Consider the following 57671-nt stretch of genomic DNA (forward strand, 5'->3'; position numbering starts at 1 on the left):
CGCCCCTTTACAGCAACGTTAAGCGATGATTGGCTGAAAACCCTCGATCATCAGCAAGGCAATACTGACCACGTCTGGGCTGCCGGATAATCCTTGAGGTTTTTATTGAGTTTTTCAGCAAACCCTAAATACGATATTTTTCCAAGAATCTGCCAAAATGGCCACATCTTTCTCAAAAAAAACAATATTGTATCTACAACAGCAACAAAAGGTTGCTTTAGACATCTTCTTTGGAGAGCCATACTCATGAATATCAACGATCTAAGCTATCTAGGTACTGTTTCTGAAACAACAAATATCTTAGGTGGTCGTCGTCGCCGTCGTCATCGCGGTGGATCTGCTAAAGCTACAGCTGATGCGGCTGCAGATGCACTGGGTAAATACACTAGAACCGATGCTTATGTAGAAACTAATGCGGCGGCTGGTATTGGCTCCAGTTCTTACGCTAGCTCCACATCGTATGCTAGCAATGGCAGACGTCGTCGTCGTCGTTAAGTTTAGCAGATTCTATTGGAGTGGATCTTTGATCTATTTCTAATTTGATCAGCTTTACCATTCAGCAATCCTAGTATTTGCAAGGATGGGAACCTTTAAGGCTCACCAAAAGATCAGGCACCATATTGTTCTTTTGGTGAGCCTTAACTTACAGATGCCCCATTGCGGTTGTATTCTCACAACGAGTGGGGAAATAGCAAGATCGTTTCACTGTTTGTACTATCTGTCTGTCGAGGTTCATTTCTCATCGTTGTAACAACTTATCGTCCGATAAGGAGAAAAAAATGAGTCAGTTGATAATTTCAGACCTTGATTTTTTCAAGGATATATCAAATCAGCTTTATATTCATGGTGGTTCTCGTCGCAGCTCTCGGGGTGTCGACGTTGCTTTAGATGCCGAGTTTGATGCTGATTTCGACGTCGATTTTACAACCTATGTTGGCCCCCATGGTACTCGCCGTGTTAGTGCTTTTGCCAGAGCCCTGAGGGGGAGTGCTTTAGCCAGTGCCACTGCAGTGGGTGGTCGGGCACGCGCCTCTGCTTCTGTTCAGCTGTAAGCTGATTTCTAAGGTTGAACAGAAGCCATTGTCCTTGTGTCACAATATTAAATCTAGTATTGTTCGTCTGAACATGGCTAGTGAGTTTAAGAGTCAGTCAAGTAACTGACTCTTATTTTTATGGGTAACAAAGCTATAAAGAGAATATCAACTTAAAACGAGACCTTTTTCTAAGGATAGTACTTAGACGTCAGAAGCTGGGAATCAAAACCTTACTGATTTAGAAGATGAAGTGCTCTATAAAACGGGCTAATAGCCTAGATTTTACAGGTGAAGAGCTATACCAAAGATTAGTAACGGCAACGTATAAAAAAACTCCTGCCAAGTTGGCAACATTCTCTTAGAACAGGTAGATATAGTATGCTCACCAATCAGAAACTTGGTTGGTGAGCATACTACAAAACTTGGAGAGAAAGATAATGTATATTTCTGATTTGAGCTATCTTGAAACAACAGTATCTTCCGATATCGTTGGTGGTTCTCATCGCCGTCGCCGTCGTCGTGGCGTCAAAATTAAAATCGATGTTGTAAAGGTGAATGCGTCTTCAAAAGCTAGTGCCTATGCATTCAAAGGGAATGCAAAAGCCACTGCAATTACTAAAGTTAGTGTTGACTAATCAGTAATCAGCACCTCTACTTTAATTTGCATTTGGCATCCGATTCTAGCGTTGTTGATTTAGAGAGTGAATCGTTCGTAAAACTTGCTAACAGTTGAGATTTAACGGATTGTTTCATGTCGAGATTCAACAACGCTCTAATTTTCTCAGGAGTTGCATAGAATAGGTCAATTTAACTATTTAGATAGGTTGAACAAGACCTCCGTGCTGCCCAAATCAGCTTAGATGTCAGAGCTCTACTCAGTCCCCTAAAAGAATCACTGTAATTCAGATGATGATTATTTCAGATGAATGCAGTGGTTCTTTTTTGACCTGATATCGTTAAGTAAGCTTCAAGGCCTACCAACTGTATACAGCCAATAGCCGACAAGTTCAATATAGCTATGAGAATTGACGTTGTTGATACGCTTGATCAATTTAAGGAAATAAAAGAAGAGTGGGAATGGGTATACCAATCTGATCCTAAATCTCTTTTTTTTATTTCTTGGGTTTGGCTAAATGGTCGACTTAATTGCCATGAAGCATATGAACAACCTTGGATGATTTTAGCTGCAAAGGAAACTGAACCCAATCAAAATTATGTAGCTTTCTTCCCCCTCGTTATTAATACTGATGAAAAACTACCAGGTCAGCTATATAACGAACTATCAATTATTGGTGTGACAGATGCGATGCATATTCCTTTTATCTGTCTTCCAAACTATGAAAAAGATGTGGCTTCTGCTTTTGCTAATTATTTGCTACAGCATTTCACAGCATGGTCAACTCTAACCATTGCTAATCTTTCAACAGCAGATACTCGATCAAAGTTATTATTAGAAGATTTCCCTAAAGAAAACTATCTTGTTCAGGAACTTCATCACACGAGTGATGTTGACTCTATAGATAACAATATTGTTCCCCATATTCTGTTGCCTCAGGATTGGGATATCTATCTTCAAGAGAAATTAAGCTCGAATACACGTCAAAAAGTCAAACGCCTTTTAAGAAAAGTTAGTCAAAATGGTGAGTTCAGGGTAACGCAACCGACAGCTGAAACACTGGATCGGCATATTAAAGTTCTATTGAATTTTTGGGAAAAAAGCTGGTCGGGTCGAAAAGGCAATGAGCACTGTCGCAACATTTTAGAAAATGCTGATTTGAGTTTACGACGTTGTTTTGAATATCATTGTCTTTATTTGCCAGTTTTATGGCGAAACGATCAACCCCTGGGTGCCATTGCCAATTTGATAGATTGGCAGAAGAAGTCGATGCTTTTTTGGTTGGGGGGACGTGATGAGGCGGTTAAAAATCTCTCGTCAGGTTTAATTTTGCATGCATTGAGTATTCAGTTTGCTATTCAAAACCAATTTGAGGTGTATGATTTTTTGATGGGAAATGAGGCCTATAAATTTTCGTTGGGTGCTCAGCCTCAGCATATTAAAATCTTAACGTTACAACGTCGAGGTGAGTCACAGCGATCGCCTCAGCTTGATATAAGGACATTGCCTCAAGCCCTGGAAATTGCCTCAATTTATCACCAGGCGGGCCGTTTATCTGAGGCTGGGCAGTGTTATCGTCAAATTTTGCATACACAGCCGGAGCATGCTGAGGCTCTCTATGGATTAGGCGTTATTTGTCAGCGTACTGGAGATTGGCAAGGGGCTGAAATATCTTTTAAAAAGTTGTTAGAGCTTCAACCTGACAATCTCAAGGCATGGTTTAGTTTGGGGACGCTCTATCAAACCCAGGGGCATTTACATAGGGCTGACCAGACCTTTCGGCGAGCGCTTGATTTACCTACGGTACCTGTGATTACGGCAGCAATTTTCCATAATCTTGGCTACTTATTACAGCAGCAAGGTGACTGGGATGGCGCTATTGATTGTTATCAACAAGCTAAAGACCTACAGCCTGAATGTGTCGAGGCTGATGTGATTTGGGCGAATGCCCTGTATGAGCAAGGTAAATTGTCCTCTGAAAAATATTCGCACTATGCAAACCTCAATATGGATTTAGGAGACCAGCGACGTCAGGTAGGTGATTTGAGTGTTGCGATCGCATACTATCAACAAGCCATTGCCATGCAGCCTGATTTGGCAGAAGCCTCTTATTATTTGGGACTCACCCTTCAGATCCAGGGTGACGTAGACAACGATAATATTCTTGCTTGCTATCAAAGGGCGTGGCAGCTGAAACCCGCCTATCGGGAAGCTGAGGTTGCTGTTGCCAATATACTATATGACCAGAAGCAGTTACCACCGTCAGAAAATAATCAATATGCGTTGGCTAACTATGAGCTAGGCAACAAATATCAGAAACAGCAAGAGTTGGAGGTTGCGATTTCATACTATCGACAAGCCACGCTGATGCAACCCGAGCTGTTGGATGCCTACTCTCATCTGGCTCTAATGCTGCAGTTAAAAGGTGAGGAATCCTGGGATGAAGCCATTGCTTGTTATCAAAAAGCACTAAATCTTAACCCTGCTGATCCAACTGCAGATATAGGCATAGCGACTATACTTTATCATCAAGGCAAACTCTCTCAATCTGAGCAATTAAGGTATGCTGATAGGGCTTACACCTTGGGCAATTCGCAAAAGGAATTGGGTGATCTACAGGCTGCCATTGACTCCTATCGCATAGCCATTAGCATGAATTCATCGCTGACAGATGCTAAACACGCATTGCGTACCGCATTACAGGAACGAGATAATGTCACTATTAAAGTCAGCTGTGTCAAACAATAGTCAATAATTGTCCTTACACAGCTGATCCTAACTGGTGAGTTGAGCATCAACTTAAAGTCGGGAAGTATTGGTTAATTGATGAAGCCTCAGATGTATGTAGCCAGAAGCCAGGCATCAGTAAGGTTCTGATGCCTGGACCTGTGATGGAGTTGATACCCGGTGAGTTGATACTTTAGTTACTCCATTTCAATGTGGGCGAAACGGTTTGGCTTAACCATTGTTTCCAGCCACCTCTAATATTGATTTGAGACGTATCAACGGTCTTTAGGTATTTGAGGTCAGTAATTTTTTGCCCAGTGTTTTGATGCCCTGTAGAGCATTGAGGCATAGTTAGTGATTCTTGCAACGCTCTCTCTTGATGTCGATTTGCTTTCATTAAGCGATGATAGGTTCGATAGGGCATATATTGAAGTGGATTATGGCCTTCACCATAAAGAAATAAAACGCAAGCCCAAGAATATTTGCCATCAAGAATGGCCTCGATCACTTCATCAAACTCTGCTTTATTCATTGATTCCCTCCAGGGTGTGAGTAGTCATTTCCAGGCTATTCCGTCACGCTAGAATGGCTACTGGCACAGCTACTTGACTGGTTGGGAGATATGTCTACGTCTACCCATTGCTGATAACTTGTCTTCTCTGGGGTCGAATTATCCGAAATAATAACAGTGCTACTTGCCTCTGCAACCACCTGCCCGTTAGCAGTAATAATACGCTTTTTTACAAAATTTTGTCGTTTCATGGTCCAATTCTCCTAATTACATGGGTACTTATTAAATCAATCGTCTCGACACATGGTTATGTGAAGGCTGGATCCAATAGATTTGAATCCAAGTCACTATAAACTAAATGGTTAATCTCTTGTGCCAACCATTCATCAAAAAGCTCCTGAATAATCTCTTGTCGAATCTCCTGTGTTAACTGAGCTGCAATAAAGGCTTTAACCATAAACAGACTATAGCCAGAGTCTGTTTCAATTGGGCCAATAACGCTATCTGGGGGGGAGCCAAAAATAGCAGCGGCCACATGGGGCTCCAATTGCCATCGGCACAGCTTACCCTCATAGCCACATCGCAACTGACGGTCTAAATTGATATCATATACATGGGCCGCAGCATAGAATGTGATTTCCTTTTCCAGAATCTGATACCGTATTTCTGTGGCAATGTGGGATTCTTTGACTTGCAGCTGGTAGAGCAAAACTTGATCAAACTGAAGTCGCTTTTGTGAAAAATACTTCTCAACATCTGAGGCAAATAAACTTTCCTTTAGCTTTTTTTCTAAAAGGTTTGAATATATGCCTGCTTCCCAATCATCAACGCCCATTAAGTGGTCAGCTAGCCAAATAAAGGTGTCAGTCGCTTTTTCTAGGTGATACTCACGGCGAAGACGCTCCGCTTCAGCTTCAACATCTGAAGGGGTAACTGTTATATTTCTAATGCGAGCCCCATGCTGGATTACTTTTTGACTCAGGAGTTTTTGGTAGATACCTTTAAGTTGAGTTGTTTGTTTAAGGTAACTAACAATCTCTTCTGAGGTGAAATCAGCCTTAGAAAAATCTGTCATATGTCAGAGTCTTCCAGTATATAGTCAGCTTAATGGTTTCTCTCGTTGAGAAGTGTAGAACTGATGAGTTTTCCCTATTTAGAATGCTCAGCCCACATCTATGGTTAATGGTGATGACCGATCATCCATTTAATCATGGGGCCGTGAATTCTAAGTTTTCTTGAGAATAGCCTGGTTTTAGGTAGATGTCAGGCCATTTTGGCCAACGGTAACAATTGTTACAAAAAGCAATAAACCCTTTATTCAGCTGAGCTTTCAAAAAGCCTTTGAATAAAGGGTTTGACCTATTTTTGATGAAAATCAACCAGATTAATCGTTGCCTGTTTATACGCTCAATTATTTTGGAGTAAGTGTTGCTTATTAGCCCCTTATCAATGAATTCTAATGGAGAGATAGTGGTTTGGAAGAATTCAGTTTGAACCGTGAGCAAACGTTTCTAAACCCACCTCGGACAGACCGGTCGTTCTGATGACTGTCCTTTAAATAAGATAGGTCTGTAATGTGTGAGCCTGTCCCATGGGTAGAGTTTTGATGTTGGCTACCTGCTGAATTATTATTCTGTTTGCAGGCGATTTGCTGCTGTTTGAGTAAGCGATTGTAGGTACGACAGGGAATGTATTCTTTGGGATTATATCCCTTGCCCCGTAGCCATAATACACAGGCCCATGAGTATTTACCATCCAAAATGGCTGTCATGACATCATCTGACTGTTTATCCATTTTTGATATCCTCTATCTGTTGTTAAATGATTGAATCTCTATTGTGAACTGAGTATTTGTTTCACGGACATGCTCACATTAGTGAGCTTAAGGAGCTGTCAAGCGTCTAAAATGCCTTGATGAAAATCTTCATTACATCTACAATCTAGAGCCTATAAATTGATTCCACCCTTGTTTAACTGTTTGAAAGGATCGATCAAAATGTTGATGACTCGACGTCGACGCAGACTAATATCAACGGTGGCCGTTTGCCCAGGCTTGAAGTTTTTAGGTCCTTTTTCAGTTTCCATATAATGGCTCAAGAGAGCTATCTCAACTTCATAGACCTCTCCTAATTTCTCATCCTTGACGGCATCAGGGGCAACGGTCACCACGGTTCCATCGACTACGCCATAGTCTTGAAAAGGATAGGCATCAAATTTGATCCGCGCAGTCATGCCAGCTTGTACAAAGCCAGCATCTCGATTAGCTAGCTTAGCAAATAATATCAATGGAGCTTCCTTTGGCGCGATTTCTGCGATCGGTTGGCCTGCATCTACAACCTCATCAGGGTTTGCAATTTTGACGTTAAGAACGACACCATCCACCGGTGCTTCCAGAGTTCTATGGCCTAATTTCGCGTAGGCTCCCCGCAGTTGAGTTTTGATTTCAAGAATGTTAGCTCTCAGCTGAGTTGTTTCTACTTCTAGCTGTTGCAGGCGCTGCTGAACTTCTAATACATGACGTTTACCGTCTGCCTGTTGGTGTTTTTGTTCTGCCTTTAAACGTTTGATTTCTGACAGCTGTCCTTGCAAATCACCCTCGTATTGGGTCATGGCTTGCTGTCGTGATAGAAGAGATTGCTCAGCATTAAAGAAATATTCCTGGGAGATTGCTCCATGCTCTTGTAGAGAATGCAGCCGCTGAATACGCTCTTGATGGGCCGTAATTTCTGTCTGAATTTGTGTTGTTAGTGCTTGTGTCGTCGTGGCTTTGGATTTAGCCTGCTCAATAGCTACTGTATAGGTCAGGCTATTGGCCTGGACACCTGCTTGTCGGGTTTGAATCTCTAAACGGGTTTTTGCCACCAAGGCTTGGGTTTGGCTAAGTTTGTCTTGGGCAGCTTCTAGGGCTTGTTCCAGTCGTTCGATTTCATTGCGGTCAAGCTGATCATCTAGCTTAAGTATGGCTTGGCCAGCCTGCACTGGCTCACCTTCTTTGACTAAAATGTCTAACACTTTACCCTGTTTAACAGGCATCACTTTATAGACTTCTCCCTGGGGGATCAACTGTCCGCGGGCAGAACTCACTTCCTCAATTTTTCCCACATAGGCCCAAATGCCAAATGCAATGCAAAAGGTAATACCACCTGTCAGCAGACGGTAGGGCAGCTGCGATGGTGGGCGGTCCAGGGTGGATTGCACCGCGGGTGACCAGGCTGTGATGGCTGAATCAGGCGATGATGTGGATGTGGGCGCAGTGTCGGTAATGCTAGATAAGTTTGTCATGGGTCTGCACTCCAAAAAAGGGGGCTTTGGATAGGGTCGTGACCATAGCGACCCGTCTCTTGATAAAAAAGAAAGAATAACGCTTAGTAACTGATGCTCATTACTGGGCTGGCGACTCAGAGCATTAGCTGTTGCTGGGCTAGATAGTAGTACAAGCCCCGTTCCGCAATCAGCTGGTCATGGCTGCCCTGTTCCACAAGGATTCCTTGATCTAGAACAAGAATGCGATCGACCTGGCGTACGGTCGATAGTCGGTGAGCGATGATAAAGGTGGTGCGGTTACGACTTAGCTGGGCTAGGTTGTGTTGAAAACGTCGCTCGGATTCGGTATCTAGTGAGCTGGTTGCTTCATCTAAAATCAAGACACGTGGCTGTCCTAGCAAAGCTCGTGCAATGGCTATGCGCTGTCGCTGCCCTCCAGAAAGTGTGGCCCCTCTTTCTCCTACCTTGGTGTTATATCCCAAGGGTAATGCTTGAATAAAGCTGTGGGCTTCGGCAAGCTTAGCGACTTCAACAACATCGTCAATGGTATAGTTGGGGCGATGTAGGGTGATGTTGTCTAGAATAGTCCCAGAAAATAGGAAGCATTCTTGAGGGACAACCCCGAGTTGCGATCGCAATGAATGGGGAGCAATATGACGAATTTCATGGCCATCAACCAGAATACGGCCACTACTCGCATGATACAGCCCCTGTAGTAAGCTAATGAGTGTTGATTTACCTGAGCCGCTACGTCCTACAATGGCAACGGTTTCTCCAACAGGGACATCAAAAGAAATATTCTGTAGAATGTTACGCTCGTCATCCTCTGCATAGCGAAACGTTACATTGTCGAACTTAATGTGACCTTGAATAGATGGCAACTCCAACATAGAACGTTGGGTGGCTTCTTCAGGTTTAGCAGAAAAAATATCATTGAGCCGTTCTATGGAAATTGTCACCTCTTGGAATTCGTCCCAGAGCCCTACGAGAGCCAGTACGGGGCCGATGACACTGCCAATCAGCATGTTAAAGGCAAAAAACTGCCCAATGGTTAGCTGATCCTGGATCACCAGATAGGCCCCGTACCAGATTAAAGCCGTACTCCCTAATGAGTGAATAACGCCACTCGATGCTTGCAATGCATTGGCCAGTTTTTGACCATGGAATCGAGCATTGAGTAGCTGAATTAAGTCATTTTCCCAACGCCAGCGAGCTTCTTGTTCCACAGAGACAGCTTTAATGGTGCCAATACCTGCCATCATTTCTACTAAAGTCGAATTTTCCTTAGCATCAGCATTAAAGATCTTGCGTGATACCCGTCGCAGTAATGGTGTCGCTCCAATAGCTAGTAGGGCAATGCATGGAATAAATGCTAAAACCAATAACGTTAAATGCCAGTTGTAATAGGCCATTAAGGCAATATAGACAACCATCATCACGACATCTAGCCAAACAATAACCAGCTGCCGTGTGAGAAACAGCTGAATCTTCTGTCCTTCTTCAACTCGTGTTGTGATGTCCCCCACATGGCGAAAATCAAAAAACTTTAAGGGTAGTTTTAATGTGTGCTGTACAAAACCACTGATTAATGAAAGATCTAAACGATTTGAAAAGTAATCTAGGAGGTATTGACGTACAGCCGTTAACCCAATTTGCCACAGACCAAAGAGCAATAGACCCATAGCAAACACATTGAGTGTAACGATACTACGCTGTACTACCACACGATCTAGAATCACCTGAGTAAACAGGGGAGTTACCAAACCAACCATCTGAATTAGCAATGAAGTGAGAATGATTTGGCTAATGAGAGTGCGGTAGGGCCATAGTAATCTGATCAGATTACCCATCGATTGCTGACCCTCAGCAGTCAACGCTTGTAGCCGGTCAGTGGGGTCCAGGAGCAGAGCATAGCCAGTCCATCCTTCTAAAAACTCTTTCTGCTGTATCCATTTACGACCTTTGGCTGGGTCTGCAATTAAAATACGTTTAGACTGAATTCGATAGACCACAACATAGTGGTCTCCTTGCCAATGGGCTACAAATGGGTGTTGTTTTTCATGCAGACGATCTAAACTCGCCCGAACTGGCCTAGTCTCAAAGCCTACTTTTTCAGCAGCTCTGACTAGCCCTTTTAAGGACGTCCCTTCTCGACTAGTCCCTGCCAGTTCTCGTAGAACATTAAGACTGATCTGTTTACCCCAGTACTGGGCTACCATAGCCAGGCAAGCCACACCACAATCTGCTGTACTTTGCTGCTCAATAAAAGGAAAACCTTGCCAGGGGGGGCGTCCTCGATAACGGGGTTGAGGAAACTCCACTAGACCTTGCTCAGAAATGTTCTCAGGCAAGCCCATTCTATGGGCAGGAGGCGTAACTGAATTTAATGTGGATGTGGAATTCAACACATTTTCAAGAGATATCCTGTTCTTAAATGATGGTGTTTCTACCGTATTTGTTTTGAATCCATTGGATAACGTAGATTCTACGGGGTGTAAAAACGGGAATCGAGCCCATTGTTTTTTGGGGAGGCTATAGATTGACAACGCTTCTCGGGCAACCCAATCAGTCGGAATCGGTTGGGGATACCCCCAACTATCTCCCGGCAACAATGGATTATGTCCATGGCGAGATGATTGAATATGGCCTGATCTCAACCAAAAATGAGAGTCATTGCCTAATTCAACTAATCGCTGTTGACAGGGGACCTGTTGCTGTTGACAGGCACCGACAAACGGATCTAGCTCATAACTACTGAGCCCTTGGAAAGAGGTCATCGTCTTGAAGAAGATTAGCTTTTCGCGGTGTTGGGCTTGGGAAAGTAGATATGTCTTTAAATCTGGTAGCTGGTTAATCCAACGTTGGAAAGTGGTTAACGACATCCAAGCAATTTCAACATTTTCAGCGGCTACGACCCGATATGTGAGCTTGTGATCGTTTAATATTGGCTCCACCCCAAATGTATCACCGCGCTTTAGAGATTGCACAGGGGTGCCACCCATCACCTCTGCATCACTAACAATACGAGCACGACCATCACAGATGATATAAAGCCCTGCACCCTCTTCATGGGATAACGGAGAACCTTGAGGACCTTCCCCATAGGCAAAGAATTCATCGCCTATCTTGTATGTACAAATTTGGAAGGCTTGATTAAAAGCAGTCGGAATAGCAGAAGCTACATTAATTAATGCAGCAATATTAAAAGGTACTGAGGAGTAGTTCATCACCCAAATCCAAACGTGTGCAGGTAAAAACCAGGAAGTTTTAGAACTAAAATTCTTAGATTTCCTGCAACAGAAATCTAGTTGCGGGACTAAGCAGCTTTAGGTTAGCTACCGATTACCCTTGGACCACAGCTGTATGGAACAAACATCTGTGTATTAGGAAATGAATTGAAAATTGAATGAACGTACGTAGATAAATATTGTAAGGTACTTTCTAGAAAGAAAAATCCTTTCCGACTATGGTGAAGCTGACAGGGAAAAATCATTTTTTATTATTACCGTTTTAGGTTAAATTGAAGTTTTTTATAAGAAAATGTGGGTTATTGCCATAATATGCGCAATAATCTCACTCACCACAGCAACAGTATATATATGAGACGCTAACAAAAAACAATATTGAATTTAAGTTGTTATTAAATTTAAATAAATAATTAAGCTGACGCTTTATCGAGGCATGTAGTATGTATTGCAATCTTCGCAAAAAGCCTTCCCCCGTCTGGGGGAAGGCTTTTTTAGTATGTCCGTATTGTTGGTGGTAGAGCACAATACGCCTAATTGCTTAAAATCATAAGCACTATTGCCCAATAACTGGGTTTTTAACAACTGCCTAAGATATTCAAAGGGTTAGATTAAATGAGATCAAGCGAATTACTCTCTTCCCATGGAAAGTCTTAGGAGATTAATATGCAGGCTCTTCTTTGATTTTCACTTCAATATTCCTTAAACATACTGATACTCCAACCGTTTTTAGGTTGCAGAACTACAGAGACTGAATGAAATCATGAGCACATCGTACTTACTCAACTGCGAGAGAGCTCTCACATTGACTGATTGTGTATAGTAATTGCTCAGCAATCGCACTGTCACCGTACTCTTGTCTCAACTCAGTGTATATAAACTAAGAGATTTTTCCATCTGACAAAAGTTACTTGTATTCCTCTTGAAGGGTTACTTATTCCATTAGATAGCGCAAACGTATTTTTTTTTAAAAATAAGATTCAATACAAAAACCAACAACTATGATGATGGCTCAGTGCGGTTTGTGACATTTTTTAATAAAATCTGAAATCTTATTCTACCCTCAGGCACGTCAGGGTGCCTGAGGGGCATGCATTCACTAAGTCTGATTCTTGTCAACACCCAAAAGGTTACTTTCTTGAAAAACTCTAATAAAATTAATTTAGTACACAAAAGTTATCCACATAAGCGATATATGATAGTGCGTATATGCCCTATGGCTTACCCATATCTCTAGGAGCCCTATGACCCCTGATGAGATAGTTCATGTGCTTAATGCAACAGGGCAAAAGCAGTTGCTTCCCGTGCAGGAACTGATTTTACGCCAGTCTTGGGAAGGAGAAACCTATGCCAGTATGGCAGAGGAATTGCATTACGATGCGGCTTATCTAAAAAAAGTGGCGTTTGAGCTATGGCATTTGTTGTCGGATACCTTTGAAACTCCCATTAGTAAAGTTACACTGCGTCCGATCCTTGAACCACAATCCTTAGCCCCTCACCAAAAACAGTTTCTTGAGGACAGTCAATCTCTCCTTGGCAGGCAAGTCTATTTAACAGAGTTATGCTTCAAAAGTAAGTTTCCTGCTGGTTCTATTCCCGTTGGTTCAGCGCTATATATTAGTCATCCAACGATTGAAGACATGGCTTGTCAAGAGATAAGTGAGCCAGGAGGAATGGTGCGCATTAAAGCTCCTAGGAGAATGGGTAAAAGTTCATTGCTGCTCAGAATGCTATCGCATGCAGCCGTTCAAAACTATCGGACTGTTTACTTGGACTGTCAAGAGATTGATGGTCGTCTCAAAGAGGACCAGACTAAATTTCTACGTTGGTTCTGTGCCAACATCAGCTATCAGCTAGATCTAGAGCCCAAACTTGATGATTATTGGGATGCAGAAATGGGTGCTCGTTTAAGTTCTACCCTGTATATTGAGCAATATATCCTTAGGCAGCTTAAAAAACCACTGGTATTATTTGTGGATGATGCAGATCTGCTCTTGCAGCATATTGACATGGCTCGTTGTTTTTTCTCAGTCTTGAGATCATGGCACGAACGGGCGAAGCGCATTGTTTCAATGCAAAATCTCCGACTAGTGGTAACTTATTGCTCAGAGTTTCACAGTTTTCTCGATATCGGCCAATCTTTATGCAACGTCGGCTTGCCAATCAAGTTGCCCTATTTTAGCTTGAATCAGATGCAGCAGTTGGCAGGTCGCTATAAACTACATGACTCGGAAGGTAATGCCGATATAACTTGGCTTTCCTCATTGTTAGCGATGACAGGTGGCCACCCCTATCTCGTGCAGCTGGCGTTTTATAACCTTTGTCAGGGCGCTGTTACTGTAAGGCAATTGTTACGCGATGCACCGACCCTGGCCAGCATTTACCAAGATCATTTGCGTGGTTACTTAGTGGCTTTGCAGTTGCGTCCTGAGTTAATCGCTGCTCTCAAAGACGTCATGACTGCGGAGCAGAGTACCAAGGTTGATCCGATGTTGGCCTATGAGTTAGATAGTATGGGACTCATACAGCTACAGGGTAACCAGGTAATACCTAGCTGTGAGCTATATCGTTTGTACTTTAGTGCGCAACTTTCGTAAGTCTTTCATAATTTAATAGCGGTCAACAGCTGAGTATAGCTCAGGATTAAGATTTTCTGATGTTTATTCATGTTCCCGGCTGGGAAGGCATCATTTAATGATAGCCCTACCTAATCAGATCATCATGGCCTACGTATGTGAACTCAACCCTGGTCACCATGTTTATTTAGATAATCAGGGAGATCAAACGACTGTCACCACGACTATGGGAATGCCAGGACAACAGCAACAGGCTAGTAGCAGCATGACTACGGGGCCTTGGATTGCACCGCCAGAGGGATATCAAAATACCGCTGGGGCTATCGTTAAGTTGTTGACTGCCCAGGGTGAAACCTGTGTGTATATCCAGGGTAATAGCATTACCCTGGCAGGTAGTGAGGTATCTATGGTCGGTGCACAGCAGTTGTCGATGCGACAAACGGTTGCTATGCCCACCTCATCTATGCCGCCGATGCCACCGATGACCATGGGGACGATGCAAATGACGATGACCCCGATGGAAATGCATATGGGGAATATGGAATTAAAGATGAATGCGGCTAATCAAGCGCCTCAACCTGCGGCTACTCGACAGTTTTGTAGCCAGTGTGGTGCCAAAGTTGCCCCTGAGGATAATTTTTGCTCTAGTTGTGGTCACGCCTTAAGCTGAAGAAGATTTTTCCAGGTCTTTTATAGCCACAGCCTTTCTGTTTAAACGGGGATTGAACAACTGTTTTTACAGAATGTGTATAAAAGGATAGTCTCGTATGCTACATCCTCTGTCAGCCTGGATTCTTTCAATTTCCAGGAGGTGTTTGTGGCAGGCTGTTTGCCTCTGTTCTCAAATGCTCTCTGGGGGTTGAGCTTGGATGACTGTGGCACTCTCTCGATGATTACCATAACAATTTACAATGGTGTTCAAAGTTTTGAGCGTTATTGTTCTTCATGGAAAGACGTAATGGTGATAACTGAACGCTGTTTTACCCATTAATGGCTTAACCTGGTATTAAATTTTCGCCAGATGTATGGACTTTTACAATTTGCGATACCGATAGCCGCTAATCAGTGGAATATGCGCTTTGAGAATGCTGATTGTGTTTAATTCCTACGATCCCGGAGATTTTTACGACGAGCTATTTGTCAGACGAGGGGTGCCTCGACCCGAGGCGGCACTATTGGTGAAGCGTATCAGTGACATTTCCATTGATGAGCTGATGCTGCGCCAACAGATGGCTCAGAATATGTTGTTTAAGCTGGGCGTAACGTTTAACGTTTATAACGATAATCAAGGAACAGAGCGAATTTTTCCATTTGATGTAGTGCCTCGCGTAGTGCCTCGCAATGAGTGGCAGTGGCTGGAAACAGGCTTAAAACAGCGTATTAAAGCGTTAAATTGTTTCTTGGACGACATTTATAATGGTCAAAACATTATCAAGGACGGTGTTATTCCCAGGGAGGTGATTGAGTCTGCAACGGGTTTTTTGAAGCCTTGCTTGGGTTTAAAGCCGCCGAAAGGGATCTGGTGTCACATCACTGGGACTGATTTAGTTCGCGATCGCAACGGTAACTGGTATGTCCTTGAAGATAATCTCCGCTGTCCCTCTGGCGTCTCCTACGTTTTAGAAAATCGACGGGTGATGAAAGGGGCATTTCCAGCCCTGTTTGAGGCCCTCAATATTAACCCAGTGGACGATTATCCCAGTCAGCTACTCGCCTCCCTATTGCACCTGGCACCCGACGGAATGCCCGAGCCGCGAGTGGTTCTGTTGTCTCCCGGTATCTATAATTCTGCTTATTTTGAGCATTCATTTTTGGCTCAACAGATGGGCATTGAACTGGTGGAAGGTCGAGATTTAGTTGTGGCAGACGGCTATTTGCAAATGAAGACCACTAAAGGGTTGCAGCGGGTAGATGTGATTTACCGCCGCATTGATGATGAATTCTTAGATCCTCTGACCTTCCATCCTGATTCTCTCTTGGGGGTGCCAGGGCTCATGGACGTGTATCGTCAGGGGCGGGTTGCGATCGCCAATGCTCCAGGTACCGGTGTTGCCGATGACAAGATGATCTACAGTTACGTGCCCGCCATGGTGCGTTATTACCTCGATGAGGCGCAGATCATCCCCAATGTTCCTACTTATCTCTGCGAAAATTCCCAGCAGCAGGACTATGTACTCCACCATCTGGATCAGCTGGTGGTCAAAGCCACCAATGCCTCGGGAGGTTACGGCATGTTAGTGGGCCCCCATGCCACCGATCCAGAGCGTGATGCCTTTGCTGACCAGATTAAGGCGAATCCTCGGGGGTATATTGCCCAGCCCACCCTTTGCCTCTCCCGGGTACCGGCTTTGGTTAACAGTCAGTTTCAAGGCTGCCATGTGGATTTGCGCCCGTTTATTTTGAACGGAGAAGATATCTATGTGAATCCAGGGGGGTTAACGCGGGTGGCTTTGAAGAAAGGGTCGCTGGTGGTGAATTCATCCCAGGGGGGAGGGAGTAAGGATACGTGGGTGGTGGCAGCGGCGAATTAAGTAGGTCTATTTTTTCCCCTTTTGGTGGGTTGTGCCCACCCTACACTTTTCTTAAAAACAACTATGCTAAGTCGCGTTGCTGATTCCATCTATTGGATTAACCGCTATGTGGAACGGGCGGAAAATGTGTCCCGTTTTGTGGATGTTAACTTGAATCTGTTGCTTGATACCCCCATGGGTACGCTACAACAGTGGGAGCCACTGGTGGTAACCACGGGCGATCAGGAGATCTTTAAAGAGCGCTATGGTGCAGCGACGGCTGAAAATGTGCTGAGGTTTCTCACCTTTGATGCGGACTATCCTAATTCCATTCGTGCCTGCGTGAAATCGGCCAGGGAGAATGCCCGTTCGGTGCGAGAGATTATTTCATCGGAAATGTGGGAACAGCTAAATGAGTTTTACCTGATGGTGGAAGCTGCGGCTAAGTCCGATGAAGTGGCTGAACTCTATGCGTTTTACCCTGAGGTGAAACTTGCCAGTCACCTCTTTGCTGGGGTGATGGATGCCACCATGTCCCACAATGAGGGCTGGCACTTTGGCCGATTGGGGCGCTTTTTAGAACGAGCGGATAAAACAGCCCGGATCTTAGATGTGAAGTATTTTATTCTGCTGCCATCGATAGCGGCGGTGGGTAGCTCTTTAGATAACCTCCAGTGGATTGCCCTATTGCGCTCCGCCAGTGCCTACGAGATGTACCGCAAGTGTCAGCATCTCATTAATCCCAGAGGCGTTGTGGACTTTTTGGTGCTGCATCCCGAATTTCCCCGGTCTATTCGCTGTTGCATTTTACAGGCTGAGCAGTCTTTGAATAAAATCTCAGGCTCACCCATAGGTACCTGGCGGCTCAGTAGTGAGCGGCGTTTGGGCAAGTTGCGATCGCACCTCGAATACATCACCCTAGATGAGATTTTCCAAACCGGGCTCCACGAATTTTTGGATCATCTCCAGGATGACCTGAACCATGTGGGTAGTGCCATTACCGAAAATTTTTTTGGGGTCTCGGTCTTGGCTTAATGGGGATAGACCATTGTAGGGACGTTATATGTAAGGCCCCTACAATGGTGTGTTGATAACCCTGGTTAAAAACCCATTAGCCCTTAACCAACGCTCACCCTAAAACCCGCTGTGCGCTATCGCATTGTCCATCAAACTCAATATCACTATGTTGAACCTGTACAGCTAGGACTGCATCTATTGCGGCTGCAACCACGGGTAGACGGTAGTCAACGTCTGCATCAATTCACCTGTAAGGTTGCCCCTACACCTGACAAATCTACTGACTGGCTTGATTTAGAGGGCAATGTTTGTCGCCAGGTACAGTTTGTCGATACCCCTATCGCCACCTTGACCATCACCAGTCAATGTGATGTAGAAACCCTGCGGTCTAATCCCTTTGACTATCTTTCTCCAGACTGGGCAATGACGGCTCCCCTAGATTATCCCCAGTCTGTGCAGCGTCTAGTTGCCCCTTATCTGACATCCCCCTGTACCCATAGCCCAGCTGTGATTGACTGGGCTCAACAACAGCTGCATCAGGTGGACGGCAATGTGGGCCTATTTTTGACCGGTCTTACCCAAACCATTTACCAAACCTGTACCTATGAAACCCGCCACCATGGCCCACCCTGGCCAGCGGGTGTGGTGCTGGCCAAACAGCGAGGGTCTTGCCGCGATTTTGCCGTGCTCTTTATGGCTGCCTGTCGAGCGGTGGGGCTGGCGGCAAGATTTGTCAGCGGTTATCAACGGGGCGATGCTGACCAAACGACCCATGAGTTACACGCTTGGCCTGAGGTGTACATACCCGGCGGTGGCTGGCGGGGCTTTGACCCGACCCTGGGTTTGGCCGTTGCCGATGGTCATATTGCCCTAGCAGCCGCAGTGGAACCGACCCAGGCCGCTCCCATCACCGGCAGACTACAGTCCGGCTATTTGGGTCAGAGCACCCTAACGGCAAACATCCGGTTAAATGTAGTGGATAGCTAGGCCGCAAAGCGTGACCTAGCCTGTGACCATGGCACCCACCCACTTCAGCCACGATGCAACGAACTGCCTGGGGGACCATTGCCTCCCTCTGGGGGATCCTGGCATCCCAGGGTCGTCCTGAGACATGGCCGTGGTTGTCTCACTGTGGGTAGCACTCAACTCCGTTCCATTCACTGTGAACTCCCCATTGACGCCTACCCTGAAGTTCAAGGGTTCGAGCAGACCTTGGGGTGACCCTGTCTCAGGGTTATTAAAATCATTCACATCGGCAATATTGATCAGTTTATTGTTCTCAATGACAGCACGATAACTGTCTTGGTTACGCATGAGCGGACGCGAGATGCCGTTGACCCGAATGAGGTTGTCTTTAATCTCAATGGTGCTGAAGTCTGTCTTTTTATGGAAACCAAATAAGCCCGCTTTTCTGGGGGTTTCAGTTTGATTGGCGATCACCTCGTTATTGTAAAACGAAAAGTTGTTATAGATGCCTTTATGCCAAACCACCCCCCTACCCGGGTTCACAATCAGATTGTTATGGAATTTTGTGGGACCGTTGGCGGGTTCTTCACCAAAGTTTGAAATTAAATTGCCATGATCTTTGCCAGTGTCAAAAACAAAAACATTATTGTTGATCTCAGCACCATTGCGAGCCCATTCTAAGGAATAGGAGCTAGTGAAGTAGTTATGGTGAATGTGAAATGTGAAGCCATCCTCAGGGATGTTGCCCCCGCCAAACTTTGGGATTGAAATGGTGCCACTGAGATAATTGTGATCAATTTCAACAAAACGATCGTTTTCAAATGGCAGCTCAATGGAAAAGTCTGTTTTGATGCTGTTGTTGGAGATTCTTACATTTCTAAACTGTCGGCCTTTGATGCCATATACATTGATGTTGCGCTGGCCACTTTTAGAAATGTCATTGTTGTAAATTTCGGAGTCTTTGAGATACGTTGCAAAAATCGAGCCGCTGGTGATGCCACTGTCCCCATGCCCTTGGCCACCCGCATCAATAAATATATTGTCATGAATGGTTGCATTCTTCACCTGAAACAGTCTAACGGAACTCCACAAAAAGTCTTTGAACTCCAGGTTCTTGAGCACCAGGCCTTGATTACGCCCACTAAAAATTGCACCATGAATCTCTGGCCCGGTTAAGGTCATATTTGTAAAGGAGACATTATTAGCGGTTTTCTTGAGACTAAACAAATAGGAATTTTGATCAATGGAATCAAAAACTGTTTCGCCATCGGGTAGTCCTTGGGTACCCACCTTAAATGAGCTTCTATTTTGTAAAACTGTGCGTCCACGACCGGCCCCCTTAAATACGATATTGGCCCTGTTGACGTTAAGGGTTTTGGCCAGGTCAAAAACACCTTCAGGAATGTAAAGTGTGGCCGTGGTATCGGCTCTACTTTCTGCCGTAAGCCAGTTAATGGCTGCCTGAATTGTTGTGGAGTCATCTCGACCGTCATTAGCAACAGCATTATCAAGCCCTGGATTGGCTTCAAAAACTTCCGGAGGAAGGTTAGTGATGTCAATAGTGGTGGATGATCTGGCGGTGCTATTGTCAGCGATTGTGACGGAACTGACAATTTCTGTAGGGTGACTGATGTGGGGATAGGCTGAGGTCTCAAGCCCTGACAAGATGGCGACAAGTATATAAAAAAACATACAATGGCTAAGTCCTAGACGATTGTGAACAGGCTTGCGTTGCAGAAGAGTAGGATTTTTGTAGACAAAATTGCCAGGCTATCTACTAGATCCTGGTGTTCTTAATGCATATCAGTAGAGAAAATAGACGTCTCCACAGATAAATTTTGCTGTTGCTGATTTAGAGTAGGAACCAGTCTATGAAACCGACTAACCGTTGGGATTTGCTCGATAGAATCCTCAAATTTGAGGTGTCATGGCGGACCTTTCTAAGGACGTGGGCACTGTTGGGCACTGTAGTGGTAGATGTCCCTTAAAAAACCCAAATTTGGTTGCTTGATTTTGGTTGCTTAATGTTTACAGGGTTTGCTGTATATCCCTTTGATATAGGTCAGGGCAGCTTCACAGACATTATAGTCACGAATAAGGGATTAGTGTGGTTGATATGGTGCAGTTTTGAGGTCCATTATGGATTGGCTATTTGATCCGCTGAATTATGATTTTATGCGTCAGGCACTACTGGCTGGTGTGCTCATCGGAATTCTTTGCCCAGTCGTCGGTACCTATTTAATTGTGCAGCGGATGGCCTTGTTGGGGGATGTGGTTGCCCATGCGGTACTGCCAGGCCTTGCGATCGCAAATTTCCTGACCATCCCCCTTCTGCTGGGAGCCTTTATCTCTGGCATTATCAGTACGTTTGTGACCACCTGGATTCAGGCTCAATCCAAGGTCAAGGTAGATACGGCCATGGCCATTACCTTTTCCAGCTTTTTTGCGTTGGGCATTACCCTGCTGACGATCCTACGCAGTCGTATCGGCCTTGAAGGGCTTCTGTTTGGCGATATTCTGAGTATTTCAATGGGTGATGTCTGGCAGATTGGCTGGATTACCGTCATTATTCTAGTTGCTGTCAAAATTTTCTATAAAGAACTCTTATTCTTTACCTTTGATCCGTTAGGGGCCGAGGCGAGTGGTCTGCCGGTTACCCGGATCAATGTGGGATTGATGACCCTGATTACCCTGGCGATTGTGGCTGGCATGAAGGCGGTGGGAGTTATTTTGGTGATGGCCTTAATGATTAGCCCGGCGGCTGCCGCCTCTTTATTAACGACTGAACTTCACTGGATGATGATGGTCGGTTCAGGCCTGGGTGTGATTTCTAGCCTGGTGGGTATGTATGTGAGCTATTACCTTGATATTCCGTCGGGGCCAGCGATTACATTGACCCTATTTAGCTGTTTTTTATTGACATTGCTATTTAGCCCTAGCCAGGGAATATTGACCCACCGTTTTTGGGTTTCTAAGCGCCAAAACAACACCTTAAATTGATACCCGATTTTTTGGACCGTTTCTACGCCGCCTCCATGGTAGGAAGATTCGACTAGAGAACACCTCTCTGTCATGGCTGATTTAGGGAATGAATCGACAATGATCAATATCTCAGGGCTTGAGAATTGATAGGGAACGAGGCCATAACAAACTATCTCTAACAACAATTCAAGCTGAGTTGGTATCGACATTACAGTGGATTGCCATCAGTGGCTTCAGGCATTGATGGCAATCTCTTCATGATTTTTTGTCCAAATCACATATCGATACCTCATCTTGATGGGAGAGACTATAATGAAACTAGTTTGTTCAAGATTCTTCTTTCTGAATATCGCCCTCTGAAAACTTGTTACAAGTCATTAAATTTATTTTTCTGGTTGTTCATTAATTTAAGATGACTGCTCCTTCCCTTCGATTACTGCTCTCAACATTGATTGACTATGCAGGGTTGCTTTCTTCTACGAGCCTAGGTATGGCAGCAGCCATCACTGCCTATGAGCGATATAGTGACAGTTCCCATCGTTGGATGCTGGGACGATTTGTCTTATGTTTATCTCAATTATCTCAGTTTGAAAACTGTTTAGATGAATTAGAGCAACAATATGCAGCAGCCTTTTGGCCACTGAGCGTCATCTTAGAGCCTTCGGCGCAAGCACTAGAGAATTTAGCGCCGTGGCTAAAAAAACAAAACCGGTTTACGATTTCAGCCCTTGAATTTAAGCTGGCAGGTGCAGATGCGATCGCACCCCTGCTTCCCCATCTGCCACCCCACAGCGATCTCTTTTTTGAGGTACCCCTGGATGCGACCCTACCCGACTATTTGGCAGTATTGCAAGGTAGCCGCGCGGCCATTAAGGTGCGCATGGGTGGGCCAACTGCTGCCGATTGCCCCAGCATTGATACATTAGCCCATTTACTAGTAACCTGTGCCAATGGGCAGATTCCCTTGAAGGCGACTGGTGGTCTACATCAGCCCTTACGCAGCTGGCAACTGCTACCCGATGGCAATTCCGTAGAAATGCATGGCTTCCTCAACATCGCCCTGGCTGCTGCCTTTGCCTACGGCTATGGAGCTACGGCATCTGATATTACGACGATTTTGCAAATCAATACCCTGGATGACCTGATTTTTTCGGCTCAAGAGATTATCTGCCACAGCCCCCTGTGGTCACCGGAACCAGAATTATCTAACGTGGCAGGGCATTTGCCCTTAGAGATATTGGCAAATGTTCGCAGCCGTTATTTTCTGGGAATTAACGCTAATTCATTTCAGGAACCGTTGGCCAACCTTTACCGTTTAGGTTTACTGGGCAATGCGTTGGGGGTGCCATCCTATGCATTTTCTAGTTGATTTACCCGATATCTACCAATATCTAAAGGAATAAATCAACCTCTACCATGGCATGCCCTCAAAAATTTGCTATAGTTGCGGTTGCCATACGATAACGATTATCATTTCTACCCATGCTAGAGGTTGAAAACCTGTCCGTTAACTATCGGGGCGTTTCGGCATTGGATGCAATTACATTGCATTTGCAACCGGGGGAGCTGGTGGGGTTAATTGGCCCCAATGGAGCAGGTAAAAGCACTCTAATCAAAGCCATTTTGGGGCTAACCCCCTGCCAGGGACGGGTGCTATTTTGTGGTGGACCTCTGCGACGACAGCGGCGACGGGTGGCCTATGTACCGCAGCGATCGCAAATTGATTGGGACTATCCTGTGACTGTCTGGAATGTTGTGATGATGGCCCAGACTAGAGCCTTAGGATGGGGTCGTCGCCCTGGCGTTGATGCTAAGCGGATGACCAGTGAAGCCCTTGATCGTGTAGATATGCTATCTCTCAAAGATCGTCCCATTGGTCAGCTTTCCGGCGGGCAGCAGCAGCGTGTATTTCTGGCCCGTGCCTTAGCTCAGCAGGCAGAACTCTTTTTGCTCGATGAACCATTCACTGGCATTGATAAGAAGACTGAGGCCGTGATGGTCGATATTTTTGCCGAACTCAGTGCCCAACGCAAAACAATACTGGTATGTAGCCATGAATGGGGTGATGATCTTTATCGCTATGATCGATTGCTATTACTCAATCGGCAACTGCTGGCCAACGATCGCCCCCATGCAGTGATGACCATGGACAATATCCAACGCGCCTTTGGTATGAATTCTCAATCGAGCTTTGGCACGCCTCAGGCCATGCGATTAGTGAGTTAACCAGCTCCGCCAATTTTTTGTAGGGCAAGCTCATGTTCATGGGCAGACCCCATTAACTCATTTGATGGATGAGTTCAAAGCGGCTGATTTAAGCTATCTAATATCTCCGTTACCATCCTTAAGATGTACTGTTTTAAGGGCTAGGTCGAGATGAGTGATCAACCAGCGATAACCGCCTATTTGCAGACCTCCAACATTATTGATTGGCAACACCCGTCCATTGTGGAGCTGGCCGCTTTTCTCGCAAAAGGCCATGGAAAACCGACGGAAATTGCCCAGGTCTGCTTTCAATGGGTGCGGGATGAAATTCGTCACAGTTTTGACTATCAGTTAAACCCGGTGACCTGTCGCGCGTCCGATGTGCTGCGGCATCGGACGGGTTATTGTTATGCCAAAAGCCATCTGCTCGCTGCCCTGCTGCGGGCTAATGCCATTCCGACTGGCTTTTGTTATCAACGCCTAAGTGTCAATGATCAGGGTGCACCCTATTGTCTCCACGGGTTAAATGCCGTTTATTTACCTGAAATCGGCTGGTATCGCATTGACCCGAGGGGAAACCGTGGGGGGATAGATGCAAGGTTTATGCCCCCTCAGGAAAAACTCGCCTTTAGCCCGCGATTAACAGAAGAGACTGATTTTCCTGCGATTCTGCCAGCCCCGTTGGCAGTGGTTGTAGACGCTTTAAATAATTACCAAACTTGGCATAGCTTGCTGCAAAAGCTTCCAGATCTTTCTCCTGAGATGGCAGCAAAGTATGGACTATGGCAAAATCTCAGACCTCATCCCTCTAATTTTTAGGGTCTTTGTGTTCCCACTAAACCTCATAATTTCTTCATTTTTTACCGTTACATTAGTAAGATAGGCAAAACCATCAGCGCCATGGGCTATTCATTCAAGCCAATGGCCCCATGGTTTGTTGTTGCCAAGCGTCAATAGTAATGGGGCTAGGTACAATGGTGAGTCTACCCAATCAAAAACATATCACTATGACAGAGGCCTGTTTGCGACCGACAGTTTCCAACAAGGCTCTACAAGCAGCCGTTACCGATTTGCAGGCCGTCAATTTCTGGGTAGGGTGCTTACGCTTTGGTGTATTGGGAGTTGCTGTAATAGGCTGTATAACCTTGGCCTGGACCCATGCTGCTGGCCTCAGTTTCTGGGGATGGACTGTTGTCGCAGGTGTGTTTTATGCCTTCTGGCTGATCTGTACCCATGACGCGATTCACCATACACTTCTAGGCTGGCCTGTTGTGGAAGAGACGCTGGCACGAATCATATCTTGGCCGATGCTCTGGCCCGTCGGTGTTTATGCAGAGCTGCATCGGTTACACCACGGTTGGAATGGTCTAGATTTACGCGACCCAGAGCGCATTCAATGGACTACCCAGGAATATCAGGATGCATCGCCCTTCGTACAGTGGTACATGCGCCACCAGTGGCTGATAGATATTCTGATTTTGGGTGGTTTAGGAATCATCCTTAAAACCCTCATGGGTGGCCGCAGATGTCAGGATTTATTACCCCGATTGAGATTTCAGTTATTTGCTGATTTTTTGGGCATAGGAATTGTTCAGGCTTGTTTAATTGCGGTTGTTATTCTTTCCCACACGAGTATTTGGCGTTATTTGTTATTTTGGCTTTGCCTAGAACGAGTTGTTGGCGTGATTGCCCAAACACGAGCACATTTAGAACACTATGGTTTATGGCAGCAAGTGGGCGGTCATCAACTGACGCAACTATATTCTTCTCGAAATTTACAGACGAGCCACTGGTTTAGTTGGTTAGTGGGAGGTCTCAACTACCATGCTGTACACCATGCCTTTCCATCGATTCCATTTAATCAGCTGCCCCAGGCCTATGATCGGCTTCAGACTGTGTTGGATGATCATGGGATGCCCGCAATGGAACTCGAACAGGGCTATACCCAGGCGGTGCGGCGATTGATGAATCGCTTCATTTTAATTCCTATGGCTGGGGGCCTCTCAACGAAGCATTAGGCCTGTTATTGCTTTTTATCCACCCATCTAAAGCCCCAACCAGGGGCTTTATTTGTATGCAGTCCCCGTATAGTCACTATCGCAGCATTTGGTTCGTTTGATATTCTTTGTGCACAGACGGTACTACGGGAAAAGAAGCGATACATTATGAGCCCTTCTAAACAGTTCAACTACACATTAAATCAGTCCCTGGCCCCCAACATTCCAAGTCGGATGCTGGCACGTCAGCAAAAGACTTTCACGGATCTTGATCTGTTTGCCCATGAGATGACCAGCATTTTTGATAACGATTGGGTGATGGTAGGGCGTTCGGGGGCGATTCCCAATCCCGGGGACTATATGACGGCATCCTTAGGGTCACGGCCTATTATTGTCATGCGTCAGCAAGATGGTGACCTTCGGACGATGGCAAACTACTGTTTACACCGTTACGTCAAACTGTTAGAGGGCTGTGGGTCCACAAAAAGTATTGTGTGCCCTTACCATTGCTGGGTTTATAAATTAGATGGTGAGTTAGTCGGTGTGCCTGAGCGGGAAGGGTTTAGGGCGGGCGACATTGATGGACTTTCCTTGGAAACCCTGGCGACAGAAGAGTATCTTGGTTACGTTTTTGTTGCTCTACGACAAGACTTGCTGCCAGTGTCTGAGCGGTTGAAAAATCTTAGCTATATACTTAAGAATTTTGAGCTAGATCGTTATGAAGATCGGCATGTGGTACATGAGGAACAGTGGAATGCTAACTGGAAGCTGATCTACCACAACTTTATTGAGAGTTATCACACCACTTACACCCATACGAAGTCTATTGGCCCTGCTAACCCAACCAAGTTAGTTGAATATGGCCCGACTGGCGATCCCAATTTTACGATTCACAGTAATTCGTATACCCATGAACATCAGCCAGCTATTTATAACCCCCAGCTAGATGAAAATGAACATAGACGGTTTTATGTGGCGGGTGTTTTCCCGAATGGTTTAGTTGCGGTTGAACCAAATTTTGTTTGGTGGATGGCCCTTGAACCCAAATCTGTTGACCAGACGAATGCTCGTTGGGGAGTTTCTTTCTCTCACCATGCGATGCAGACAATACCTGATCCTGATAAGTTTGTGAAAGAGATTGTCAATGTGATTGAAATAGCGACCATTGAAGATAAGGAAATGGTTGAGCGGATGCAGGCAGGTGCGAATTTTGGTTCGGATAAATCAGGTTTATTGCATGCTCCGTTGGAGGTGTATATCAAGGAGTTTGATGATTATGTTATGCGGTTATCGGGTCATTGATATCGATCTGGTAAGCTGGCTTTACACCAGCTTTTTCTTAGGTTAAACCCTCCCGAGGCTCAGCAACGCTGGGACTTATTTAATCGCTGTCCCGATTTAAGTACACTTTTTCTATTTCACTGGCTGGCAGTGGTTTAGAGAAAAAATAGCCCTGTCCAAAGTCACACTTTAAGTTCTGGAGCCATAAAAGCTGTTGTTGTGTTTCAATCCCCTCTGCAATAATCGATAACCCTAATTCTTGAGCAAGCGCTACAATTGTGTTCACAATTGGATAATGATTCCTTTCTGAGGTAAATTCCTTGATAAAGGAACGATCAATTTTGAGATTATTGACTAAAAAGCAGTTTAAATATTTCAAAGATGAATACCCTGTACCGAAGTCGTCAATGCTCACTTGCATCTGTCGAGCTTGCAACTCTTTTGTCAGAGCAGTCGCATTATCAATACTTCCCATGATGGCACTTTCCGTGATTTCAAGCTTCAAACAGGCTGGATTTACCTGGGTTTCAGCCAACACTTGATCAATACTATCTAATAAATTTGGAGAGTTGAATTGTCGGGGTGAGACATTAATACTCATGGTTAGCTCTGGCCACCCCCGTTGCTGCCAAACTTGCAGTTGCTGACAAGCTTTTTGGAAGATTAAAATTCCCACAGGTTCAATTAAACCTGAGGCCTCTATGGATGGGATAAAGAGACCCGGTGGCAGAATGCCTTTCTCAGGATGCTGCCAACGAATTAACGCTTCAAAACCAACTATCTTCAAAGTTTCAAGGTGAATAATGGGCTGATAAAATGCCGTGAACTCTTGATTATTCAATGCTCGTTGGAGATCTGCTTCTAGAGTCAATCGATCATGGATTTGAACATGCATCTGCGGGGAAAATATTTGAACACTTCCCTTACCTCTAAGCTTGGCTTGATACATGGCAGTATCGGCAGCCTGGAGCAGTTGTGCCGCTGTTTGACAGGGTTCCTGACTAAAGGCAATCCCCACACTGGCGGTCATATAAATTTCACACCCTTCCACCAGAAACGGCTGATGGAAACTGTTACTAATTGTTTGGATCACTGAATCAATGGCGGTGGCATTAGCCTCAGAAATTGGATTGACAACCCAGCAAAATTCATCTTCACCAAGACGTGCAAGGATATGGCTGGGGCGAATCTTTTTTAGTAATCGTTGGGCGATCGCAACTAGAAGTTTATCCCCAAACACATGGCCAAACGAACCATTCACCAAGTGGAACTGATCGCAGTCGAGAATAATAACGGCCAAGGTTGAGTCTTTCCTATCCAAACATTCGGCTAATTTTTCCAGGAGATTGGTTCGGCTAGGTAACTTGGTTAAGCTATCTTGAGCAATCATGGTTTGTAACTGCTCTGTTCGTTCCTGTACGGTTGCTTCCAGGTGGGTATTGAATGCGGACAATTGCTGATGTTGTTGGCGAATACGCAGCATTGAACGCACACGCGCTCTAAGTTCTAACCCACTAACGGGCTTACTAATAAAATCATCTGCGCCAGTCTCTAAACATTTGGCTAAAACCAGCTTGCCTGTCACAGCCGTCACGATGATGATGGGAATAGATTGCCACTGGGGCATTGCTTTTATCTTTTGACAGACCGCCAGGCCATCCATCTCAGGCATTGCAATATCCAGGAGAATCAGATCCGGTTGCACAGAAGGAAGGATCTCAAGGGCCTCTTTACCACTGGTTGCAGACTGTAATTCGTAATTTTCGGTTGCCAACAGTGCCTCAATTACCTCAAAGTTATTGGGCTCATCATCCACAACAAGAATAATCGGTATTTTCATGCAATGACCACCTTATTGAACTAACAATTTTTGAATGGTCAGGGCTAGTTGTTTGAGCTTGACGGGTTTACCGAGGTACTCGTTCGCACCAGCTGCTAGACAACGCTCTTGATCTCCCGCCATGACCAGGGCGGTTAGGACAATAATGGGAACGGATTTGAGGGTTGAATCTTGATGACGAATCCGCTGAATCGATTTGAGACCATCTAAGTCCGGCATTTGGATATCCATCAAAATTAAATCAGGATGATGTGTATGGGCTAATTCAAGGGCGTCTAGACCATTGTTAGCCACCATCAGTCGATAGCCGATGGTCTCTAAGTAGGACACCATTAAACTAATGGTGTCTTGATTGTCTTCCGCCAATAGGATCAGGGGTGAGTTGTCTTGTTGACCAGAGACAGGCAGGCTTAGCGGGCTGATCTGATGAGGTGATTGGCCTGGTTCAATCAGCGGGGCAACAGACTCATAGGGGAGATTAATACTAAAACAGCTACCCACGCCAACTTCGCTGGTTAAACTAACGGTTCCCCCGTGCAACTCGGCCATTTGTTTGACTAAAACTAAGCCTAAACCGGTGCCCGTATATTTTCGATTGAGGGTGCTATCAATTTGGGAAAAGGGTTTGAAGAGTTTAGTGATATGTTTTTGAGCAATACCAATGCCCGTATCCGCCACACTGAGTTTGAGGTAGTGTCTAGCGGTGAGGGGGCCAGATTCCCAACTCCATGCATGGGAAGCTTGCATAACCTCAGATGGTTTTTGTAAGTGAGATGGTTTCGACGGATCGTCCTGGTGATGATAACGCACCGCCAAGGCCACACATCCCCCTTCAGGGGTGAACTTAATGGCGTTATTGAGTAGGTTCACCAGACTCTGTAGAATGCGTCGTGCATCAATAGCCAGTGTGGGGGAGTTGGGAGGGATCGTTGTTGTGAGGGAAATGCGTTTTTTGAGTGCTTGTTGTTTAACGAGTGCCAAGCTAGATTCACACAGACTCTCAATGTTGGTGACACTTAACTCTAGTTCGAGTTGTCCTGCTTCAATTTTGGCGACATCGAGAATATCGTTGATCAGGTTTAGTAAATGGGTGCCGCTGTGTTCAATGGTTTTCAGGTATTTAAGTTGCTGCTTGGTCAAGGGACCGAAGGCTTTCTCCTGCAACGCTTCAGACAATCCTAGAATAGCGTTAAGCGGGGTGCGCAGTTCATGGCTCATATTGGCTAAAAACTCATCCTTGAGACGGGTGGCGCGGACCAGTTCTGCATTGGTGCGTTGGAGTTGGGTTTCAGCGGCTTTGCGATCGCTAATGTCCTGAATAACTGCTAAACAGCGAGGGGAGTCTTCTGCTGGGTTTTGGATCAGGGTAACGGCTGTGGTCGCCCAAAAGTAGGAGCCATCTTTACGGATATAACGCTTTTCAAGGGTGAAACTATCAATTGCGCCTGTGAAGAGTTGTTTTATTTGTTGTTGTGAGTCGTTTAGATCTTCAAAATAGGTTAAATCAGCCGCTGTCAAAGACTCAAGCTCTTGGGCTGTATAGCCGGTCATTTGACAAAAATAATTGTTGGTGCGGGTGATTTTACCATCGGTTAAGTTGCTTTCAGCAATGCCTACAGCGGCCTGCTCAAAGGCTGCATGAGCACGGGCTTCACTTAAATGTAAGGCGCTTTCAGCACGTTGGCGATCGCTGATATCACGGGCACATGCGATAATGACCGGACGGTTACCTAACATTAATTTCTTTAAGGACACGTCCACATCAAACGTAGTGTCATTATCCAATCGACGGGCCTTCCATTTCACCCTCAGATCTTTACCCTTTGCCACCTGTTGAGTTATTTCCAAAATCTGTTCGATAGGAGCCTCTGGGGCCATAAAATCAGCGATGCTGGCAGCCAGAATTTGCTCTCGCGTCGCTCCCAGCATCTCCACATATCGGTCGTTAACGTCAAGGACGGTACCCCCTAAATCGTGAATCATGATGCCATCGTAGACATTGTTAAAGATGGTGCGTAAGTCCTGCTCAGAACGCGCTAATTCTTGGGTACGTCGCTCTACACGCTGTTCCAGCTTTTGATTAAGTTGTTCTAAGGCTGTTTGCGCTCTTAGTCGCTCAAGCTCAGCAGCGGCCCGATCCGCAAACACTCGTAGAATTTCCTGGGAGTGTTCCGGGTTGACTATGGACTGGCGTGAAAAAATGCAGAGTGTTCCAAGTGCTTGACCTTGACGATTTTGTAGCGCCACACCCATGTAACTTTCTACCGCCATCGACACCAGTCTAGGATTTTGAGGAAAGCAAGCTATGACCTCTCTCTCACAGTGATACACCCCTGCCCTAAGGGTAACTCCACAGGTGGTACCTTCGACCTCAACAATCTCGTTCGGTAGATGCTGGCCATCCCCCCAAGCGGCCAAATAGCGCAATTGATTGCCTTCAACAATTTCGGTAACAAATGCATGGGACGCATTCAAAGCGGTGGCAATGTGTTGAACCAGAGCTGGGAAAAAGTCAGGACCGGTTAATGCCGCCGTGCCTTCAATCAGATTTTGGAGGGCATTTTCTGCACGCTGGCGTTCTAGTTCAGCTGAAACTCGGCCACTAAAGACTTCTAAAATCTGTTTGGCTCGTTTGGGATCCCGCAAAGGTTGTCGGTCAAAGATGCACAAGCTTCCTAGTACTTGACCTTGGCGATCGCGCAGGGCTACCCCTAGATAGCTCTCAACGGCTTTCTCTCGCATAGGGTTATTGGGAAAATGCTCAGAAACACCACTGGGACAATGGTAGGAATAGTTAACAACAAGATCACGACAGGGGGTTTCTGGAAGATCGTAGGCAAAATTCGGTTGCGGTTCACCGTCAACAATAAAGGCCAGACTTTGCAGCTCTTGATCCACAAATTGAGTGATTAAGGCGATGGGAACGTCGAGGGCTACACTGATGTGATGAACCAGGGCTGGGAAGAAATCCTGACCAATGGTTGCGGCTGTTCCCGTAACCAGATTTTGTAGGGCCAGTTCAGCTTGTTTAAGGTCAGTGATGTCAAGGACCGTACCAAGTAAACGAATTGCCTGTCCCTGTTCGTCTTGTTCTACCTCGGCACGATACTCGTGATGGCTCAGCGACCCATCGGATCGAGTTCGACTGTATTCAATTGTATACGGGGTGCCTTTAGCGAGTGCCCGTTCGACATAACTCTGTAATTGCAGGCAAGCCTCAGCCGGCAGCATTTGTAGATAGTCTGGATAGGACGGCGCTGATGCGGTTGGCTCTAACCCATAGATGCGGAACATTTCTGGTGACCAGGTGATAGTCTGGCTAGCGATGTCAAACTCCCAGTTACCGACGTGAGCGACCTGTTGTGCTTTGAGTAGAGTGGCTTCGCTTTGGCGCAGTTGAGCGTCTGCTTGGTGACGTTCGATGGCAATACCTGCAATATGGGCCATCTGCGTAATCATTTTTAATTCATGGGTTTGCGGTGATCTCACCTGTTTGTAATACATTGCCAATGTCCCTAAAACCTGGCCACCACGGGCCTGAATTGGGCTTGACCAGCTAGCTTTGAGACCATGGGTTAATGCCAAGTCTCTGTAAGCAGACCATAGGGGGTCAGTGGCGATATCGGCCACAATAACTGTTTGATTACGAAAGGCTGCTGTCCCACAAGACCCCACACCTTCACCAACTAACACGCCATCAATTGCCTGGGTATAAGCAGTGGGTAAGCTCGGGGCCGTTGTGTGACGAAGTCGATTTTCTTTATCGAGCAATAAGACAGAACAGAGCACTGTCTCCAAACTATGTTCTATGTGATAAATCAAAGCATTCAGCACGTCCAATAGGGGCTGACCTTGGGCAATTTTTGCCAGAAGCGCATTCTGCGCTGCCAATTGAATTTCAGCAAACTTGCGATCGCTAATGTCTGTATGGGTGCCCAGCAGCCTTGTCGGTTCTCCAGTTTCATCCCATTCCATGAACTGTCCCATGGTGAGAATCCATTTCCAGCTTCCTTGCCGAGTCTGCATCCGAAATTCAGCTCTGTACTGGGGAGTTTGACCGATTTTATAGGTCAAGTAAGCTTGATTCACCCGTTCTCGATCGTCTGGGTGCAAACGTGACTGCCAATTTGCCTCGGTTTCGCAGAAAGTCGCTGGATCATATCCCAACATCAAGGCATAGTCTGGACTGACAATGGCTTCATCCGTCTGTAGATTCAGATCATAAAAGCCTTGGTTGGCCGCACGCATAGCAAGCCGCAACCGTTTTTCACTTGCCTGCAGTGCTCGGGTGCGTTCTTCTACTTGCCGTTCGAGTTCGCAGTTGTAGTCGGTTAGCCAGATTTGGTGGGTATTGGGATGGATGAGGATGTTGGCCGGGTTGATGTCCTTGTGTAGTATCCGATACTGGTTCAGAAGGTGACCGTGGTTCTGTATATAGTCCCGTAGGGAGATAGCGCCCACATCTGCCATTATCAGGGCATAGTTGTGGTGCCAGGGGACGAAAGCGAGAGGTTTGACAATATGATTCTCTCTGACGGCCTGATAAACGACGGTGCCACTGCCTGCATAGAGTTTTGTGGTCAGAATATAGCCTGGAATAGACGGTAAAGCCTGATCTGACATAGCCGAGCCTCGGTAGGCGACACTAAGAAAATCTAAATGCTGAGTAACTTAAACACTTGACTTGACATCTAATCCCCACCCAGGAAGGGCTGAAAATTGTGTAACAGATTTTGACCTGAAATCATTGTAGTGCAAGGCACAAAAGCTTATAAGGTTCTTTATACTGATAAATTTAAGATTGTGAGCGGATTAAATCTAGGAATTGTTTAATCTTGCAAGAAAACGCTCATTTAGCACCTTGACTGATAATTTCCCATTTCAGGGATTTATGTAGCATCAACCATTGTATTCTCACAATCTTGATTGCTTTTAAGGCGAGTATTTTTATACAAAAAGTTATATAACCCCAGGCAAAAGCTAATTAGATACAATGCTGATCAAACGATTTTATAGTGATCCCTTATCCGGATCCAGCACTAAAGGCAACCCATTCTGGCGACGCTGTTGTTTAAGTTCAACAATCTGCCTAATTGCTAAATTTAGCTATACCCTGGAGAGAATTCAAACCCATAATGACTCTGACATTATTTTATACCTTCATCTGTCAGGAATGACACGGGAGGCAGCGTAATCTCTCCAAAAACAGGACTTAAAATCGCCCAACATTGATGGGCAATTTCTAGGAGTTTTTAATCATTATAGAGGGAGCCCACCAACTGACAGCCCAGTGGCAAACCATCCACCGTTTTTCCTAGAGGGATATTTAGAGCTGGCAACCCACATAGGGTCCACAGCCCACAAAATATGGGTGAACCTGTATTGGCCAGTCCCAAAGGTGCAGGTCCCAGAGTGACCGGACTTAACACGGCATCGTATTTGGCAAAGATAGGGCGTAATTGTTCACGATAGCGATAGCGCCATCGGCAAGCTTGCTGGGAAGTATCAGCAGAAATAGATTTTCCCCATTGCAACCAATCTCGTAACAAGGGAGAACACCGATCGGGAGCCTTGGATAAAAGAGCACCATGATTTTGGTACAAGCCATGGGCACATAGGGTTTGAACAATATTCCAATAGGGATCAACATTAGCAGGTAACGCCACCAAATCCACTCGAATATCAGCCTGTCTCAACACTGTAATAGCTTGCATTAATCGAGATTGAGCAATACGCTCTGTCTGTTGCCAGTGAGATGTTTTGATCAGGCCCAAGCGGATTGATTGAAAATCTTTTGTTGACCGAACTGATAGTGATGTTGCTTTAAAAGAAAAAGTCTGTTTAGTCGTCTGGCAATCTGGATCTCGACTATCTATACCTATTAATACAGTTAACAATCGGTGAATATCATTTAAGCAACGGGCAAAGACTCCTACATGATCGAGGACTGGAGCAACGGGCATCATGCCATAGCGAGAAATTAGCCCAAAACTCGGTTTGAATCCAAATATGCCACAGTAGGCAGCCGGATGTAAAATTGAGCCCATGGTTTGTGAGCCCATGGCAATTGGCACCATTCCATCTGCCACCGCTGCTGCCGAACCGCTGGAGCTACCACCAGGAGTATGGGCCAAATTGTGGGGATTGGCTGTCGGTCCTGCGGCGGCTGTGGCCAGCTCTGTGGTAACGGTTTTGCCCAATATAATTGCCCCCGCTGCCTTGAGTTTTGAGACAATTGCTGCATCATAACCCATATACCGATTACGATAAATTTCTGTTCCCCAGCCAGTGGGCATCTCTAATGTGGCAAAGATATCTTTTACCGCGATGGGGACGCCTAACAGTGGAAAAGTTTCCAGGATTTGGCTTCCCTCCTGTTGCAATTTCTGTTCCCACACAGTTGCCTGCTGTTGTGCATGGTCCATATCAAGATATGTCCATGCACGTACCTGAAATTCTCGTAACTCAATTCGCTGAAAACAAGCCTGTAATAATTCTGTAATGCTTAACTCCCCTGTTGCTAGTTTTTTAGCTATCGCTTGAACACTCAAACTATCTAAGGGTGATCGTGGGAGTATCATTTTTTGTCGTGCTGATTTGGGGGGTAAATTGATCGGTAGACCTCGCTAATCGTCTGAATTTGAAAGATAAAATCATCCCGAAGATCAGCAACACCCATTTTTAGTAATGTTTACAAAAAATCACTGAAATTCTCAGAGAAGCGTATTGTTTTATACGGTTCTTTCAAAAACAGTTCACTTATGATTTCTTTCATAGCTCGGTCTAAGCTTGGCGTGGTTTAGGCTTTACATTAAGGTGTTTTGGGCACTAGCGCAACATTCCCTGAAGCCCTTTCTAGAGCAGTATTAGCTTAGTTTTTTACAGTTAGCTGTAGCAGTTGGGGCCTTATTAGACTTCTCTTTCGAAGTTCGTTGTCTCAGCGAATTCTGCCATGCCATCCACTCTCATCCGGGGTAAATATATTATTTGCAAAGCTATCAGCCGCACAAAGGCTGAGATTATTGAAGATGGTGCTGTTTTTGTAGATGACGGTACCATTATAGACGTGGGGACGTATCAGGAACTATCCGCAAAATATGAACCTGATAAGATGCTGGGATCAGCTCACCATGTGGTGATGCCAGGTTTTGTTAATAGTCACCACCATGTGGGGTTAACTCCCTTTCAACTAGGGTCGCTGGACTATCCCCTAGAGCTTTGGTTTGCCAGTCGTCTGTCTGCCAGGCAAGTGGATTTTTATCTGGATACTCTCTACTCTGCTTTTGAAATGGTGGAGTCAGGGATTACAACGGTGCAACATATCCATGGCTGGTTGCCAGGACCTGCCACCCTGTGGCCAGAGATTACAGACAAGATACTCAAAGCCTATGAAGACATTGGTATGCGAGCATCCTACTGTTTTGGTGTGCGTACGCAGAACCATTTTGTTTATGAATCTAACGATGAATTTGTCGCTAAATTACCTCCCAGTATTGCGGCGGATATGGAGGCCCTGCTCAAGCCCCACGAAGTACCTTTGGAAGACTTTCTCTGGTTCTTTGAAACACTTTGGAAAAAGTGGGAAGGGGCTGCCGATGATCGCATTCGCCTACAGTTAGCGCCTGCCAATCTGCACTGGTGTGACGATGATGCCATTACTACCCAGACAGAGTATGCACATAAGTATGGTGTTGGCATGCACATGCACCTCCTGGAAACTCCCTATCAGATGGAGTATGCCCATCGTCGTACAGGTACATCCGCAGTGAAGCATCTTCACAAATTAGGTGTTTTAGGTCCCCATTTAACCCTGGGGCATGGTGTGTGGCTGACGGAAGAAGACATTGATCTCATTGCCGAAACAGGGACGATGATCTGCCACAATGCGAGTTCTAACCTCCGCCTACAAAGTGGTGTTGCTCCTCTTAATCATTATGCTCAGAAGGGAGTTAGAGTGGGCATGGGTTTGGATGAGGCAGGCATCAATGATGACCGCGATATGCTCCAGGAAATGCGGCTGGTTCTCAAGTTGCATCGAGTCCCCGGTATGGATTCTCTGGTGCCCGCAGCATCCCAGGTATTTCAAATGGCGACAGAAAATGGCGCTCATACTACGCGCTTTGCCAATGAAGTAGGTGTATTAGAGCCCGGTAAAGCTGCAGACTTGGTGGTGATGGATTGGGAGCATCTGGCCTATCCCTATCTCGATGACACCATTCCTGTTCTGGAAGCTGTTATTCACCGGAGTCGCCCCCATGGTATTGATGCTGTCATGGTGGCAGGTGAGGTAATTCTAGAGAATGGCACGTTTACCCATGTGGACAAGGATGCGTTGCTGGATGAGTTGGCCGAAATGCTCAAGGCTCCCCTCACACCGGATGAATTACGCCGTCGAGAGCTTGCTAAAGACGTCTTTCCCTATGTGAAAAAGGTCTATGACGGCTGGTTTAGACCAGAGGCTTATAAGTCGTTTTACTGCACCAGTTGTCAGAGCTATCACCCATCGTTAGGGTGAAGCTTTATTCTAAAGTTCTTGTTCTTGCTTCAGTCCATTGGCTTCGTTATCTGATGAATACATTAAACTAAGGAGACTTTTATCATGTTTCATTCCCGTACTAACCGTCGTCGTTTTCTGGGTATGAGTCTGGGGGCAGCGATGACGCCTGCTTTGTTATCTTTCCTCAGTAGTTGCGCACCGGGTAAAAAGCCTGTAGGCTCAGGCGGTTGGGATGGTCGTGAGATTAAGTTTGCCCATGGGGCGGGGTTATGTAATATGCCTCTGTTTTACTCTGCTGAGAAACAACTCTTTGCCAAGTATGGGTTTAAGGGAACAGCGGCTCTGACGCCGATGCCTGCTGATGTGGCGGTGCAGTTGGCCACGGGCCAGGTGGAAATGGCGGTGATTCCGTTTACTAATGCGATCGCAGCCTATACCCAGGGTGCATCTTTCCAAGTTGTTGCTGGCAGTGGTGTCGAAGGCTTAGTCATTGTCGCTAAGCCCGAAATCAAATCCTTTGCTGATCTGAAGGGTAAAAAAGTTGCCACCTTCCAGGCCGACACTCTGGATGTCATCGTCTATGACTATTTAAAGAAAGAAGGTATGACCTACGACGATGTGGAAATGGTGTACCTGGGTGACTCAACTGAACTGTTAAACGCTTATCTGGCGGGTCAGGTGGATGCTGTCAGCCACATTGAACCCTATGCCACCAAAGCTAAAACCCAGACCAACGGAAATATTCTGGGTAATGGTGTTGATATTTATGGCAGTGGCTATCCTGACTGTGTTCTCGCCGTTCGTAACGAAATCATTGAAAACGAACCCGAGATGGTGAAAGACGTTATTCGAGTCTTCTTTGAAGCTCAGTATGAGATTGAAAATAACTTTGAAGGGGCAGCTCAAGCCACCATCGATAAGTATTATAAGACCGACATGGAGAGCCTGTTGGCCTCTGCCCAGGCTCAGCCTCCCGGTGTGGATGTACGGGATAAGCGCAACTTTATGTATGAGCGTGCGGAAAGTATGAAGGAGTTGAATTACATTAATACGGATCTGGATGATAACTTTGTTAATTTCTCTTTGTTGGAAGATGTGATTGCTGAAAGCCCTGAACTTTGGGAGCGAGTGAAGGTGAAGGTGACTGTTTAAAGTTCACAGTCATGGTTCAGGATATTGACTGGATGCAAAACCGGCTGCGTGGGGTCCCTCCGAGTTCCCCACACCCCCTGGGCAGGGCCGGAACGCCGCCCTACAACCCAACGTACTGGGTTATTCCTAAGAGCATTAAGTTTAGAGTTATGGCGGGGTCGATTATATATGTTCTGGACCGGTTTCTGCAGAACGTCTGGAGTGTAAAACCTCAGTCATGAGGTTGTTGTTTAATGCTTCCTTAGTCATTAGCGTTATGTCTCCAACTCGACTATTCTATTCTTAGAAAATATGCAACTCAAATCTTCTATCAGGCTAGCCAAACCTCGCGTTTCTAAAACGCGCAGTCGCTGGTGGCAGACTGTAGCTACGTCAGCTATGTGGTGGTGTCTCTCGCTGGGTCTGTTTATTGGAATTTGGGAATTAGTAACCCTGCTTGGGTGGGTGAACACTTTGATTTTGCCCCCACCCCACGAGTTTATTGCTGAAATTGGCAATCAGGAACAGTTTCTTGCGCCCAGAATTGGTGTGGAGCGCACGGGTGGCAATTTTGTTTTACTTACCGCCATTGTGGCCACCCTCAAGCGGGTAGTGGCCGGTCTGGTGCTGGGCTTTATTGCCGCCATTGGGGTGGGTGGCCTGGCCTGTTACTTTAAGATTTTTGGTAAACTCACCCTACCAGTGATTACGCTGCTGGCTCCCATTGCTCCTATTGCCTGGATTCCCTTTGCCATTATGGCCTTTGGTATTGGGGATAATGCGGCCATTTTTGTGGTGTTTATTGGCATTTTCTTTTTGCTTACCCTGGCGACGGTTAATGCTATTAACAATGTCAATCAGCTGTATATCAATACGGCACGGGTTCTGGGTGCCAGCCGTCGTCAGGTGATGTTTAAGGTGATTTTACCGGCGGTGATTCCAGATCTGTTTTTTATCCTGCGGATTAACTTTTTTGCGGCCTGGATGGCGGTGTTGGCAGCTGAGATGGTGGGGGTGAATACCGGGCTAGGAGCCATTGTGATGGTAGGTCGGCAAATGTTTAATGCCAAGCTGATGTTTTTAGGCATGGCTGTGATTGGGGTGGTGGGCTACCTGTTGGATGTTGGATTTCGGCAGGTGCAGCAACGGGTGCTGTGGTGGAAAGGATCGGCGCAAATATAGTAGGGTGGGCCAATGCCCACCCATCCAGCGAGGTTGATTCAACGGAGTTGAGAAACGGTGTACATGAGGGTTTATGGATGGGTGAGATTGTTTGCGATCGCGTCAGTAAAATCTGGAATCCTGACAGCTCTGAAGCCAATTTAGCCATTGACGACATCAGTTTCTCCGTAGAACCGGGGGAATTTTTAGTGATTATTGGTCCCAGTGGTTGCGGCAAAAGTACCCTGCTAAGCATGATTGCTGGTTTGGAAACACCCACATCGGGGACACTGCGATTTCGTGGTGAGGTCATCACAGAACCGTCTCCCCATCGTTCTATGATCTTCCAGCAGGCGTCTCTATTTCCCTGGCTGTCGGTGATTGATAACGTTGCTTTTGGGTTAAATCTACAGGGCTTAGGAAAACGGGAACGCCACCAGCGAGCCAAGGAGTATTTACAACAGGTGGGGCTGTTAAAAGCGGCAAACCGCTATCCCCATCAGCTCTCGGGGGGGATGCAACAGCGGGCCTGCATTGCCCGAGCTCTCTGTCTTGGCACCGATGTGTTGCTAATGGATGAGCCCTTTGCTGCCCTGGATGTCCAAACCCGTCATCAAATGCAAAAGTTCTTGCTAGATATTTGGCAAGGCACTGGTAAGACCGTTATTTTTGTTACCCACCACATTGATGAAGCCGTTTACTTGGCGGATCGGGTGTTGATTTTAACCGCCAACCCAGGCCGCACTTTGGCCATGGTGCCAGTAGAGATGTCCCGTCCCCGCGACATGATGAGCAAAGGGTTTGAGTATCATCGCAATCTGTTTGTGGATCATCTGCGTTCTGAGGTGGTCAAAGCCTTTGAAGAGCAAGAACTGGCAGAGATGTTGGATACTCGCATTAAATAAATAGCTATGGTTACTCGATTTCCCCTATTGAAAAACCTGGCCCAGTGGGTCACTGGAACCCAGGCGAAGACCGCCGAAGCAGACGAAAACAAAGCCGCCATCGACATCTGGTCCTATGCCGAGCCTGCTGGGGAAGAACCCGATCCCCTCAAACGTAATGTCTTGCAATGGCGACGCTTGATTACGTCCGTGAGAGAACCGTTAGATATTTTTCCAGGACAGCCCGTTGACATCGTTGGCTTTGTTCATCGTCAGTTTCCAGGGGCTCCTAACCAATTTGTCCTGGCTCGCCGTATCATTCGCTGTTGCCTGGCGGATACGGTGCCCCTGGGGTTAGCGATCCACATCGATACCGCTGATGACTTTGAAAATGATACCTGGCTACAGGTACAGGGAGTCTTTGGCACAGTGGATGTGCGTAATCGCCCCACGCTAGTGGTGATTCCTAAGCAAATTCAATCGATTCCTGAACCTAAGAAAGCCTACATTAACGGTGTTTTTTGATAAATTATTTGATCCTAATTCCTGACTCAATTGTTGTTACCTGGCGGCTATCTTCCAGTCTTTGCAAGATTTCTGTAATGCCTGCAATCCCAGTCCAAAAGGTATACATGCCCGCTTTAACTGGGTTTTCCTTTAAGCGATGGGCCAAAATACCCGCAGCTATACCTTCTAAAATATGAAACAACAATGCGGCTGCACCAATCCAAAAAACTCTCTCTAATAATGTATGTTCTGCAATCATGCCGCTCAGCTTGGTTGCCACGAGTCCCAATGCTCCAGCGATTAATGTGCAGGAGACCCCTTTGATCACCTTGAGCACCAGAGGATGGGTGGGCAATAACGGTAGCATAGAGATATTTCCTTAGCGGTCATGGTATCTACACTCCTACGGTAGCGCTATATTTTATTCTGGTACATAAGCAATCGGTGGATGCACACTTTCAAATATGATTACAGACCAGGGACCTGTTAATGCTGACCAGATTGTTTGGGGTAAACGTGATGATCGTCTAAGGCAGGCGCAAAAGGCGGCATGGTTTGGTGCATTTCGGTCCCAGCGAGCAGAATTTTCCTACGAAATCACCGAAATTGAAGGTTTGTTACCGGAGGCATTGTTAAACTCCACCTGGTTTCACAATGGTCCCAGTGGGTTTGAGCGGGGTAACCAACGAGTCAATCATTTTTTAGATGGCGATGGTTATCTCTGTCGGATCGCCTTTCGTGATGATGGGCGGGTGTTTTTTGATTCCAGGTTTGTGCAAACGGCGGAGTTTGTACAGGAAGAACAGGCTGATCGCTTTTTGTTTCGCTCCACCTTTGGGACTCGCAAACCTCAAGACAATCTGTTGGAGCTTTATCTGAAAAACCCGGCCAATGTAAACGCAGTGGCTTGGGGCGACAGACTGCTAGCGATGTACGAGGCTGGACTACCGTATCAGGTGAATCCCCATACGCTGGACACCATCGGCTCCCAAAATGTCCAGGGGCAGTTGGTTTCTCAGTCATTACCAAAATCCCGTTGGCAAACTTTACAACGCTTTGCTCAGGGACAGTGGGCAACGACGGCCCATCCCCATGGTGATCCGGTGCGCGATCGCATTATCCTATGGCACTGGGCCGCCCAGCTCAAGGGCCTCACCATTGCCATTGTGGAATATGACCGACAATGGCAAGAATGCACCCGCTCCCAGTTTCAGATACCTGGGGCCATGGTGAATCCCCATGATTTTGCCCTCACACCCACATACTATGTCTTTGTTGAAAACCGCCTTACCTTTAACCCGTTACCCTTTATCCTGGGTCGTCAGTCCCCGGCGGATTGTTTGCAACTACAAACAAATCAGCCAACGCGGATACATTTAGTGCCCCGTCCCGATGGTCCGATGGCAGGGCAGCCAGTACAAATCGTTGAGACCAGCCCCTGGTTTTCAATTCACCAGGCCTGTGCCTATGATCAGCCAGATGGATCTGTGGTGGTTTATAGTGCCGGTTGGCCAGAGGCCGGGCTGGAACAGGGATTTTTGAGTAGCTGGCAGGGGTATGCGCCGGACTTTGATGTCATTGCTCCCACCTATCTTTGGCAAACAACCATTCAGCCCCAGCAAGGCACCGTCAATCACCAGGTTGTTCTTGAGAACTATTGCATTGAGTACCCCTGTTGCCACCCTCAGTATGAAACCCAGGCTGTGCGCTATCTTTACATGACCTATAGCAACCGTGTGGGGGAGTCGTCTCCCCCCGTTGGTTATCTCAAGGTGGATCTGCATACCCAAAAGTCTCAAATCTGGATGGAAGATGGTCTCAGTTTTACCGATGAACCGGTGTTTGTCCCTGCCGGTGGGGACGAGGAGGATGGATGGTTGGTTGGCATGGTTTACGACCATGCCAAGGAGCGTTCATCGTTGGTGATCCTCAATGCAAAAGATTTAGCAGCCGGTCCAGTGTGTCGGTTGTGGTTAAATCATCGACTGGTGCCAGGTCTGCATGGGTCATGGGTACCCAACTATTACGGGCCACGGTAGGGGCACGGTCTTGTACCTGCCCCCTGTTCTGTATGAAATATTCTGTTGTTGGGTAGCGTAGGGTATCCTAGGGCGAGCACATGGCACCGTATGCGATCAGGTTAAAACTCACCGTTGCGATCGCCCTTGAGATGTTAGAAATCATCGCCATAAATGTCTGAATACATGACAGCGTCACCCACATCAGAATTAGTTGAGTCGTCTCCCCCAGCTCTCTTCCACCAAGGCTTTTCTAAATCTGGAAACAACCACGTGGCCTGGTTCAACAATTCGTCAACAATCCTGGCAGGCAACAAACGGCCATCGACCGTAATTACAGTCTCGTCTGGAGCAATGGGTTCAAAGGTCGCGAACTGACTCGCCAACATGTCAGGCTTCATATAGTGATTTGACCGCCTGAGTAGTCGCCGCTCTAGCTCTGCCTTGGGCACATCAAGCCACACTAGCTGAACGCGATCTAAAGCGGAAAGTTGTTCTCTGTAGGCGACCTTTAACGCAGAACAGGTGATGACGGTCTCGCGGTTTTTGGCAATTGCCCGGTGCATATCCCCTTGAATTTCTAACAACCACTGCTGACGATCTCCATCGTCGAGAGGCTGCTGCGAAGACATTTTATGAATATTGGATAACGGGTGCCGCCGATCCCCTTCTAAAAAGTCGCTTTCTAGACGCTCAGCCAGCATCCGCCCCACTAGCGTTTTACCCGAACCAGCAACACCCATAATTATCCAGACTAGCGGGCAGTCGTGCATGGGCTCTCTTCCCCGATGTTAATGACAACTTTTCCTTGCACCTGACGCTGTTCAACGTGACGCATGGCGGCAGGTACCTCATCCAGGCCAAAGGTACGATCAATAAAAGGCATAATCTTGCCAGCAACCATCAGCTCTCCCACAGTGACCAGATCATCATGATTGGGTTTCATCTCCAGACATTTCACATTGCACCCCCTGCGCTTTGCTAACCAAGGCCCCAGCAGCATTGCCTGAAAGAATGATCCGGTGGCACCCCCGATCATGACATAGGTGCCGCCCGGTTTTAAGGCAGGTAAAAAGTCAGATACCGAGCGATAGGCGGCAGCATCAAGAATGAGATCGTACTGAGACTCTGCTTGGGTGCAGTCGGTTTTGGTATAGTCGATGACGTGATCGGCACCTTGCGATCGCACCATCTCCACCTTGCTTGTACTACACACTCCCGTTACTTCAGTGCCAAATGCCTTAGCAATCTGCACCGCAAACGACCCCACCCCCCCAGACGCACCATTGATTAAAACCTTCTGCCCTGGTTGAATCTGCCCACAATCGCGCAGGGCTTGAAGCGCAGCCATGGCTGCAGCTGGCATGGCGGCAGCGACGGCAAAAGGTATGGTGGAGGGTTTTAGCACCAAGGCATCCTGTGGCACACAGAGATACTCAGCAAAGGCACCAAACCCATATTCGGACACATCTCCAAACACCTGATCCCCTGGTTTAAACTGCGTCACTTCGTTACCAACGGCTTCTACAGATCCTGCCACATCTGCCCCAAGGGTTTTAATGTTGGGCTTCAAAATTCCGCCAAACATTAACCGGATCAGCAATGGCGTGCCACGCATCAAATGCCAGTCCCCTGCATTGACAGATGATGCATAAACACGGACCAACACCTGATTATCCTGTGGAACTGGCTTGTCCACATTCTCCAGTCGCAGGACATCGGTCGAACCATATTCGTCTTGGACAATGGCCTTCATTTTGTCACTTTCCAACGTGTTTCCTTGAACGGAGGCAGAGGTCTTTAGCGTTTGCATAATGGGTCTCTCCCATGCGAAGAGTCGTTTTGCAGATGAGCGCAGCGCAGGCTGCATAGCCAATATCAGCACTAAGTGTCTCAAATCCTCAACTTACACTGTAAGTTTAACTTACGCTGTAAGTATGTCAAGATGTGCATCGAGCCAAATGTTTAAAAACAGCTGAATGGTGAAGGGTTAGAGCTGATCTAAAGAAAAGCTAAATGGGCAAAAAGACGAATGCCACAGGTACATCCCCATCGTTTCCGTTAAACCGCGAACGGATATTAGCAGCGGCCATGCAATTGGCCGATGACCATGGCATTGATGCGCTTTCGATGCGAAAGCTTGCCCAGCAGCTGGGGGTGAAGGCTATGTCGCTCTATAACCATGTGGCCAATAAGGATGACTTGATAGACGGCATGGTGGATATTGTTGCCAGTGAGATAGAGGTGCCTGATGTGGCAGTGGACTGGAAAACAGCGATGCGCAGTCGGGCGATATCAGCCCATAGGGTCTTGTTACGTCACCCTTGGGCAACCATGGCTATAGTGTCACGGGCCAATGTGGGGCCAGCAATGTTGCGCTATGTGGATGCCACCCTGGGCTGCCTGGTGGAAGCGGGCTTTTCATTTGAAATGGCGGATCATGTGTGGAATGCCATCGATAGCCATATTTATGGTTTTACCCTACAGAAGTTGAATTTTCCCTTTGAAGAAGCAGAGTATGTAGAGGCAGCGCAGCAGCATGTTGCCATGCTCCCAGTGGACACCTATCCTTACTTGAACAAGCTCACGCACTATGTCATGGATGGTCGGTATAACGGCATTCATGACTTTGAGTTTGGTCTAGAGTTGTTGCTTAATAGCCTCGATAGTTTTCGTAAAACCTCTGACAACAGTTTAGTTTAGGAACACGTTACTGCTGAATTTAGAGAAAGCTTAACAACACACTGAATGCAGATTTGCTGTTAGTAGTACTAAATTAGTACTACTAAAAAAGTGGCGCTTCTGGTCCAGGTAGAAGCGCCACTATGCTTGGGTAAGAGTCAGCCCCAGAAAGAAAGCAAAATGAGAGTAGAGGGGATAGAAATATTTACTCTGGTAACAACACTAGCCCATCACAACAGATGATCAAAATGATAATCAGATCCCTTCCCCGTAGGCAAAGCCATGAAAGACTCCAGCTAAGGCTGCTAACACAACAACTCTTGCTGAATATGCATGCGTTAGGGGCGCGCAGCTAGCTGTATACCCCTAACATTTATGTTTGTCTTACCACTTCTTGTAGGGCAAGAATTTGCCACACATGATCACCTTCACCCGATCGCCCTTGGGATCTTCTTCCTTCTCCACATCAATGGAGAAATCAATCGCACTCATGATGCCATCACCAAACTTCTCATGGACCACTGCCTTAACCGGCATGCCATAAACCTGCATAATTTCATAGAAGCGATAAATCAGCGGATCAGTCGGTACCAGAGGATCTAACCCACCTTTTACAGGACACTCAGTGAGATACTCAACATATTCTGCTCCCATGCCCAAAGCCTCAACAATTTTGGTGGCTTCTTCTTCTGAAGCACTAGCCTGACGATAAAGTACTGATGCAATCCAGACTTCGTCATAGCCTAGCTTGGCTTCTAAATCAGCAAATGATACCCCTTTGGCTTTCTTTGCTGCGAGAAACTTGGCAGAGATTTCAGAAATAGCCATCGCAAAAATCACCTCTTGATTGCAAAACTTAAACAGGAATAACGCTTAACGCAGCTCTAATTATTTAACCCGGATACGAGACTCTTCAACAGCACGGGTTTCACGGAACAGATGGTGTTCCATTTCGGCCTTAAGATCGTGGTAGGCCGGATGCTGATCGATGGTTTCTCGATCGCGAGGTCGGGGGAATGGGACTTCGAGGATCTCGTCAATGCGAGCAGCTGGCCCCCGAGTCATCATCACAATGCGATCCGACAGCAGTAAGGCTTCCTCAATACTGTGGGTGATCATGATGACTGTCTTCCGGTGTTGTTCCCAAATGCGCTCAACTTCACTCTGTAGGAAGCCACGAGTTAAGGCATCCAAGGCTCCAAAGGGCTCATCCATCAGTAAAATCTGAGGATTAATAGCCAAAGCACGAGCAATGCCGACCCTTTGCCGCATCCCTCCTGAAAGTTCATGGGGATGCTTTTTCTCCGCCCCTTCCAGCCCCACTAACTGGATCTGCTCTTTAATGGTGCGAGTCCTTTGCTTGGGTGACAGCTTGGGAAAAACGGTTTCAACCGCAAACCGAATATTCTCTTCAACGGTCATCCAGGGCATCAGGGCATAGTTCTGAAAAACCATGCCTCGATCAGGACCAGGCCCTTGAATGGGGTGACCATTCAGCAATATTTCACCCCCAGTAACGGGGGATAGCCCGGCCACCATATTGAGCAATGTCGACTTACCACAGCCCGAAGGACCAATGATAGAGACAAATGTATTAGGTTCTATGTCTAAACTGATGTCTTCAATGGCGACAAAATCTCGGGTTGTCTTACCTGACAACCTACTGAAGATATCCCGTTTGCCTGCAAACACCTTGGTAACATTCCGAATGGAAAGCTGGGCCGAAGGAAATTCAGGTTCAGGAGATACGGCACCATTATTGGAATAATTGACGGAAGCAATGCTCATGCTTTACGCCCAAACGCAACAAATTTTTCTAGGGCACCAAACATACTGTCTAAGATGAGCCCAACCAGACCGATGATGAAAATCGCAACTAGAATATTCGGAATATAGAGATTATTCCATTCATTCCATATAAAGTAGCCTAACCCGGTCCCTAAAAGCATTTCAGCCGCCACAATCACCAACCAGGCGATGCCCATGCTGATCCGTAAACCGGAGACAATATTGGGTAGAGCAGCTGGAATAATCACCTTAAAGATGGTCCGCAACCTTGATGCTCCCAATGTTTTGGAGACATCTAGATACTCTGGACTTACATTGGCGACACCAAAGGCTGTATTAATCAGCGTTGGCCAGATACTGGAGATCAAAATGATAAAGACGCCCGTTTTTTCGGAATCTCGAAATATGTAGAGCCCTAAAGGTAACCAGGCTAGCGGCGAGACTGGTTTTAGGAGCTGTACATAAGGGTTAAAGGCTTTGTAGGCAATGGGTGAAATGCCAATGAGAATGCCCAGGGGAACTGCGATCGCAGAGGCTAAAATGTAACCAATTGCCACACGTCGCAAACTAATTAATAAATTCCACCCAATGCCTAAATCGTTGGGGCCATTATCAAAAAAGGGATGAGTAGTCCACCACCATAGTTCTTGCAACGTTTTAGAAGCAGTGGGCATCCCTTTAGCAAACAACTTCAGGTTGGCACCAACTTCCCAAAACACTAAGAAAAGAATGAGCGAAATAACAAATAGTCCCAACGCCTTGACATTCTCATTAAGCCATGGGGACCTACTGTCAACGCCATTAACTTTATTTAAAGCTGGCTTACTTAAGGCCATGTAATCTGCACCTCCTTCAAGATCTGACCGCTGAACTTAAACACCATTTTTATCAATTTGCTCTTTGACATAAGCTGCTGGATCAGCAGGGTCAAAGGTATCGAATTCAAGGGTCTCAGTGCGGTAAATATCTTCCGGTGGGTTAAGCCCCACCTCCTGAGCTAACTCTCTAGCTAAGTCAGTTAAGAAAATATCTTTCCCGATCTGATTATAGGTTTCGCTGGTAATAACCTGATTAGCTTTACCATCCCCTTGTAAATCCCAACGCACCAGTTGCGAAGAAATCCAGTTGGCAAAACTCTGCCAGGGATATGGATCAAAGTCAATTCGATCCGGCACACTCAGGGTGTTACCTTGACCATCCTCAAAGTTACCAGTCAGCACAGCCTCAACCACCTCAACTGGCTGATTAAGAAATGCTCTCTCGGAGATTGCCTTAGCAATTTCAGGACGATTCGCCGGATCACGAGCATAGCCAGCCGCTTCAATGATGGACTTATTCAGCGCTCTAAAGGTATTGGGATTGGCATCAATCCACTGATCGCTAGCGGCAAACGCACAGCAGGGATGACCTGGCCATAGGTCTTTAGTCAGCTTAAAGATAAACCCAGCCCCTTCAAAGACGGCACGCTGATTAAAGGGATCGGGCATTAAGTAAGCGTCAATATCTCCAGCAATCAACTGGGCAATGCTATCCGGTGGCGGCACGGGGCGAATCTTAACATCCACATCGGGGTCGATACCCCCAGTTGCTAAATAGTAGCGCAGCAACAGATTATGCATGGAATAGGGGAACGGGACGCCGATGGTAAAGCCCTTAAAGTCCGCTGGACCGTTGATCTGTCCCTTATAGCGTTCGGCAACTGTAATGGCCTGTCCATTGATATTTTCAATGCTAGCGAGTTTGACACCAAAGGATGCAGACCCTAGGCCCAGGGTCATGGCAATTGGCATCGGTGCAAGCATATGATAAGCGTCCAATTCTCCAGCAATGGCAGAGTCTCGTACGGCCCCCCAACTGGGCATCTTGACAACCTCGGCATTAAACCCATACTTGGCGTAGAAGCCCAAAGGCTCGGACATAATAATGGGTGTAGCACAGGTAATGGGAATAAAACCAATCTTGAGATCCGTTTTCTCCAGGTTGGAGACATCTACCGGAGCGGCGGCATCTTCTTCTTCTGCCGCTTGCTGGGAATTAGGGCCACAGTTGCTGAGGGTCACTAGTGCCGCACCAATGGCTAAGTTCTTAAGAAACTCTCGACGGGTAAATCGGCTGTTGCGAATGGCATCGGTAAAGAACAGTCCGGCTTGGGGGCCAAAGGCCGCTGCAAACGCATTTTCAATCCCGCCCGCTTGTCTTGCCAGGGCCAGCACCAATTTTTCACGCTTTGGATCACCTTTGCCCGCTGCTTTGAGCAACAGAGTCTTGCGGAGCTCGTAGGCGTTGACATTATCGGCAGCTCGCAGCTGCTGATCCTTATACAGCCCCATCTTCATCAGGTCATCCACCATCTCCACTGGGTCCTGGGGCATGGTTTGTAAGAATTCCCAATGGGAATGGGTCAGATGAGCTCCACCACAGATGACGCAGGCCGTCTGAAAATCGGTGAGATTGCCGCGATCGCAATTTAGATTGTTCCACCCTTGATCAGTTTGTGCGGAGGTTAAAACCATAGGATTACTCACCTTAACTAGCGTTGACTGAGACTATTGGTTATCCACGTAAGTTAAACGGCGTCCAAGGGAAAATGGATAATGTCCTTTGCAATAGAACTCCACACTTGGACACGAACTAAGTTTATATGCGGGATTTGATAGTAAAATTTATACCAATCACTTCTAGGGATTACATTGGATTATTTTTTGCAAAACTAGGACTTTTTAAGTCTGTTGGCTGTTTATAGCGTTGTTTTGTTGCGATTGTTACGAATTGGGACCACTCCGCCAAACCTGTGGCGTCACGCCATGGAGCTTGCGAAATTGTCGAGTGAAATAGCCAGCATCGGTGTAGCCGATAGAGTTGGCTATTTGTTTAATGGACTCAGCCGTATTGGACAATAATTGTCGAGCTTGAGCCATGCGCCGGGCAATAATCCAAGCTTTTACCGTTCGACCTGTATGGCTTTGGGATAGATTCGTTAAATAAGCAGGAGAGTAGCCCACAGCCTGAGCTACATCGGTTAAGTTAATGGGTTTTTGATAATGAGCTTCGATAAATTCGAAAACAGCGTTCAGTCGCGGACATTCAGGAAAGATTGTTTCAGCAGTAGCCTGATCCTGACCCTGGGCATCCATAAAAGATGTTGCTTGTAACCCGCGTTTAAGTTCATCTTGACGCTTTAGGCGGGATGCGATCGCATCCAAAAAAGTCTCTACCGTACAGGGTTTTGTCAAATAGTCATCTGCCCCCAAGGTCATACCCTGTCGGAGGTCTGCCATTGTTACCTTGGCCGTTAAAAAGATCAATGGAATTGCAGCTGTCACCGCGTTCCCTCTAAGGGAGGTCAATACCTCATAGCCATTCATGTCTGGCATCATAATGTCGCAAACCACCAGATCAGGACGATGTTTTGTCGCTAGTCTAACGCCAGTAGACCCATTTTCTGCGCCAATGCCTTTGAACTTTTCAAATTTCAAACAGCGGAGAAAAATTTCTCTTGTTTGGGCCTCATCTTCAATGACCAGAATCGTTTTCACCATGGCCCCTACCATCTAAGATGGAAATTAAGATAATACTCTTGCCGTTGCTGACCTCCAGGAAAAACAAATCTAACCCGTTCTAACCAATCATTTTAGACCGATGGCTCCAATAAATCAGCAAGGGCCTACCCTCTGCTGAGGGTATTTTGTATGCTTAACTAACAGGTTTAAGGGTTTTAGGAACCAGTCGTGGTGTAGTGCACTACAGTCTTGAACAGCTTTATGGAACCACGTGATGCCGCTAGCCTTTCAGAACATGACGAACTTGAAGCTCTACGTCGTCAACATCAGCTAATTCTCAACGCCGTGGGCGAGGGGGTCTATGGGTTAGACCTGCAGGGCAATGTTACCTTTGTGAATCCAGCCGCCGCTGCCATGATCGATTGGGAGATGGAGGATTTGATCGGTCAGTCGATGCATCGAGTTCTCCATCATTCCCATGCTGATGGCAGTCCCTATCCCAGAGAATGTTGTCCGATCTATGAAGTTTTCCAACAAGGGCATGTGCAAAGGGTTACCGATGAAGTCTTTTGGCGCAAGGATGGCACCTGTTTCCCGGTGGAATACATTAGTACGCCCATGCGCGACGATCATGGCGAACTGATTGGGGCGGTGGTGACCTTTCGCGATATTAGCCAACGCAAGTGGGCTGAGACGGTCTTGCAACAGACCAACGAAGATTTAGAACTCAAAGTAAAAAAGCGGACAGCCGAGCTCTATGCGGCCAATGAGCGATTGCGGGAGTTGAGTGACCTCAAGTCCAGATTTGTCTCCATGGTGTGCCATGAGTTTCGCAATCCAATGAATAATATTGCGCTGTCAGTGTCCTCTTTAAATCGGTATGACGAACAATTATCGCAGTCGCAGAAAAATCAATATCTTGTGACTATTAAAGAGAATATTGAGCGCATGACTCAGATGATCGACGATATTTTAGTGCTTGGTAAATTGGAAGCCAAGCGCTTATGCCTCAACCCTGAGCCCCTAAATCTCGTCGACTTTTGTCGCAATCTGCTGACAGAACTGCCCTCACAAACGGGGCAGCTGGAATTCACTGGCAGACACAAACCTTTGATCGCGAAACTAGATCAAACGCTTTTGCGTTCAATTTTGACCAATATTTTGTCTAATGCTGTTCGCTACACCCTGGATGGCAGATCTGTTTATTTGTCTCTATTCCGCCATAAGGAACAGGCAGTTTTTGTAGTCAAAGACAACGGTCTAGGAATTCCGCCGGAAGATTATCCCCATCTATTTGAACCGTTTCACCGAGGCAAGAATGTCAGTAACATTCCAGGTACTGGATTAGGCCTAAGTATTGTCAAACAGTTTGTTGATTTCCAACAGGGAGATATTCAGGTCAAAAGCCAGCTGGGCACAGGGACAACGTTTAAGGTGATTTTGCCATTGTCGTTGCCAGTTGTTGAGACCCACTCCGATCTCGGAGTCTATCCTAGACGAGACTCCGAGATCCGTCATCCGGGTTAATTAAACGCCAAACTTATCAACCTGCTCTTTCAAGTACTCATCGGCCTTATCTGGGTCAAAATCGCCAAACTTCATCTTTTCGATCCGGGAGATTTCCTCGGGTGAATCCACACCCAGTTCTAGGGCGAGTTCCCGGGCTAGATCCGTCAAGAAGAACTCTCGACCACCATCGGCAATCTTATCCGCCGACGTGTAATCCCAGCGTACGAGCTGTGTAGTAATCCAGCTGGCAAAACTCTTCCAAGGGTAGGGGTCAAAGTAAATCCGATCGGGAATGTCAAAGGTGTTGCCCTGACCATCTTCAAACTGACCGGTCATGACAGCTTCCAGCACTGGCAAGGGCTGATTCAGATATTCACGAGGGGCAATAGCCGCTGCAATTTCCTTACGGTTGGCTGGATTGTTGGCGTAGGTAGCCCCGTCAATAATGGCCTTGTTAAGGGCTCGGAATGTGTTGGGGTGTTCATCAATCCAATTCTGAGCAGCAACAAAGGCGCAGCAGGGATGCCCTTCCCACAGGTCTTTGGTTAAGATGTGAATAAAACCAATGTCATCCTGCACGACCCGCTGGGTAAAGTTGTCGGGCAGGATAAAGGCATCAATTTGACCGGTGGACATTTTTGCGATCGCATCCGGCGGGGGCAAAATCAACAGCTTCACATCGTTGTCTGGATCCAACCCGCCAGTGGCCAGGTAGTAACGTAACAGCAGGTTATGGTTGGAATAATCATAGGGAATGCCGATGGTCATGCCCTTAAAGTCGGCAGGACCGTTGACATTGCCCAGGTGTTTGTTGGCAACGGCAATACCCTGGCCGTTGTTGTTCTCAATGCTGGCTAGCTTAATTGAGAAAGGAGTGGACCCCAAGCCAAGGGACATGGCAATGGGCATGGGAGCCAGCATGTGGTAGGCGTCCAGTTCACCTGCGATCGCAGCATCCCTGACCACCGACCAGCTAGCATACTTCATCAGCTCCACATCGAGACCATGCTTCTCATAGAAGCCCAGCGGCTGCGACATAATAATCGGAGTCGCACAGGTGATCGGCAAAAACGCTAGCTTCAGACTCGTTTTCTCCAACGCGCCAGCAGGGGCACCAGCAACAGACCCTTGAGGATCATCAGCAACCTCCGCTGAATCGGCACAGTTGGCTAACGTGACCAAAGCTGCCCCCACAGCAATGTTCTGTAAAAACTTACGCCGAGTTACCTGACTGATGCGCTGAGCATCACTAAAAAACTCTCCAGCCTTAGGTCCAAAGGCTGCACCAAACGCCTGATCCAGACCGCCTGCCAGGTCAATTAAATCTCGAACCAGCCGCTCTCGCTTGGGGCTACCCTTGCCCACCTTACTCACAAACAGAGCCGTTCGTAGCTCCGCCTGACTAATAGCATCAGCAGTCTCAATGGCCTCCGGCTTATAAAACCGCATTTTAGCCAGATCATCGATCAGATCAGCCGGATTTTGGGGCATCTCCGACTCAGCCATCAAACGCCAGTGGTCCTGAGTAGAATGATAACTTCCACAAACAACGCAGCGGGTCGGCATGGTACTAGTCCCACCATATTGGCAAGAAAGACTATTCCACTGGCGGAACTGATCCGTGACCGATTTCATATTAATTTTTGGGTAGAACTAAAGCCTGATTATATCTATTAGAACGGTTAATCTATCTTATTTTCGTATCAACGGATACCGTTTTACAGACTTTGATTTTCGTTACAACCCTCAGTGTCCACTGCCTGCCAGGTCAGCTAAGTGATGCATTCAAAGGCTATATTTCCTAAACCTGAATGTTCCCTCCAGTCAAGCAGCCTGTAGGAGGGTAAGCAATTCCCACCCTCCCAATTTGAGACTGTTAGGCAACCGACAAAGCGGGTTGCTGCTTCATATCAGCCAACATCTTCTTCAGATGCTTGAGAGCGGGAGTCACAATCGCCACAAAATAAGCTTCCCGCAACTTACGCTCTGCCGGGCTACCATGCACATAGGCTCTGGCCCCCGCATGCAGCATGGCCGCTTGAGCAGACCGTAACGAGAGTTCTGCACCGGTTACCCGGGCTTGAATAATCTCGCGATCCAGTTGTGGATCAGCCAACCCTGTACATTCATTCAGCTGGTCAGCCAGGCTGTAGGTATGCAACCGAGCCATGTGCAAAGCATCAGCCAGGTCTTCAACTTGATCATCCAAATAGCAATTTACATGACCCAGACGCTTATTAGACCGACGCATCAGCTCAATACAGCTATCGGCTAATCCTAACCCCATACCCATCTGGGTCAAGATAAATCCAGGGCGAATGCAGGCGACATACTCCTCACAGGGAGATGCCAAAACCCACTCATCTGGAACAAAGGCATCGCGGAATACACAGCTATAGGTGCCTGTCCCTTCCAGGGCAATAAAGTGAGCATTAAGCCGCAGCGACATCCCCTCTAGCGCATCGGAAACAAGCGCCATCATGTAGTCTTCCGAATCAGCCAGTTTGGCGGCAATCCCAAAATAGTGGCCAGGCCCCAAATTAGACACCCAGGGCAGCAGGCCGTTGACGATGTAGCCACCGTCCACACGCGTTGCCGTCAGGGCAATTTTCTCAATATCGGCAAAATGCTTCATGGGGTTTGATAACCCAGTACCGGCTAGCACCTGACCAGTCGCGACTTTAGGCAGCATCTCTGCCTTCAGCGTCGTGTTCTGAGTGTTTTCTAAGTACCAGGTGCAGGCCACCTGACACCAGGTAATAAATCCGGTTGAAAGACAGTCTTTAGAAATTTCTTCAATGCTTTGAATCGCTGTTTTCAATCCTTTACCCGACCCCTGGTAGTCGGTGGACACTGCATGGGCAAAGGCATGGGTAGTCCCTAGCTGGTGCATAATCTGATCCGGATACTCTCCTTTGAGATCAATGTCTTGCACCTTAGGTGTCAGCACTTGATTAATTACAGTGCGTAGGTTAGCAATGGCCGGATCTGAATCTAAGGTTGCCGAAGATGCCTTATGATTCGATGATTTTGAAATGGTTTGCATGGCGATGCTCTATAAAAGGCCGATGTATTGAGTTGGGCTGATAAAGCGGTATGTGATGATCGCTGGGTTAGATTTTTGAAGCTTGAAAACCTAATGGAGACCTAACGATGCCAAAATATTGTATTGGTTGCCAGAATCGACATTACCCAAACGAATATACGCAAGAAATGCCCTAAGCCAGAGACGAAAAGGTTAAAGAGAAGTTTCCGGAGTTTCTCACGGTAGAAACTCCGACTTTAGATAAATTTAATCCAACAGTTCCAATTAAACCGTTGAAACCGATACCGGCATAGGGTTGCTTAATGTCGCAGACACCGGCGACCATGTATTCGCATGGGCCACCATTTCCTCTAGCACTGCCCGGTCCGCGTCACCGTCGATGTCTACCTTAACGCGGACATCAGTAAACCCAGCCTGAGGCTTGGCCAATTCTCCAGTCCCCCAGGTGCTAACAATGTTGATATCGCCTTCTAGGGCAACTTCTAGCTTAGTTAAGGTAACGCCTTTTGCAGCGGCATTGGCCTGAATGCCCACCACCAAGCAGGAACCCAGGGCTCCCAACACAATCTCAGATGGGTTGGGTGCGGTATTATCTCCCAAAAGAACAGGAGGTTCATCAATGGCAAATGCGTCCAGATCACGGGCGTAGTTAAGGCTGCGAAACTTGCCTGTGCAGACAGTTTTAACTTTTAGGGTTTTATCGGCAGGGTTGGCCTTATTCTTAGCGGCTAAATCTGTTAGACCGTCTTGAGGAATGGGGGTAAGCGGTGCCTTTACCTCAGCGGTTACGGTAGTTGCTTCGGCCATGATTTTATCCAAGTAGAATGATCACTCTACTTAAGATACAAGAAACTCCTGGGAGGTGAAAGGTCAATGTTATTGATTGATAAAAATAGAGAGCACTGAGAGCCTCAAGAAAATCCTAGTTTTCCAAAAGTTCGTCCCATCTACCTGGCACGCTGAGGGGTATATATAGGGAGAATGAACTCCGAATTCACTCTTTGACTGATTACTCAGGATTCTTGCCCATGTCAGCTTCGAAACTGGTCCCCCCATTTACCTATGAGATTGCTGTTAAAAAAGTTCGTATGGCAGAAGATGCCTGGAACAGTAGAGATCCACAGCGGGTTTCCATGGCTTACTCAGAAAATAGCCACTGGCGCAATCGGGCTGAGGTTTTTCAGGGACGAGATGCGATTCGAGAGTTTTTGACCCGAAAATGGGATAAGGAACTGGATTATCGTTTGACTAAGGAGATGTGGGCCTTTGGTGAGAATCGGATTGCGGTGCGCTTTCAGTATGAATGGCACGATGATGCCGGTCAGTGGTATCGCGCCTATGGTAATGAGAATTGGGAATTTGACGAGGATGGGTTAATGCGTCGCCGAGAGGCGAGCATTAATGATAAGCCCATTACTGAAGAAGAACGTCGCTTTTTCTGGCCTGCGCCCGGTCCTCGTCCAGACGATCACCCGGGGCTGATAGATTCTCCAGAGTAGTGCGATCGCACCAACTATAATAATGGGGCACTGCCCCGCAGGGTGCCTGCCAATATTCCTAGGGGAACTCCCCATAGACCAGGGATTCTGTTGCCATTGTTAATAATCACCCCCATCACAAAGAAGACATTGTGAGACTAGCTCTGACGAACAGAACTAGTCTCCTCCGGTAATCCTATCCAGGATGTTTCATCGTCCTCAGGCCCATGGGCTCTGGGGACGTCATAACGTAGCCCTATTCTTCGTAGCGTTGCTGGCGAGGCACATAGAAACTGGCAATAATGGCCATGCACAGCCACCAGAGGGTGCTGACCTGGGGACGATACCAGACGGTATCGACTAAACCGTGGACCAACATACCAGAACAGGTTGCGATCGCACCAATCAGCCAATAGCCCTGCCCATTCATATCCATCCGCAGACGCCGTAGCTGGTATAACCCTTGATATAAGGTTGTTCCTAACATCCACAACAGAGCCGTAAAGCCAATAATGCCGGCCTCAACCAGGGTTTCTAGAAAAATTGAATAGGCACTCAAAGCAGTGTAGTTAGGACGCTGGTAGAACGGATAAACTCTGTTAAAAGCTTCATTACCAGGGCCAATGCCAATGACAGGCCGCGCCCGGATCATATCCATCACCCCTTCCCACACATTAATGCGGAAGTTGTTGCTGCTGT

Annotated in this window: 46 protein-coding genes (1 of these 46 running past the window's edge); 24 read left to right on the forward strand and 22 right to left on the reverse strand. The window is 46.7% G+C overall.

Translation table 11 applies throughout. From position 1 onward, the window contains the following. Positions 1-246: 246 nt before the first annotated feature. From QGP82_RS12415 to QGP82_RS12430, 4 genes are all read left to right on the forward strand, one after another. Positions 247-495, forward strand: a complete 249-nt coding sequence (locus QGP82_RS12415) for a hypothetical protein (protein ID WP_499059383.1) — start codon at positions 247-249, stop codon at positions 493-495. Between the two features lie 284 nt (positions 496-779). Then, a complete protein-coding gene (locus QGP82_RS12420) occupies positions 780-1052 on the forward strand; it encodes a hypothetical protein (protein WP_163664493.1) in 273 nt (90 codons plus the stop codon). A gap of 419 nt (positions 1053-1471) precedes the next feature. Further along, complete coding sequence (locus QGP82_RS12425; protein WP_163664491.1) at positions 1472-1669, forward strand: hypothetical protein; 198 nt, start codon at positions 1472-1474, stop codon at positions 1667-1669. A gap of 383 nt (positions 1670-2052) precedes the next feature. Further along, positions 2053-4398, forward strand: coding sequence for a GNAT family N-acetyltransferase (locus QGP82_RS12430; RefSeq protein WP_499059385.1), 2346 nt, complete (start codon positions 2053-2055; stop codon positions 4396-4398). A gap of 172 nt (positions 4399-4570) precedes the next feature. On the opposite strand, the gene QGP82_RS12435 is transcribed toward QGP82_RS12430, so the two are convergent. The 6 genes from QGP82_RS12435 to QGP82_RS12460 all read right to left on the reverse strand — a co-directional run bounded on the left by QGP82_RS12435 (position 4571) and on the right by QGP82_RS12460 (position 11379). Then, positions 4571-4909, reverse strand: a complete 339-nt coding sequence (locus tag QGP82_RS12435) for a HetP family heterocyst commitment protein (protein ID WP_163664487.1) — start codon at positions 4907-4909, stop codon at positions 4571-4573. A 35-nt stretch (positions 4910-4944) separates the two neighbouring features. Further along, a complete protein-coding gene (locus QGP82_RS12440) occupies positions 4945-5139 on the reverse strand; it encodes a hypothetical protein (protein WP_163664486.1) in 195 nt (64 codons plus the stop codon). A gap of 56 nt (positions 5140-5195) precedes the next feature. Next, a complete protein-coding gene (locus QGP82_RS12445) occupies positions 5196-5963 on the reverse strand; it encodes a peptidylprolyl isomerase (protein WP_499059388.1) in 768 nt (255 codons plus the stop codon). Positions 5964-6344: 381 nt separating this feature from the next. Beyond that, positions 6345-6683 (reverse strand): HetP family heterocyst commitment protein, encoded by a 339-nt coding sequence (locus tag QGP82_RS12450; RefSeq protein ID WP_499059390.1) that lies wholly within the window; start codon positions 6681-6683, stop codon positions 6345-6347. Between the two features lie 152 nt (positions 6684-6835). Next, a complete protein-coding gene (locus tag QGP82_RS12455; RefSeq protein ID WP_499059392.1) occupies positions 6836-8170 on the reverse strand; it encodes a beta-barrel domain-containing protein in 1335 nt (444 codons plus the stop codon). A gap of 116 nt (positions 8171-8286) precedes the next feature. After that, positions 8287-11379: a peptidase domain-containing ABC transporter gene (locus QGP82_RS12460; RefSeq protein ID WP_499059394.1), complete on the reverse strand. Its 3093-nt coding sequence runs from the start codon at positions 11377-11379 to the stop codon at positions 8287-8289. A 1262-nt stretch (positions 11380-12641) separates the two neighbouring features. Between QGP82_RS12460 and QGP82_RS12465 the strand changes: the two genes are divergently transcribed. The 5 genes from QGP82_RS12465 (at position 12642) to QGP82_RS12485 (ending at position 18487) form a co-directional block, all read left to right on the forward strand. Continuing rightward, positions 12642-13994, forward strand: a complete 1353-nt coding sequence (locus QGP82_RS12465) for an AAA-like domain-containing protein (RefSeq protein WP_499059396.1) — start codon at positions 12642-12644, stop codon at positions 13992-13994. A 124-nt stretch (positions 13995-14118) separates the two neighbouring features. Continuing rightward, positions 14119-14643, forward strand: coding sequence for a zinc ribbon domain-containing protein (locus QGP82_RS12470; protein WP_163664474.1), 525 nt, complete (start codon positions 14119-14121; stop codon positions 14641-14643). A 415-nt stretch (positions 14644-15058) separates the two neighbouring features. After that, positions 15059-16504 (forward strand): circularly permuted type 2 ATP-grasp protein, encoded by a 1446-nt coding sequence (locus QGP82_RS12475; RefSeq protein ID WP_250564940.1) that lies wholly within the window; start codon positions 15059-15061, stop codon positions 16502-16504. Positions 16505-16567: 63 nt separating this feature from the next. Continuing rightward, complete coding sequence (locus QGP82_RS12480; RefSeq protein WP_163664472.1) at positions 16568-17518, forward strand: alpha-E domain-containing protein; 951 nt, start codon at positions 16568-16570, stop codon at positions 17516-17518. Positions 17519-17629: 111 nt separating this feature from the next. After that, a complete protein-coding gene (locus QGP82_RS12485; protein WP_163664470.1) occupies positions 17630-18487 on the forward strand; it encodes a transglutaminase domain-containing protein in 858 nt (285 codons plus the stop codon). Positions 18488-18502: 15 nt separating this feature from the next. Here QGP82_RS12485 and QGP82_RS12490 read toward each other — a convergent pair whose 3' ends face one another. Continuing rightward, a complete protein-coding gene (locus tag QGP82_RS12490) occupies positions 18503-20158 on the reverse strand; it encodes a right-handed parallel beta-helix repeat-containing protein (RefSeq protein WP_499059399.1) in 1656 nt (551 codons plus the stop codon). A 447-nt stretch (positions 20159-20605) separates the two neighbouring features. Between QGP82_RS12490 and QGP82_RS12495 the strand changes: the two genes are divergently transcribed. The 6 genes from QGP82_RS12495 (at position 20606) to QGP82_RS12520 (ending at position 26952) form a co-directional block, all read left to right on the forward strand. Continuing rightward, complete coding sequence (locus QGP82_RS12495; protein ID WP_250564939.1) at positions 20606-21466, forward strand: metal ABC transporter permease; 861 nt, start codon at positions 20606-20608, stop codon at positions 21464-21466. Between the two features lie 394 nt (positions 21467-21860). Further along, a complete protein-coding gene (locus QGP82_RS12500; protein WP_163664466.1) occupies positions 21861-22817 on the forward strand; it encodes an alpha-tubulin N-acetyltransferase in 957 nt (318 codons plus the stop codon). A gap of 113 nt (positions 22818-22930) precedes the next feature. Next, on the forward strand, positions 22931-23674 hold the full coding sequence (locus QGP82_RS12505; RefSeq protein ID WP_163664464.1) for a metal ABC transporter ATP-binding protein: 744 nt from the start codon (positions 22931-22933) through the stop codon (positions 23672-23674). A 150-nt stretch (positions 23675-23824) separates the two neighbouring features. Further along, positions 23825-24472, forward strand: a complete 648-nt coding sequence (locus QGP82_RS12510) for a transglutaminase-like domain-containing protein (RefSeq protein WP_163664462.1) — start codon at positions 23825-23827, stop codon at positions 24470-24472. 188 nt (positions 24473-24660) lie between these two features. After that, on the forward strand, positions 24661-25671 hold the full coding sequence (locus QGP82_RS12515; RefSeq protein ID WP_250564938.1) for a fatty acid desaturase family protein: 1011 nt from the start codon (positions 24661-24663) through the stop codon (positions 25669-25671). Between the two features lie 147 nt (positions 25672-25818). After that, positions 25819-26952 carry an aromatic ring-hydroxylating oxygenase subunit alpha gene (locus tag QGP82_RS12520; protein WP_499059402.1) on the forward strand — a complete coding sequence of 378 codons (1134 nt, stop codon included), beginning with the start codon at positions 25819-25821 and terminating at the stop codon, positions 26950-26952. A gap of 79 nt (positions 26953-27031) precedes the next feature. Here the strand turns inward: QGP82_RS12520 and QGP82_RS12525 are convergent, their stop codons facing one another. From QGP82_RS12525 to QGP82_RS12535, 3 genes are all read right to left on the reverse strand, one after another. Beyond that, positions 27032-28771: a two-component system response regulator gene (locus QGP82_RS12525; protein WP_499059404.1), complete on the reverse strand. Its 1740-nt coding sequence runs from the start codon at positions 28769-28771 to the stop codon at positions 27032-27034. A gap of 12 nt (positions 28772-28783) precedes the next feature. Continuing rightward, positions 28784-33394 carry a PAS domain S-box protein gene (locus QGP82_RS12530; RefSeq protein WP_499059406.1) on the reverse strand — a complete coding sequence of 1537 codons (4611 nt, stop codon included), beginning with the start codon at positions 33392-33394 and terminating at the stop codon, positions 28784-28786. Positions 33395-34023: 629 nt separating this feature from the next. Further along, on the reverse strand, positions 34024-35352 hold the full coding sequence (locus QGP82_RS12535; protein ID WP_499059408.1) for an amidase: 1329 nt from the start codon (positions 35350-35352) through the stop codon (positions 34024-34026). Between the two features lie 371 nt (positions 35353-35723). Here QGP82_RS12535 and QGP82_RS12540 point away from each other — a divergent pair, with 371 nt between their 5' ends. The 5 genes from QGP82_RS12540 (at position 35724) to QGP82_RS12560 (ending at position 40969) form a co-directional block, all read left to right on the forward strand. Continuing rightward, complete coding sequence (locus QGP82_RS12540) at positions 35724-37286, forward strand: amidohydrolase family protein (RefSeq protein ID WP_163664452.1); 1563 nt, start codon at positions 35724-35726, stop codon at positions 37284-37286. Between the two features lie 84 nt (positions 37287-37370). Further along, positions 37371-38420, forward strand: coding sequence for an ABC transporter substrate-binding protein (locus tag QGP82_RS12545; protein ID WP_499059412.1), 1050 nt, complete (start codon positions 37371-37373; stop codon positions 38418-38420). Positions 38421-38711: 291 nt separating this feature from the next. Next, positions 38712-39581: an ABC transporter permease gene (locus QGP82_RS12550; protein WP_163664448.1), complete on the forward strand. Its 870-nt coding sequence runs from the start codon at positions 38712-38714 to the stop codon at positions 39579-39581. A 77-nt stretch (positions 39582-39658) separates the two neighbouring features. Further along, on the forward strand, positions 39659-40465 hold the full coding sequence (locus tag QGP82_RS12555) for an ABC transporter ATP-binding protein (RefSeq protein ID WP_163699794.1): 807 nt from the start codon (positions 39659-39661) through the stop codon (positions 40463-40465). 6 nt (positions 40466-40471) lie between these two features. Continuing rightward, positions 40472-40969, forward strand: coding sequence for a TIGR03943 family putative permease subunit (locus QGP82_RS12560; RefSeq protein WP_163699792.1), 498 nt, complete (start codon positions 40472-40474; stop codon positions 40967-40969). Positions 40970-40973: 4 nt separating this feature from the next. Here the strand turns inward: QGP82_RS12560 and QGP82_RS12565 are convergent, their stop codons facing one another. Then, positions 40974-41318 (reverse strand): hypothetical protein, encoded by a 345-nt coding sequence (locus tag QGP82_RS12565; protein ID WP_163699790.1) that lies wholly within the window; start codon positions 41316-41318, stop codon positions 40974-40976. A 97-nt stretch (positions 41319-41415) separates the two neighbouring features. Here QGP82_RS12565 and QGP82_RS12570 point away from each other — a divergent pair, with 97 nt between their 5' ends. Next, positions 41416-42990, forward strand: coding sequence for a carotenoid oxygenase family protein (locus QGP82_RS12570; protein WP_163699788.1), 1575 nt, complete (start codon positions 41416-41418; stop codon positions 42988-42990). A 134-nt stretch (positions 42991-43124) separates the two neighbouring features. On the opposite strand, the gene QGP82_RS12575 is transcribed toward QGP82_RS12570, so the two are convergent. Both QGP82_RS12575 and QGP82_RS12580 read right to left on the reverse strand, forming a co-directional pair. Continuing rightward, positions 43125-43742 carry a gluconokinase, GntK/IdnK-type gene (locus QGP82_RS12575; protein WP_163664438.1) on the reverse strand — a complete coding sequence of 206 codons (618 nt, stop codon included), beginning with the start codon at positions 43740-43742 and terminating at the stop codon, positions 43125-43127. Further along, positions 43724-44782 carry an NAD(P)-dependent alcohol dehydrogenase gene (locus QGP82_RS12580; protein ID WP_499059416.1) on the reverse strand — a complete coding sequence of 353 codons (1059 nt, stop codon included), beginning with the start codon at positions 44780-44782 and terminating at the stop codon, positions 43724-43726. Before QGP82_RS12580 ends, QGP82_RS12575 begins: the two co-directional genes overlap by 19 nt. Positions 44783-44985: 203 nt before the next feature. Between QGP82_RS12580 and QGP82_RS12585 the strand changes: the two genes are divergently transcribed. Then, entirely contained in the window at positions 44986-45672 is a 687-nt protein-coding gene (locus tag QGP82_RS12585; RefSeq protein WP_499059417.1) for a TetR/AcrR family transcriptional regulator C-terminal domain-containing protein, read from the forward strand. A gap of 363 nt (positions 45673-46035) precedes the next feature. On the opposite strand, the gene cynS is transcribed toward QGP82_RS12585, so the two are convergent. The 5 genes from cynS to QGP82_RS12610 all read right to left on the reverse strand — a co-directional run bounded on the left by cynS (position 46036) and on the right by QGP82_RS12610 (position 50978). Then, on the reverse strand, positions 46036-46479 hold the full coding sequence (gene cynS / locus QGP82_RS12590) for a cyanase (protein WP_006519990.1): 444 nt from the start codon (positions 46477-46479) through the stop codon (positions 46036-46038). Positions 46480-46539: 60 nt separating this feature from the next. Next, a complete protein-coding gene (locus QGP82_RS12595) occupies positions 46540-47439 on the reverse strand; it encodes an ABC transporter ATP-binding protein (RefSeq protein ID WP_499059419.1) in 900 nt (299 codons plus the stop codon). Continuing rightward, entirely contained in the window at positions 47436-48275 is an 840-nt protein-coding gene (gene ntrB, locus QGP82_RS12600) for a nitrate ABC transporter permease (RefSeq protein WP_250564935.1), read from the reverse strand. The genes QGP82_RS12595 and ntrB overlap by 4 nt, the downstream gene beginning before the upstream one ends. A 36-nt stretch (positions 48276-48311) precedes the next feature. Beyond that, entirely contained in the window at positions 48312-49952 is a 1641-nt protein-coding gene (locus tag QGP82_RS12605; RefSeq protein ID WP_163664432.1) for a CmpA/NrtA family ABC transporter substrate-binding protein, read from the reverse strand. A 249-nt stretch (positions 49953-50201) separates the two neighbouring features. Further along, entirely contained in the window at positions 50202-50978 is a 777-nt protein-coding gene (locus QGP82_RS12610; protein ID WP_499059422.1) for a response regulator transcription factor, read from the reverse strand. A 222-nt stretch (positions 50979-51200) separates the two neighbouring features. Between QGP82_RS12610 and QGP82_RS12615 the strand changes: the two genes are divergently transcribed. Beyond that, entirely contained in the window at positions 51201-52466 is a 1266-nt protein-coding gene (locus QGP82_RS12615; RefSeq protein ID WP_499059424.1) for a PAS domain-containing sensor histidine kinase, read from the forward strand. Here QGP82_RS12615 and QGP82_RS12620 read toward each other — a convergent pair whose 3' ends face one another. The 3 genes from QGP82_RS12620 to QGP82_RS12630 form a co-directional block, all read right to left on the reverse strand. Next, positions 52467-54083 carry a CmpA/NrtA family ABC transporter substrate-binding protein gene (locus QGP82_RS12620; protein WP_499059426.1) on the reverse strand — a complete coding sequence of 539 codons (1617 nt, stop codon included), beginning with the start codon at positions 54081-54083 and terminating at the stop codon, positions 52467-52469. Positions 54084-54324: 241 nt separating this feature from the next. Next, positions 54325-55494 carry an acyl-CoA dehydrogenase family protein gene (locus tag QGP82_RS12625; protein WP_163664424.1) on the reverse strand — a complete coding sequence of 390 codons (1170 nt, stop codon included), beginning with the start codon at positions 55492-55494 and terminating at the stop codon, positions 54325-54327. A gap of 264 nt (positions 55495-55758) precedes the next feature. Continuing rightward, positions 55759-56301 carry an OsmC family protein gene (locus QGP82_RS12630; RefSeq protein WP_499059428.1) on the reverse strand — a complete coding sequence of 181 codons (543 nt, stop codon included), beginning with the start codon at positions 56299-56301 and terminating at the stop codon, positions 55759-55761. Positions 56302-56522: 221 nt separating this feature from the next. Between QGP82_RS12630 and QGP82_RS12635 the strand changes: the two genes are divergently transcribed. Then, a complete protein-coding gene (locus QGP82_RS12635; RefSeq protein ID WP_163664420.1) occupies positions 56523-56993 on the forward strand; it encodes a nuclear transport factor 2 family protein in 471 nt (156 codons plus the stop codon). Between the two features lie 235 nt (positions 56994-57228). Here the strand turns inward: QGP82_RS12635 and QGP82_RS12640 are convergent, their stop codons facing one another. Continuing rightward, a protein-coding gene (locus QGP82_RS12640) for an IctB family putative bicarbonate transporter (RefSeq protein WP_499059431.1) crosses the window boundary here: on the reverse strand, positions 57229-57671 show its end. Its footprint extends 937 nt past the window's final position; the window shows 443 of its 1380 coding nt (coding positions 938-1380); the start codon falls outside the window, past its right edge; its stop codon occupies positions 57229-57231.

The organism is Leptothoe sp. LEGE 181152 (assembly GCF_032906605.1).
Taxonomy (GTDB): Bacteria; Cyanobacteriota; Cyanobacteriia; order Phormidesmidales; family Phormidesmidaceae; genus Leptothoe; species Leptothoe turfae.

Bases quoted from the DNA above. Each gene is read 5' to 3' on its own strand.
- QGP82_RS12415 (WP_499059383.1), top strand. From the start codon at position 247: ATGAATATCAACGATCTAAGCTATCTAGGTACTGTTTCTGAAACAACA.
- QGP82_RS12420 (WP_163664493.1), top strand. From the start codon at position 780: ATGAGTCAGTTGATAATTTCAGACCTTGATTTTTTCAAGGATATATCA.
- QGP82_RS12425 (WP_163664491.1), top strand. From the start codon at position 1,472: ATGTATATTTCTGATTTGAGCTATCTTGAAACAACAGTATCTTCCGAT.
- QGP82_RS12430 (WP_499059385.1), top strand. From the start codon at position 2,053: ATGAGAATTGACGTTGTTGATACGCTTGATCAATTTAAGGAAATAAAA.
- QGP82_RS12435 (WP_163664487.1), bottom strand. From the start codon at position 4,909: ATGAATAAAGCAGAGTTTGATGAAGTGATCGAGGCCATTCTTGATGGC.
- QGP82_RS12440 (WP_163664486.1), bottom strand. From the start codon at position 5,139: ATGAAACGACAAAATTTTGTAAAAAAGCGTATTATTACTGCTAACGGG.
- QGP82_RS12445 (WP_499059388.1), bottom strand. From the start codon at position 5,963: ATGACAGATTTTTCTAAGGCTGATTTCACCTCAGAAGAGATTGTTAGT.
- QGP82_RS12450 (WP_499059390.1), bottom strand. From the start codon at position 6,683: ATGGATAAACAGTCAGATGATGTCATGACAGCCATTTTGGATGGTAAA.
- QGP82_RS12455 (WP_499059392.1), bottom strand. From the start codon at position 8,170: ATGACAAACTTATCTAGCATTACCGACACTGCGCCCACATCCACATCA.
- QGP82_RS12460 (WP_499059394.1), bottom strand. From the start codon at position 11,379: ATGAACTACTCCTCAGTACCTTTTAATATTGCTGCATTAATTAATGTA.
- QGP82_RS12465 (WP_499059396.1), top strand. From the start codon at position 12,642: ATGACCCCTGATGAGATAGTTCATGTGCTTAATGCAACAGGGCAAAAG.
- QGP82_RS12470 (WP_163664474.1), top strand. From the start codon at position 14,119: ATGGCCTACGTATGTGAACTCAACCCTGGTCACCATGTTTATTTAGAT.
- QGP82_RS12475 (WP_250564940.1), top strand. From the start codon at position 15,059: ATGCTGATTGTGTTTAATTCCTACGATCCCGGAGATTTTTACGACGAG.
- QGP82_RS12480 (WP_163664472.1), top strand. From the start codon at position 16,568: ATGCTAAGTCGCGTTGCTGATTCCATCTATTGGATTAACCGCTATGTG.
- QGP82_RS12490 (WP_499059399.1), bottom strand. From the start codon at position 20,158: ATGTTTTTTTATATACTTGTCGCCATCTTGTCAGGGCTTGAGACCTCA.
- QGP82_RS12495 (WP_250564939.1), top strand. From the start codon at position 20,606: ATGGATTGGCTATTTGATCCGCTGAATTATGATTTTATGCGTCAGGCA.
- QGP82_RS12500 (WP_163664466.1), top strand. From the start codon at position 21,861: ATGACTGCTCCTTCCCTTCGATTACTGCTCTCAACATTGATTGACTAT.
- QGP82_RS12505 (WP_163664464.1), top strand. From the start codon at position 22,931: ATGCTAGAGGTTGAAAACCTGTCCGTTAACTATCGGGGCGTTTCGGCA.
- QGP82_RS12510 (WP_163664462.1), top strand. From the start codon at position 23,825: ATGAGTGATCAACCAGCGATAACCGCCTATTTGCAGACCTCCAACATT.
- QGP82_RS12515 (WP_250564938.1), top strand. From the start codon at position 24,661: ATGACAGAGGCCTGTTTGCGACCGACAGTTTCCAACAAGGCTCTACAA.
- QGP82_RS12520 (WP_499059402.1), top strand. From the start codon at position 25,819: ATGAGCCCTTCTAAACAGTTCAACTACACATTAAATCAGTCCCTGGCC.
- QGP82_RS12525 (WP_499059404.1), bottom strand. From the start codon at position 28,771: ATGAAAATACCGATTATTCTTGTTGTGGATGATGAGCCCAATAACTTT.
- QGP82_RS12530 (WP_499059406.1), bottom strand. From the start codon at position 33,394: ATGTCAGATCAGGCTTTACCGTCTATTCCAGGCTATATTCTGACCACA.
- QGP82_RS12535 (WP_499059408.1), bottom strand. From the start codon at position 35,352: ATGATACTCCCACGATCACCCTTAGATAGTTTGAGTGTTCAAGCGATA.
- QGP82_RS12540 (WP_163664452.1), top strand. From the start codon at position 35,724: ATGCCATCCACTCTCATCCGGGGTAAATATATTATTTGCAAAGCTATC.
- QGP82_RS12545 (WP_499059412.1), top strand. From the start codon at position 37,371: ATGTTTCATTCCCGTACTAACCGTCGTCGTTTTCTGGGTATGAGTCTG.
- QGP82_RS12550 (WP_163664448.1), top strand. From the start codon at position 38,712: ATGCAACTCAAATCTTCTATCAGGCTAGCCAAACCTCGCGTTTCTAAA.
- QGP82_RS12555 (WP_163699794.1), top strand. From the start codon at position 39,659: ATGGGTGAGATTGTTTGCGATCGCGTCAGTAAAATCTGGAATCCTGAC.
- QGP82_RS12560 (WP_163699792.1), top strand. From the start codon at position 40,472: ATGGTTACTCGATTTCCCCTATTGAAAAACCTGGCCCAGTGGGTCACT.
- QGP82_RS12565 (WP_163699790.1), bottom strand. From the start codon at position 41,318: ATGCTACCGTTATTGCCCACCCATCCTCTGGTGCTCAAGGTGATCAAA.
- QGP82_RS12570 (WP_163699788.1), top strand. From the start codon at position 41,416: ATGATTACAGACCAGGGACCTGTTAATGCTGACCAGATTGTTTGGGGT.
- QGP82_RS12575 (WP_163664438.1), bottom strand. From the start codon at position 43,742: ATGCACGACTGCCCGCTAGTCTGGATAATTATGGGTGTTGCTGGTTCG.
- QGP82_RS12580 (WP_499059416.1), bottom strand. From the start codon at position 44,782: ATGCAAACGCTAAAGACCTCTGCCTCCGTTCAAGGAAACACGTTGGAA.
- QGP82_RS12585 (WP_499059417.1), top strand. From the start codon at position 44,986: ATGGGCAAAAAGACGAATGCCACAGGTACATCCCCATCGTTTCCGTTA.
- cynS (WP_006519990.1), bottom strand. From the start codon at position 46,479: ATGGCTATTTCTGAAATCTCTGCCAAGTTTCTCGCAGCAAAGAAAGCC.
- QGP82_RS12595 (WP_499059419.1), bottom strand. From the start codon at position 47,439: ATGAGCATTGCTTCCGTCAATTATTCCAATAATGGTGCCGTATCTCCT.
- ntrB (WP_250564935.1), bottom strand. From the start codon at position 48,275: ATGGCCTTAAGTAAGCCAGCTTTAAATAAAGTTAATGGCGTTGACAGT.
- QGP82_RS12605 (WP_163664432.1), bottom strand. From the start codon at position 49,952: ATGGTTTTAACCTCCGCACAAACTGATCAAGGGTGGAACAATCTAAAT.
- QGP82_RS12610 (WP_499059422.1), bottom strand. From the start codon at position 50,978: ATGGTGAAAACGATTCTGGTCATTGAAGATGAGGCCCAAACAAGAGAA.
- QGP82_RS12615 (WP_499059424.1), top strand. From the start codon at position 51,201: ATGGAACCACGTGATGCCGCTAGCCTTTCAGAACATGACGAACTTGAA.
- QGP82_RS12620 (WP_499059426.1), bottom strand. From the start codon at position 54,083: ATGAAATCGGTCACGGATCAGTTCCGCCAGTGGAATAGTCTTTCTTGC.
- QGP82_RS12625 (WP_163664424.1), bottom strand. From the start codon at position 55,494: ATGCAAACCATTTCAAAATCATCGAATCATAAGGCATCTTCGGCAACC.
- QGP82_RS12630 (WP_499059428.1), bottom strand. From the start codon at position 56,301: ATGGCCGAAGCAACTACCGTAACCGCTGAGGTAAAGGCACCGCTTACC.
- QGP82_RS12635 (WP_163664420.1), top strand. From the start codon at position 56,523: ATGTCAGCTTCGAAACTGGTCCCCCCATTTACCTATGAGATTGCTGTT.